Source organism: Rhizobium sp. CB3171 (assembly GCF_029714265.1).
GTDB lineage: Bacteria > Pseudomonadota > Alphaproteobacteria > Rhizobiales > Rhizobiaceae > Rhizobium.
On the sequence record NZ_CP121657.1, the window covers coordinates 1 to 57,671 of the forward strand.

Sequence of the window (57,671 nt, forward strand, 5' to 3'; positions counted from 1 at the left end):
ATGGCGAAAAACGCCGCAAAAATAGCGCCCGAACTCGAGGGACTGACCGCTTTGATGGAGCGGCATGCCGATGCTTTGTCGGGACAGCTTCAGGCGCATCATCTCAAGGTCTTTCCCCCTTCCGCAGAGAAAGGGATCCGTGGTTTTGCTCCGTCGGAGGCTGCCAAGCTTCTTGGCGTTAAAGAGTCCTATCTTCGTCAGATTGCGTCCGACATGCCGGAGTTGAATGTAAGCACCGGCGCCGGCGGGCGCCGTGTCTTTTCGATCGAGGATATCTATCAGATTCGCAAACATATGGATCAGGTGGGCCGCGGCAATCGCCGTTATCTTCCGCATCGGCGGAACGGCGAGCAACTGCAGGTCATCTCGGTGATGAATTTCAAGGGCGGGTCTGGCAAGACGACGACATCGGCGCATCTTGCGCAGTATCTGGCGATGCGCGGATATCGGGTTCTTGCGATTGATCTGGATCCTCAGGCAAGCCTCTCGGCGTTGTTCGGCAATCAGCCGGAGATTCACGTAGGTCCGAATGAGACACTCTACGGCGCCATTCGCTATGACGAAGAACAGCGTCCGATCGAAGAGGTCGTCAGAGCGACATACATTCCAGACCTGCATCTTATTCCCGGCAATCTGGAGCTCATGGAGTTTGAGCACGATACGCCGCGCGCCTTGATGAGCCGCAAGGAAGGCGACACGCTGTTTTACGGCAGGATCAGCCAAGTCATCGAAGACATTTCGGACAATTATGATGTCGTGGTCATCGATTGCCCACCCCAGCTTGGCTATCTTACCCTGTCGGCTCTGACAGCTGCAACGTCAATCCTTGTGACCGTTCATCCGCAGATGCTCGACGTGATGTCGATGAATCAGTTCCTGGCAATGACATCCAATCTTCTGAGGGAGATCGAGAATGCCGGAGCGAAGTTCAACTTTAATTGGATGCGCTATCTGATCACTCGTTTCGAACCGAGTGACGGACCGCAAAACCAGATGGTCGGTTATCTGAGGTCGATATTCGGTGAAAACGTACTTAATTTCCCTATGCTGAAGACCACAGCAGTCTCGGATGCCGGGCTTACAAACCAGACACTGTTCGAAGTCGAGCGAGGCCAATTCACACGATCGACTTATGATCGCGCCCTGGAGGCGATGAACGCGGTCAACGACGAGATCGAGTCTCTCATCAAAAAAGCATGGGGTAGACCCACATGAGCCGAAAGGACATCCTGGGCGTTTCTGCCAACGTCCCGACCGCGACTACGTCACACGACGCGCAACCACCAAGGAATCGAGCCCTCCCCCTTCTTGGGGTAGCTCGCAAGGATCGCGACCCGGCAACCAAGCTGACGGCCAATATCGGAAACGCTTTGCGTGAACAGAACGACCGCGTCGAGCGAGCCGAGGAAATCGAACGCCGTCTCGCCGAAGGACAGGCCGTGATCGACCTCGATCCAAAGACTATCGATCCTTCGTTCATGCGAGACCGGATGCCTGGAGACATTGACGGGCTGCTTGTCTCCATCAAAGAACAGGGTCAGCAGGTTCCCATCCTGGTGCGCCCTCACCCTCAGAAGCCTGGCAGATACGAAGTCGCATTTGGCCACCGCCGTTTGCGCGCGGTGACGGAACTCGGTCTGGCGGTCAAGGCGGTCGTGCGGGATTTGACCGATGAGCAGTTGGTGGTGGCACAAGGGCAGGAAAATAACGAACGCCAGGACCTATCCTTTATCGAGAAGGCACGCTTTGCCGCTCGCCTCAAAGAACGTTTCGCCCGAGACGTGATCATTTCATCGATGTCGGTAGACAAGGGCGATCTCTCCAAGATGCTTTCCATTGTCGAGGCCCTCCCCGCAGATCTAATCGATGCCATCGGCCCTGCCCCCGGTATTGGTCTCAGAAGCTGGCAGGAACTTGCCGAGTTGATCGAAAAGGCTTCATCGGCCGAGAACGTGGTGGAGCGTGTGCGGTCCAGTGAATTGCAGGCGCTTCAATCCGCCGAGCGGTTCAAGGCGCTGATTGCTCACTTGAAGCCGCGCCGGTTGCAGCGCGGTCTCCCCGATGTCATGGCGAGCCCAACCGGCGAGCGCTTGGCACAAGTCAAGCAAAGCAAGGCCAAGGTCGAGATCATGATCGATAGGAAGGCGACGCCGGACTTTGCGGCCTTCGTGCTTGAGCGATTGCCGGCGCTTTTCGAGGCACACCGTACGAAATTAAACCAAAAGAAGGAAGCGTAACGCGCAAAAAGAAAAGAGCCCCCTCAACGTCGCCGTCGTGGAAGCCCTTCTGTCTCTTTAGCACGAACAGAATCGCATTTCCTTGAATCCTCGTCAAGAGTCTTTGGTGCCGTTTTTGGTGAGCGAATTTCTTTTGCCTGCTGAAAGGTAAGAGAAGATGCAAACGGGAAATGTGACGACGCCTTTTGGGCGGCGACCGGTTTCCCTCGCCTTGATCAAACGGCAGCAAGCTGTTGCCGAAATCAAGGCGGGGAAGTCAGCAGAGAAATGGAAAGTCTTTCGCGACGTCTCCGCGGCAATGTCGCTGCTTGGCGTCCAGTCGAACAGCTTAGCGGTGCTTGACGCGCTGTTGAGCTTCTATCCGGAAAATGAATTGCGCCAGGACGTGTCGATAGTCGTGTTTCCATCGAACGCGCAGTTGTCTTTGCGTGCCCATGGCATGGCAGGCTCCACCCTCCGACGCCATCTTGCAGCCCTCGTTGAAGCCGGCCTCATAATTCGGAAAGATAGCGCAAACGGCAAGCGCTACGTTCGCAGAGACGACGCGGGAGGTATCGAGAGCGCTTTCGGTTTCGACCTTTCGCCATTGCTGCTTCGCTCCGAAGAGCTTGCCATGATGGCACAACAGATCTTAGTGGAGCGAGCCGCCTTCAAAAGGATGAAAGAGAATCTGACGATCTGCCGTCGCGACGTGCGCAAGCTTATCACTGCCGCCATGGAGGAAGGGGTAGATGGCGATTGGGAGGCTATCGAGGGCGTCTATGTAACTCTGATTGCTCGACTGCCACGCGTGCCATCAGCCGCCGATGTGAACGCAATCCTTGAAGAAATGCAGATGCTGAAGGAGGAAGTACTCAACCGGCTGGAAAATCAGCAAAAAGCGAATAATCGTAGCGCCAATGATGCCCATATCGAGCGCCATATACAGAATTCAAAATCCGAATCCTTAAATGAACTTGAACCGCGCTCTGAAAGAGAGCAGGGGGCAAAATCGAGCGAAGTGAACCATGTAGGGCGCGAGGCGCTTAAGGCATTTCCGCTGGGTTTAGTGTTGAAGGCCTGCCCCCAAGTTGTCGATTATGCAGCCGGCGGTGCGATCGCGACATGGAGGGACCTGATGTCGGCTGCCGTCGTGGTTAGGTCTATGTTGGGTATCAGCCCGTCAGCTTACCAGGAGGCATGTGAGATAATGGGGCCAGAGAACGCGGCGGTCGCAGTCGCCGGCATCTTGGAACGAGCAAACATGATCAACTCGCCCGGCGGATATTTGCGGGATCTCACGCGGCGGACTGAGCGGGGCGAGTTTTCGTTGGGGCCGATGATCATGGCATTGTTGAAGGCTAACGGTCTGGCACAAGCGAGGGCAGGGTAGAGAGCCGATGATTAACAGGCTCACTGCGCGATTTGCATTACTTGGTCCGCGAAAAGTTGGTAGCGACCAACTGCGCTAAGCCTTTGGAGATATTTGCTTTTTGAAAGTGGCTTTTTTTGAAGGGATTTCAGTGCCGAAAAGCGTCCTCCGACAAACGCAAACCTGAACACTGACCAACGTTTAGGGCAGCGAGCGAGATGCGCTGATCTAAGGATCACGGCAGGCCCCTCACGAGCGTTTTCTGTGCCAGGCTTGAGCGCAAAAGCAGAGTCTTGCGATCAACTGCTAACCGGCACAAGGACACTCGCGCCTTGCTATCGAGATGACTGGCATTGGCAAGCGTTTCTGACTTGATCGGTTCAGACGTATGAAGCGGTGAGGCGAAGCGCTCTTTCTCGCGGGTGAAGGATATAGTGGTCGTCCCCTGGCTACCATGACCGCGAGAGCGATAAATTTCTCCCTCCTCTTCAATGCAATCTAAACGGTACGACGGCTAGATCTGCATGAAACTCTGGGAGCTATTTTTGATGACTGACGTATTTGAAGATGACGCGCTCGATGACATGGCCAAGGCAATCGACACCAAGGTTGACGTACTGATTGCTCGCATGGCTGGGAAGATGATTCCAAACGAAGAGTCTTTTTCGGAAAAACTGCTTGGGGCCATCAGAGATGGTTGTGAACGGGTATAGCCTCGATCGCAAACCATCCTGGGTTCCCGGACTAGGTCCGGTTTCCTTTGATCCGGTAACCCTTGCGGCCTTCGAGCTCGATGGTCGGCCGCAGCAGTTGCACGTCGACGGGCGCACTTTAACGCGACAAGGTGGAGGCTCAGAAGAAAAGAAAACTGGAGCAGATATCTTGCTCGTATTGGAAACAGACGGGATCGACGGGCTTGCCCCGATGAAGGGGATTCTTGCACAGGCGAAAAAGAATACGGGAAACTTCAGTTTTACGGCCGCATCCGATCTTTTTGATCAATGCCAGACAATGCATGAGATTACCGACGATTCCTTCGCGTTCATCTATGCTAAAAATGGCTTCTTCCTTTTCGACAATCCAATAACGCAAGGGGTTGGTGTTCTACACAAGAGGGACCGTCGTGGTAGCATTGGCAAACTCGTCGCTGATTTTGTCGATTGCCGTGTAGGAGATACTGCTATTTCCGCGAAGCAAGAAGGCCCATTCGCAGTTGTCGCACAGGAGTTGCGACAGAAGAGATATCTGGAGGCCGCCGAGGAAATGGAAGGAAACGCTTTGATCATCACTGCGAGTACCTAGATTCGCGCAATCTGATCGATTGTCGTTCCGAAGCTTTCCACTATGGGGCGGAGTGTTCGCTCCAGTCCGTTATGGTAAGTGTGTAGCCTTGGGTTTCGCCCGTGCACTTGATAGTCTTTCCGACAAGCTTCTCAAGCTCGGGATCGAACATCGGGTTTCCATCCGCCCTACGGAGCACAAAAGAACCTTCCCCAGTGTCGAGGCGTATGGCCTCTCGCTCGCTTTTGGAGCCCTGAGCAAACGTTCTTTTGGTCACCGTTCCTACGAATTCTTGCACGTCCTGTCTCAACGGCTCCTTATCTTTGTGATTGAAGCTAACTCGCCATCGACCTCTTTGCCGACAAAGACCATGATATCCACGACGCCGGTCTCCGCGCGGGATGAAGACGTGTCGTCGGCCGGCGCTGTAAACAGTAGGTGAAATGCGGTCGGAAGTGAAGCAGCTTGGACAAGTGCTTTGGGCAGTTTTGTGCGCCCCCGATGCCGGATCGAGAAGGACAATACCGCACCCGGCTTCCTTCCTTGATCAGCGGCGCTTGCGTGTAGACGATCGAGGATAACCTTTTTCGGCCGTTTCTTCGTGGGCATCGGCACTGGCTCTTTAGCGGCTAGATCGATGCCTTCGCGGAAGAGGAGGCGACGACGGTCCTTTCGGTCGGACTGTTCAGCAAGTGTATAGTCGGCTGCGACAGCGGCCACGAATGCTTTCGGTGTTTGGATTGGCGTGAGCGAGGGATCGCCATAAAGGTTGAATTGGGCAAGTGTTTTCAGATCGGAAGGATTCATGGGGGAGGATTTTCGGACAAAGCTCTGGCGGGCTTCAAGGGCAGCGCGTCCGTTCGAGGAACCGCGCATGATGTTTTGCAGATAGAATTGGCAGATAAGGTCAGCTTGGCCATTTCCTTCCGCCGGACCGTAAGCGATCGTCGTGCTGCCAAAAAAGCCATAGGCCTTGTTCGCGAGATAAACGTTGCAAATGCCAATCTGCCTTTGCGTCGCAGACAGTGCATAGAGTTCGCCACCGTAACAGCATTCGGCCGCAACAACTGTCCCTTCTTGGAGCTTTCCGTCGATATACGCCGCGTCCAGGCTTGGAGGGTATTGGCTCGCGCCGCTTCTTGGCTGTCCAAAGAATTGGGACCGGGCAGGGGAGCCGTGACAGTTGAAGAAATGCATGCGCTGTTGAAGCTGTTCAGAGCCCCACTTGTAATCTCCGGGAGGAACGTTCTCGACTTTGGGGGGCGCACCGAACATGTTGGTCACTGACAGGTCGGTCGATTTTTCCCATATCTCCGCCGTCACCGCGAAGTAGCTTTTCGCAGCGACAGGGGAGGCGGGTTTGTACTCGGCGGCGACGCGAAGCAGGCCGGCGAGGTAATCTGGTTCGCTGCCACCCGTCACATCGGGTATTCTCCCGACGACCCGCGTTGGCCCAATGAAGTCCTTTGCGTCCCGACTATACGGCGCCTCGCATGCGTAAGGTAGATCGCCATATGCGCACTCATCCTCATCTCCCCCGCTCGGATCTTGAAGGGGATTTGCCATGTCCTGGTGAGGCACTACATCGATCGCCCCCAAAATCACCACGTAATCTGGTCCAAGCGCACGGTAGACGGCGTCGATGGCTTCCTTGTTCTGTGACGGATCCGCGGCTCGTGTCACCGCTGGCGCGGACAGGGTCTTCATGGCGGCTTTGTCATCGAGGGGAACAAGAACCGTGACGAGTCCACGTTGCCTGTCCGCGGCGATAAGCGTGTCTATGCTGCTCTTGATGACATCGTATCCGGCGGCGCCGTACTTCGTTTTGAGCGCCGACACGTTGGTGACGATGACCTTGTCCGGTTGCTGATCCATCGTATTCCTCCCTTGTTGAACCGCCTTCTCCGGTCGGCGGCGTTAAGATGGTTGGCTTGAATTCCCCAGCGCCCGTTTTGTTGACTCCGCTGATTTGGGCATCTGGATAGTTGACGGTAGCCGCTCTTTTACCGAGTAAAAAGGCTAACGCATTGTTACGTACACGAAATTTATCAGTTTTATTCAATAAAAAGCGGCAGAGACGTACGTTAAGATCTCTTGGATGACAGTAAAATCTCTGTCGAGGCAGAAGATAAAAGACGGAGTAACCTTCTCGAGAAAAACGGCCTCTTTCGATTAATCGAAAGCGAAGAGAATTAAGTCTCGCGCCATAAGCTTTTTAAGCACAACAAAGGTGCAACTACGGCAGAAGAGAGTTCGCTTAGAACGCCGTTTTCCTCTTTGCAAAGTGTTGTTGGCATGCTTTACTTCAACTTAGACGAAAGTAGACATATCGTGCTTTGAAAAACAAGAGGGGTCTTCGGATTCCGGGGGATCTTGGGGCGAAAAATGCGAAGCCGCGTCACCGAACAACTGCATCAAATTCTCGAACAGTCGCTGAAGACGCCGGATAGCCATGCCAAGGGTCTTGGGCCGGACAGCGCAAGTTCCAGTCCGCTCGTTATTCCGAGAGGCTTTTCCCCGCATGATTACGCAGTCTTTCTTCTACATGTCGCTGCGGAAATCGAGCACGGGCTGCTCATTCAATATCTCTTTGCAGCTTACTCCCTTGGCGGACCACAAGTGCCCGAGGTGGATCGGTCGAAGGTCGTGAGATGGCAGGCCATTCTGCTTGGGATTGCCCGGGAAGAGATGGGTCACCTGATTACGGTCCAAAATCTGCTTAAACTGATCGGGGGTCCGTTAAATCTTGAGCGCGACGACTTTCCTTGGGACTTGCCCTTCTATCCCTTCCCCTTCGCGCTGGAACCCCTTAGCGCCAAACTCATCGCGCGTTACGTCTGCATCGAAAGTCCAAACACCTGGCCGGATAACTGGGCGGCAAAGCAGAAGGAAATAGAACATCTTGCCTTTCCAAACGGAAGTGATGGATTCAACCGCGTCGGTCGCATTTACGGCAACCTTAAAACACTTTTTGCCGACAAGGCTTTGATGCCGGATTCCTGTTTCCACGCCGACACGCTGCCTTACCAAGCCTCTTTCGATGAATGGGGGCGAGGGTATGCGGCAGGTGCTCGAGGTGCAGCGAGCCCTGGTGCAGCGACGCCCGACGTTCTCATCTATACGGCTTATTCGCGAAAGACCGCGTTGGATGCGCTTGATGCGATCGCTGAGCAAGGTGAAGCGGCTGACGCAGTCAGCCAAGAGAAGGACCTATCCCATTTCGAGCGATTTATGGAGCTCTATCAGGAATTTTCGGCGGAACCCGATCCGTCGAAGCTCTGTCGACCGGTCGTCGGCAACCCGAGGGTCGTCGGCGAACCTGACGCCGTTCCGAATACGACCTACATCGCATATGCGCCTTCCAGGTATTGGGCGGAGCTCCTGAACCTACGTTACCGGATGCTCCTGACATTTCTCGCTCACAGTTTCCGGATTTCTGGAGGAGCCGGTGGGTACGAGGAGATGACACGTGGAGCTGTCCTGAACAGGGCATTCGGAGAAATGTACAATCTACGTGCGATCGCCAACATTCTAGTGACTTTGCCCGCCATCGATGTAGCGACACCCAGTCGGGCCGCCCCAACGTTCGAGCTGCCTTATACGCTAACGCTGCCCTATCTCGAGCGCGACGTTTGGGGCCTGCATCTCGATTTGATCAAGGCCTCAGAGGATTTGATAGCTCAGGTCAAAGGCACGGCTGGAAACGATGGCGACGCGTTTCTTACGTCCTTGCTGGCAATCGACGGAAACGCAGCCGCGACATTCCGATCAGCACTAAACGATGGCTTCAATCGCAGCGCCACGCGCACTCCCGGAGGCCTGTCATGACAATTCACGAGCTGCGCATCCTTCCTCCTCTCGCCGTCGCCCGGTTGGGTGCATCCGATACGCCTCTTGCGAGTTACCGTCTGGAAGTCGATCAAAAGGCACCACTTGGTTACAGAACAATCGTGCCTGATGAGACGCTGGAGCTCGACATCGAAACTGGCGAGATCGTTAGGGCCTTTACCCCGGCGCGTATCAAGTTCCGCGATGGCGATAAAATCAGGCCCGTGGCGCCGTTCCTCGAAGTGTTCGCGCGGACTTCCGACGACGTCCTTGAACCGTTAACACTCCGGCTCCTGGCGGAACATAATCTGACGCCGGAGGACGTGAAATGGACGATACACCTGGGGTGTCGCAAGATCGAGCGCCGGACACTGGACAAGAACGATCGGATCGAGGTGTTGCTTGCCGTCTCGGACCACACCCGTCATTCTGTGTTAGCGACGTGTGCCAACTTCCGAGACGGCAAAACCTTGCCGATTGGATGGGTGCAATATGTTCGTCCCAGTGAAGAATTTCCTGAAATACGCCTGCGATATACGCCTGCCGCCGGCCATGTTTACGGCTCCAGCCCGACTGGTGAACTTTATGACACCTCAAAACCCGAGCCGAAACATACCGATTTAAACGTGCCGGAGGATCGGATCCTCTATGACCCCACAAAGGGTGGTTGGTTGGGGTATGACCAAAGCAAGGCGCAGACTTCGCAGATAACGAATCCCGGTAGCATTTTTACCATGTATGGCCCCAAAAACCTCAGCCGCGGTTATTTCGATGACGAATGCGATGGAATTGTCTCCGTGACGCTCGAGGTCGAAGGCAAGTCGCTTGGCGCTTTTGCTCGAATTGGTGCTGGTCCACCAACCTTCGCACCGGACGTAATCCCCATACGCACCATCGCAGATGAGCTCGAACAGGTTGCGTTTGGTGTAGGCCACGAAGGAATGGCAACTCTTGCCGAAGCCGAGGAGATTTTGCGCCGGGCGGTGGAGACGGTCAGGATGTTCAACACCACAGCTCTCAACGGCAATACCGTTCAGGGCCGTATGAACCAAACCAGCACAATGGTCCGGCAGGACGCGAATGACTTCGGACGTTACTTTGAGCCCATCATGGCGCCTGCAATCGTCGACAATCATGCGATCCTTGCGCTTCATCAAAACGTTCTAACCGCCTTGCGCAGCGGCACAGGCGCCTGGTTTGCAGACGCCCTTCGAAGACCGGAGGAGGTCGGCGACCTGAGCGATATCGGTCGGCGGAAAATGCCGGCGATGATGCGCGGCGCCGATGGTCGGCATCTCGTCTTGACGCGGCGTCAGATCGATGCGGTTGTATCGGCGGCGATCGGTAATCTGTTTAGCGATGGGCCTGAGGTGAAGGCATGACCAAAATTTCCCCCAGCAACCTTTCGGCGCAACTGTCATACCGCGCTCGCGGCAATCCATGGAACACGCAGCCTGTCACCGCCATATCCAACTGCTTTCCAGGTCTGGAATTCGACTTTCGCGTGATCTGGCGACGAATGTTCGAAGGCTTGTTGCTGATGGAGTGCCATAACCTCGTTATCGACGGCGAAGGTCCATTGGCGGAACTCAAGAATCATCGGCTCCTTGGCATTGAAGACCCGGAACGCGTCGGCGTGGCACCGTTGCCGTTGGTTGTGGAAACATTTGGTACCACGATGCCTGGCAATGTCGACGAACTTGGAAATCCGCACAACAAAAACGGCGTATCGTTCATGGAGTGGTCGAATAGCCTCGCGCGGATCTTCGATGCACAGGGTCGGACCGTCACCGGCTATTTCACGGCCGATGAATCACTTGACGAAGTCTTGCTGCCAACGGACAAAACCGAGTTCGCTCGCCTCAAGAAGGTGGGGTTGACAGTCCGCAGGATATTCGAGGTCAGCCCGATCGATAACCAGCCAATGGCGACGATATCGCAGTCTCTCATCGAACCGGGCGAACTCAGTCAAGGCCTCTGTTCCCCCTGGCAGAACGATTACCGTGAATGCGCCTGTTACTATTGGGCCGCAAGTCGGCCCGACTATGTCAACGTCGTCGATGGGCCCGACGGGGTGAGTAGAGGTGACAACTGGATGGCGGTCGAGCGGCCCCCCGGCGGTGGGTACGTACTTGATGATAGATCAGATTCAAGTGTCTGGAGCTATGAGCAGCTGTTCCAGAACTGGCAAGGCCACCTGAAATTTGTCGTCGGCGGATCCGAGGCGCAGGATGCTGAGGACCGGGCCGATCAAAGCTAGCTGTCGGTGAGCCATGGACACGTTGTTTGAACTGTCAAAGCCTCGGTCACGCAATGCACATATATTGCCCAATAGCGGCGGCGCACAACTCTTTGTCCCCGAGGGAAGCCAGCTCTTCGACATCGACGAAGAGCTGGCCAAAACGCTTGCCCGCGCGTGGCAGGGCGATGAGGACGGCACGTTAGGACTACTCACGTCGCTCGGGCTGGAAGCTGATGCTGGCGCATGCCTGGAAAAACCGATCGATGTGCGAACCCGGGCTCTTTCGCTCGCAATCGCGCAAAGCTGCAATCTCGGATGCGGCTATTGCTACGCGCAAGGCGGAAGTTTTGGGGCGCAGCCAAAGGGTATGGACATCGAGACAGCCCGTGGCGCGGTCGACCTCCTTTTGACCCAAACAAAATCCGGCGAACGCGCCAACCTCGCCTTTCTCGGGGGCGAGCCGTTGGTCGGACGCGAGGTCTTGCACGCCGCAGCAAACTATGCAGCCGAGAAAGCTGCAGAACGAGGCATTAAGCTCGGGTTTTCGATCACCACCAATGGAACTCTCGTAACCGAGCCCGACATCGACCTCTTCGATCGTCTCGGTTTTGCGGTCACAATCAGTCTCGACGGCATTGGTCCTGTTCACGACCATCTGCGGTCGTTCAAGGGCGGCGCTGGGAGTTACGAGCGCATTCTGTCTCGCATTGCTCCCCTGCTTCAGCGGCAGGGCAGGTGCCAGGTGTCCGCACGCGTAACTGTGACGCCGAAGAACCTTGCGCTCGAAGAAACGCTTGATCGTTTCGTGGCGATGGGATTTCACACGGTTGGCTTTTCGCCAATGCTGAGTGCACCGGATGCCGAGCATGAGATGCAGCAAGATGATCTCGCGGCGATGCTAGAGCAAATGGTCGCTTGCGGACACGCCTTCGAGCGTAAGACGCTAGCGGGCGAACGCTACCCGTTCGCAAACCTGCTCAACGCTTTACGAGAGATTCACAAGGGAACCCATCGCCCCTATCCCTGCGGGGCGGGAGTTGGATATCTTGGCGTCTCCGCGGACGGTGAGCTCGCTGCCTGCCATCGTTTCGTCGGAGAGCAGCAAGCCGTCCTCGGCTCGGTTGCTGAAGGGGTGGACCATGTTCGTCAGGCAAACTGGCTGGAGGCGCGGCATGTCCATGCTCAAACAGGCTGTCCTGACTGCTGGGCGCGTTATCTTTGTGCAGGAGGATGTCATCACGAGACGCTCCATCGAGGGCGCCCGGCCTGCGATTTTATACGTGGTTGGCTCTATTACGCAATTACCGCCTACGGCCGCCTGTCAAAAGCCAAACCTGGCCTTCTTGCCGATTTCGTCTCATGACAGGCCCTTGTGACGTACTTGTGGTCGGTGGAGGCCCCGCCGGCGCGATCACGGCTCTGGGACTTGCCCGCCTTGGCTACGACGTCAATTTGATTGAGGCCCTTCCAACTCCACGTCCCCATATCGGCGAATCCATTACGATCGGCGTCAACCGTCAGCTTTCCCACCTCGGGATAGAAGCTGCGCTCGAAAGCGGTGGTCGGAATGTTTTCTTCACACGCGAGGAACGCTGGGCCGAACCCACCATGACACTCAAGCCGGCAGCGCCAGGGGCCGCGACGATAAATCGAAGCCTGTTTGATGCTGCGTGTCTCGATTATTGCAGAGCTGGCGGCGTCAACGTGACTGAAGGGCAGCGAACACGATCTGTTGAGCGTGTCAAATCCTGCGAGTGGCTTGTCACGGTCGAAGGCGGATCGACCCGGCGTGCACGCTTCGTGGTGGACGCGGCTGGAAAACGCAGTGTTCTCCCCAGAGCTCGCGAAACAATCGGCGCGAAAACGATCGCGCTCTATGCCTATTGGAGTGGGGACGGTCTACCGGCGCTGCCGCGCATCTGCGCGGGTGCGGAAGGGTGGGCCTGGGGAGCACCCGTCTACAGGCTGGGGTATAATATCACTCTTTTTGTCGATCGAAGCGAAGTGAACAGATGGGGCGGCGACCTGCGACGCGCCTATTTGGCAGGCATCGTTGCGACTGGCATACTCGATCCTGAGTCAGGCCCGATCCTAGTTTCCGAAATCCTGGCCTGTGACGCCACTGCCTGGTTCGACACCGCATGTGTAGGGCCAGGCTTTGTCAAGGTCGGTGAGGCGGCTCTAAGTCTCGACCCATTGGCATCAATGGGTACCCAGAATGCAATTCAGACAGCGCTTTGGGCAACTGTTGTGGTCAACACGGCTCTTCAACGCTCAGAGGCGGGGGAGGCTGCGTCGGAATTCTTCAGGCAGAAAGTCCGCTCGTCTGCCGCACGGCACGCCAAAGCGATAGGAGAAGTCTACGCCTCGCATCGCCAAGAGGCGTCTGCGCCATTTTGGGCGCGACGATCCGCGATCCCGGGCCACGGCGCGGAAGATGCATCGATGCCAGCGCCAACATCGGGACCATGGATCGCGCCGTCACCGACCACCCACCTCGTGCGCGGTAGCGTGCGCGTGGTCGACCATGCATGCCTCTGTGGGGCATTCGTTGAAATGCGCAAAGCCGTCGTCGTTCATGACGACGTTGAACCGGTCGCGTTCTTGGCCGGATTGGAGCTTGGCGATATTCTCAATCGCGTCGCGAACGCCTGTACCGTCGGTGAACTTCACGACTGGCTCAGCAAACAACAGAACGCTCGTCTGGCTGATCGAATCTTGAATTGGCTCGTTAACAATGATGTAGTCAGGGTTGTAGGGCCCTATGACGCGGGAGCCAGTCGGGCTCCGTCAGATCGGGGCGCACATTAGCGATGGATCGGTCAATACCCGACATTCCCACTTTGCGTATTGCCGCGGACGTCCCCAATCCGCTCTTCAATATGACAATGGATCATTCTACTTTTCCTTGCATAATCATCAAGCAAGAGCATTTCGGGGAGATGTGTTTGGCGCTTAAGGCCAGGGGGGAGTGGTAGATGCGATACGGTCAGAGCTGCTGGCGGATGCTCGTTGTCACTATAATTGCCGTTCTGTCAGCGGCAGGCGCATCGGCCGCCGAGATAAAACTAGGCAACTGGAACATACAGACGCTCGGCTATAGCGGGGACCCGCAGACGGTTTTTGCAGGTGACTACATCCGCAAGCCCGCGGATTTCGCCGATTTGCGCAACTGGCGCGACAAGGTCGGCGCAGACGTTTATTTCCTCCAAGAAGTTACAAGTCCAGCGGCCATCAACGAGGTTTTTCCGCTTTCGGACGGATGGTCCTTCTGCATCAGTGGCCAATATGCCGTTGATGAGAACCTGCCTGTCGTTTGGCAGTTAAACGCGAGAATGCGCTCGTTGCGGCAGCTTACGGCACTTAATTTGAGATTCTAAGCACGCCTTTCTCGCTGTCAATTCTAAGGTAATCCGCTGTAAAGATTGCGATATTGGTCACTGTCATCTGCTTGAGCTGGGATTTTTTCAATATGCTAACTATCAAATTAAGTGCCAAATCACGAGCACCAATCTCAAATTAACTGCTCAATCTCAGATAAAGTGCGGAGCTATCTCGTTGAAATTCTTGCAGTCAGAGTCTCGCGATTAACTGCCAAACGACACATCAACCGAACGGTATGCCCCAGAGCCTGAATTTCCCGAGCCCAATAATGCGCGCTGCTACAGGCTTCCATCCCTACGAGGCAAGGCTGCAACTTGCGAAAGAAGTCCAGCACCTGCGATCGACGCAGGGCTCGACGCACGATCACGTCTCCTTCTTCGGCTATGCCATGAACCTGAAAAACGGATTTGGCTAGATCAAGCCCGACTGTGGTAATCTTCTCCATGGAGCGGTCCTTCTTCTTTGTGGCGTTTCAACACGACCACGTTAGGCACTTGATGCCGTTTGAGAAGGGCCGTTCCACCTCATCAGCTTCGGGCCGACTGGGCCAAATACAGGGGCATTACAGCCCTCTGCAGCGCACTGCTCGAAGTCCCGCCGGAAACAGTGATAACCGGAGACGGGCGAACATTGGATGGGCTTGTGAAGCAAATCTACGATGATGGTCGCTCGCAGTTTAGTCATGGGGGGAAACTCGCGCTGCTGCAGGATCTCCCGGTAGACCGTGACGCTGCGCTGTCACTCGTCAAGGCAGCGCTGACCGTGTATGCAGGCAAACTCGATCTCTATACCGGGCCGGACGAATATGAGGACTTCCTCAAAGCACTACCTACCCTGAAAAGGATCTAGTCATCTTTGGTTAAAGTCATACTGTGAACTTAAGGCAAGCTTTAGAATGGGAAGCCATCCATATTCCAATGTCGATGCCGGGGACTCGATATCGTGGATTGATGGCTGTCTTAGGCTTGGATGTCTGCGCTAGCCTCAACGAGGCGAAAAGCGGATAACGTTCTAAGCGTTGTTTAGCGGGAAACTAACGCGAGGCCCTCCCCCAAAGCGCCGGGGGGTGAAAGTCCCATGGCGTTTCGAACGGCAGTCACATGTCCTCGCTAACAAAAAGCGAGATCATTGACGCGAATCGAAAGTCGATATAGGCTATATCGAGTTACGCAATAGGTGCTTCCATGTCCCCCAAAGTTAGAATGTCAGGCCCAACGATCAAGCTCCTCAGGCTGATGCTTGACAAGCCACAAGAGCCTGTTTCCGGTGCTGATATCTCAAAGGCAACCGGTATCGGATCGGGAACCATGTATCCGCTTCTCGAACGGCTTGAGAGGGCAGGGTGGATCAAGGGGTGCTGGGAGGAGGTTGATCCCACCGAGGTCGGTCGGCCCAGGCGGCGGCTATATAAATTGACGGGGCAAGGTCAGATGGAAGCACAGAGCGAGTTGGCTGACATAATGGGCGCCCCTGTTGGAGCTTTAGCATGGAAACGTTGATTAACATCGTCGGTTCGGTTCTCGCGTCTATCCTTGGAACTATCTTCGCTAAAGACATTCAAGATTCAGCGCCTCGCTATACGAGGCAGATAATCGAGCGGGCGGCCGCTCGGCTGCCGCCAGACTTGAAGGAGGAGAAGCAAGAGGAATGGCTCGCGCACCTTTCCGAGTTGGATACTGTGACGTCAAAATACCGCCATGCGCTTGGCGTTTATGTTGGAGCAGCGAGGCTTCGGCGTACAGCGCAAGCGATGACGCTTGCCCTTGGTTTTCAAGTTGCTGGCGTAGGCCCGATTTCGTTGAACGTCGAACTTGGGCCGTCTCTGGCACGGTCAATTTTGTCCGCATCCCTTCACGACAGATGCCCTCGGCCCGTTCGGCTGGGGGTAGTGATACTCTTCGCCATTTGCATGCTGTTCAAACTTCTATTTTCCGCCGAAACACTTGGTCGTGGAAAGTCGAAGCTCCTTTTGCAAGAGTTCAAAAACTTTAAAAGTTGGCGAGTAAGCGCGAAGCTGAAGACACGCCAAAGCGACGCTGATTTGAGTGGTATATTCCGGAAGATGTTGCATGAGCCCACGCAAATCAAAACCATCTTGATGCGGATCGCGGATATCCTGAAGCAAAGCCCTCCTGCCTCGACTGAAAATTTGAAGCAAGATCATAAGGTCGATGGTTAGGCTTTCGGTCGGGTGGACGGTCGCGAGACTATGATGCTCGCGCATCGATAGGCTGGTCGGCTATTTCAAACAGCTCTAATAAACTCGGCATAGGAAATACACCGATGTATTATTTCATCGATGAAAGCGGAAACACAGGGCTTCACCTTTTTGACCCCAATCAGCCTGAACTCTATTATGGGGTGCTCGGATGTCAGAGCAATCTCGATATCGTCGGGGAAGCTCTTTTAAAGGACTTGCGGAAGGAGCTGGGTGTTAAGCGTCTTCATGCGGCTGAGTTAGGTGTTGGCCGCCTCACGCCCATTGCTTCCAGGCTGGCCGCCTTCAGCAAGAAAAACGATGTCCGTTTTTCCATGCTGAAGGTTGTAAAACCCGATCACGCGATCATTTGCTTTTTCGATCAGGTGTTTGATTCCGGCCTCAATGAAGCCGTTCCATGGCATCACTATTTCACGCCGTTGCGCTATATTCTGCTTTTGAAGATTGCGTCGCTGTTCGATGAACAACTCAAAAAAGACGCTTGGGCTGCACGGCGCGAAACCAACACGGCGCGTTGCGCGGAAGCACTGACAAAGCTTTGCAACGTACTCTTGGAACGCGTCCATCGATTGCCTGACGCCAGATCGAGAGAGATTGTTACAGGCGCTTTAAGGTGGGCGGCAGCCAACCCATTTGAAATCGGCTATGGTGCGGGCAATCACGATACTGCCCTCCAGATTTCACCAAATCTTGTAGGATTCCAGCAGGTTATGCAGGTGATGGCGACGCAGTCGAGCAAGAGGCGCCGTCGGGTGAAGAAAATCACTGTCGATCGACAGACGGAATTCAACAAGGCTCAAGCGGAGCTTGCTGGCTGGTATGAAAACTTGCGCCACGCCAAGCACAAAGCTGAAATGGGCCCTGGGATGCCCAAATTTGACTACTCGATGATGCCGGAAGTTCCACCGACTTTCACCCCGGGCGACGAAAGCGCCGGGCTGGAGTTGGTCGATATCACTCTTTGGGTTGGAAAACGTCTCGAAGAGCGGAAGGATGTCTCTGCCGAACTTCGTAGCCTTTTTTGGTCGCAGGCCAGACGCGGCGTTGTCGATGAAGTCTCGCTTGATGGGCTGGATAGTCGCTGGCGTCATCTCCTGGATATTCCAGTGTCGAGCGAACCGCTTCCTCCCGACCTAGCGAAACATTTCGAGGAACTGGAAGACAAGCGGCGGGAGGCGGTGGCCGCCCTTTGAGCGGAGCGGCTCCTCGGTGTCGATGGGGTTTGAGTACCAAGCGGAGCATAAAACCTACACTCAAACAGGGGCCGGAACAAGAACTGTTCCCTCAGACACGCGGCCTTTATCAACCAAAGACAGCCACAGCCGATTTGATGGTGATGCCTCCGCTATGACTACGGCGCATTTGGCGGCCGGTAGCAGCACGGAAGACCTGCTGCAATTGCAGTGCGGGAGGTACGCGTGACCAGAGGGTTTTCGTGCTTTCCTTGCCGCTTCGGCTTTTCCGCACTGCTTGGCCGGTAACAACGCGCTGGGACCAGCGGAAGCCGATTTCATGGAAATACAGGTCGGCAAGTTCCGGGCTGATGTGGTGAAAGACGCCTGCAATGGTTCGCCGGACCCGTGCATTGAACCCCTCGGCTGATTGACGTGGACGGCATCCCGGACATATTCGCGGCTGGAGTGGTTGACCGTCTCGTGAACGGCAAAGCTTTCGCCTATGGCAACGAATGCCTTTGCCTCGTCACTCATCAAATGCGCTCGAAGTTCAACTTGTGTTGCAACTGCTCGTACAGCAGCACGCAATGAAAGGCCGGTAACGACAGCGGCACGGGCATCACCCGCACTGGAACCTGGGGTGACGCCTGTCGGTCGCTGCACAATCGCCATGACCGGAGTCTTTTCGGTCTTTACCTGCCCCTTGCGGCCTCTTCCAGGTGGCGGATCATCGGGATGCTTTCTGGGTCTGCCGCCGAGATAGAAATGGTCGACTTCCACTGTGCCGTCGAGCATGTGCTAGCGCGCCACCATGAGGCGCAGCGCATGACCGATCCGCCAGGCGGTCGGTTGGCTAACGCCAAGGGTCTCGGCGAGACGAACCGAGGATAGGCCTTTATCCGACTGCAGCAACAGCCACATCGCCTTGAGCCAGGTGCGCAACGGAAGCTTCGTGGCGTGCAAGGGCGTATGTGTTGTCACGGTGAATTGGAAGCGGCAATCACCACTGGAGCATTGGTAGAGGCCTGGCCGCGCACGGCGCTTGCCCATGTCGCGGCCAGCTATCGCGGTTGAACGCTTGTAACCACAGGCAGGGCAAATTCTGCCATCTCGCCATACCATGCCTTCCAGCAAGCGACGGCATTGTTCCTCGTCTTGGAACGCAGCGACCATGTCGTCCACTGTTCGAATATTGGAAAGTGTCGCAAACATCGTTTCGGACATCATTGCCGATTCCGATGAAGCCGCCCCTTTGTTCCGAGATGATTGCGCCCCTTGATTCCGGGATGATCTCGCCCCTTTTTAGTGGGGTCTGCAGGCGATGATTGTTGTCAGTTCATTTAGGCAGGGTGTCAAGCTTTTCGGGGCAGGTTTCGGCGTAGGCTATCGCCGCTCAATTCGATGCGATGAGCGTTGTGAACGAGGCGATCCAGTATGGCATCGGCGTAAGTCGGGTCTCCTATGACGCCATGCCATGCCGATACGGGAAGTTGGCTGGTGATGATGGTTGATCGGCGGCCGTAGCGATCTTCGAGGATTTCGAGGAGGTCGTGCCGGGCTTGTTCGTTGAGCGGTTCGAGGCCCCAGTCATCTAGGATCAGGACTTGAACATGGCCCAAAGTCCGCTGCAGCCGGGCATACCTGCCATCGCCCCGAGCGAGCGCAAGCTGGGCAAATAGCCTTGGGACACGCTGATAGAGAACGGAGCGATCGTCTCGGCAAGCCTTGTGGCCGAGAGCGCAGGCTAACCAGCTTTTTCCGACACCCGAGGGTCCGCAAATGGCCAGATTGTCATGAGCGTTGATCCAGTCGCCGCCGAGCAGCTTCATGAAGAGCGCGCGATCAAGGCCGCGCTCGCTGCGATAGTCGACATCTTCCGGGGTGGCCTGGTGGCGAAGCTTGGCAAACCTGAGGCGTGCGGCAAGCTTACGATCGTAGCGGGAACTCCACTCCCGTTCGAGCAGCAGTCCTAGCCACTCGGCGTGCGAGAGATGTTCGGCTTCGCCGTTGGTGACGAGCTCCCCGAAGGCCTTTGCCATGCCGGCCAGGCCCATGGAATTGAGTTTATCGAGTGTTGGATGCGCAAGCATTCTTCGTTCTCCTTAGTGGTAATAGCGAGGTCCGCGGATGTTTTCGTGATGGATCGGTTCATGCGAAGCCGGTCCATTGGTGGAAGCCGTTCGATCAAGATGATTGTCGAGGATGGAGCGCACCGAACCGTAGGTCCGGGCCCCGATCTCCAGTGCACGGCTGCAAGCAGCGTTCACTCTGTCGCGGCCAAAGCTTTTGTTCAGGCGGATAATTCCCATGCAGGCTCGAAAGCCCTGCTCCGGGTGCGGCCTGTCGGCGAGGATCTTCTCGCACAGCAACGCCACCTCCGGCCCGATGGAAGAGGCCTCGCGTTGAATGCGTTCGATCGTCCAGTCGGCAAAGCGGCGATGGGCTGAGGGCATGTGATCGGGAATCGTCGTGTGTTTGCCATTGCCGCTGGAGCGGCGATGGGCGGCTATTCGCTCGCCTTTGTGGAAGATCTCGATCGTATTGGCGGTGATGCGCGCCTCGACCTGCTCGCGAGCGAAGCGATAGGGAACGGAGTAATAGTGCCGCTCGATCTCGACGTGGTAATCCAGCCCGGCACGCCGGATACGCCATTCCGCAAAGACATAGCGTTCCACAGGCAATGGCCTTAAAGCGGGCCGGTCGAGCTCTTCGAACAATTGGCGGCGCGTGACGCCAACCCGGCGCAGGACACGCCTGTCGTTCAAATCATATAGCAAGTCGGCAATCGCCGCATTGACCTCGGCCAGGCTGTGGAAGGTGCGGTGGCGAAGGCGGCCCAGCAGCCAGCGCTCGACGATACGAACCGCAGCCTCTACTTTCGCCTTGTCGCGAGGACGGCGTGGCCGCGTCGGCAGGACGGCGCTGCCATAGTGGGTTGCCATCGCACAATAGGTCCGATTGACTTGGGGATCGAAGTGGCACGCCTTGATGATCGCCACCTTGGCATTGTCGGGAACCAGCAAGGCTGGCGCACCGCCGAAGAACTCCAGCGCCTGGATATGGCATTCGATCCAGTCGGGAAGCGTCTCGCTCCACCGGGCATGTGCATATGAAAGGCTCGACGCGCCCAGAACCGCCACGAACAGATGGGCTTGTCGGGTCTTGCCGGACAACCGATCGACAATCACCGTGACCGTGTCGCCGGCATAATCGACGAACAGCTTGTCGCCGGCCATATGATCCTGCCGCATCGTCACCGGCAGCTTCAGAGCCCAGCCCCGGTAGAGGTCGCAGTAGCGACTATAGCGATAACCATCCGGATGACGGCTGATGTATTCGTCCCAGAGGATCTGCAGCGTCATATGCTTGCGCTTCAGCTCGCGATGGACCTGTGCCCACTCCGGCTCAGGAGCGCGACGGTGCCCAATCTTCGTCCCGGCCGCCTTGTAAAGCGTTGCCTCCAGGACTGTATCGTTGACGTCGTCGCCGAGAGGCCACGACAGCCCGGCTACCGCCGCACGCCGTAGCGTCTCGCGCACCGTCGAGGGCGCAGTTCCAACCCGCACCGCAATCGACTTGTGCCCAAGTCCTTGCTCAAAACGATATCTCAGTATCTCGCGGACACGCCGCATCTCCAATCTCTCCGCTGGCATCCCGTTCCTTCCTCGTCAACGTCGAAGGAAGAAACTTCACACCTGCAGACCCACCCTTGCCAGACGCCTCCAAGGGGGCGGCATCATCTCGGAACAAGGGGGCGACTATTTCTCGGAATTGGGGGGCGACATCATTTCGGAATCAGGGGGCGGATTGCCTCGGAATTTGCACATCATGATCTCCATCGGGATTGATCGAAGAATCTCATGGAAGACGCTCACTTACAAGGACTTCACTGTCTTTGGTTGATAAAGACCGCGTGTCTGCGGGAACAGTTATTGTTCCGACCCCATCTAACCTGGCAGGGACCGAACATGCGTTGACCGCTACTTGCCACATGTGACACCCTATCCAGACAATTCAAGGTGCGCGGCATGAGCTGCGACGTTGGCCCGGCAGGGGAGTGGACAGCGTTCCGTCAGACATGCTGCAGAACAAGACACGCAATCAGCATTTTCTCAGCCAGGTAGAGCAGAGGCTTAACGCCATGAACCCTCTGGCGAAGGCGGACAATCTGCGGATCTACGCGTTCGGGATCGCCGACCGGGATGACTATAAGCTCGTACTTGAAAAGCCGAACGGCAACCCAATCGACCGGAACCTGTCGCTCTTCGACCTTTTCAGTTTTGACGTTCCGGGCGGGAGCGATCTGCGGCGCAATTTCGAGGCATTGTTTCACACCTACGAAGCGGACATCCAGGATCTTACAACGAGCCTTCTTGCCAAACTCAAAGCGGGCAGTCGGGACGTCGGGGTCGAGATTATTGGTGTGTTCGCGGCGAAGCTGCTCAATTTCGTGCGGAACCCGTATTCCATTGTGAAAGTCCTCAACACTTTTCCGGACCTCGGCCGTTACGATCCGACGAACCCTTTGCTTCTGGCGGAACGCCACCGGATCGTGAGCGGCAGGAAGCCTCATCAGGCGCATCTCTGCGCCGAACTCGGCATCAGCGACGCGCAGTATGTCGAATGGCTGCGCCTGCTTTTCATGTTGCTCACGCCGATGGCAGAAAACCGGCCGAATTTCTTCGAAGAGATCATCAGGGCCTTGTTCGAGGACCGGACGAAATATATCGCCGCGATCGTCTGTGATTACGACCGCGACCGATGCCTCCTGTCCGACCGGGGTTTCAGCCAAGCGGTTGCAGACGGCCCGCATCTCTCATTTTCGTTCAACCTGTGTGGAACGGCCTTCGTCGATTACTTGTTCGCGGATCCCGCGACGCTTGTGCAGGGGCAGGCCGCACCGGAAATTATTGCAAGTGCGATTGCCTCCCGAGAACGCCGGCCACAGCCGGTCAATGTCACCTTCCTGCGCAACAATCTCGATATGCTGAGACGGTACAATCGCCGCGTCGTCGATCAGTGCTACAAGCGGGTATTCTGCTCGGCGAAGGATGGCCTAGTGTTTTGACGGGCGCGCGCCGGTTAAGCGCTCACTGGATTATAGCCGCGCTTCAGCTTCGCCTTGAGGAAACCGGCGGCGGCCTGGACCGCCTGCCTCTCTTCATCGAACCATTCTTCGCAGACCTGGCCGTGTGCGCCGATGCGGCCCCACTGCCGGAGCGCGACATAGTGGCCGAATAAATTGCGCTGAACCGCGACGGTCCAGAAGCGTGCCATATTCTGCGACGGCTCCGTGCGGGTAAGAAAAATGGCCATGCGATAATCTCCCTTAAGGACTGAAATATAGTCGCATAAAGTGGCTGATTTTGAAAGCTGCTTTGATATCCAAAATGCTATTTATGCGCTTGAAAACACTTAATTTGTTTGCTTCTTTGCAAGATGCTGATAGTCCCTTCCCGACAGGCGGAGGTGGGAACGAATGCAGCGCGATTTCCATTGACACGTGTTGATAAATATATCAACATAGGCCATATGCCAGACAATGTCCGTACAGTATCGTGGATCAAGGCCGCCCGGAAAGACTTTGAGGATTTTCCGCCCGGCGCACAGGTCGAAATGGCGCGGGCTTTGACCGTGGTTGCCGCGGGCGGCCATCCCGATATCGCAAAGCCGCTGACGGGCCTCGGGTCGGGCGTACTTGAGCTGGCGCTGAAGCATCGGGGCGACGCGTTCCGCGTCGTCTACGTGCTGCAGATCGATACGGACGTATGGGTTGTCCATGCGTTTCAGAAAAAATCGAAGTCGGGCATTGCGACGCCCCGGGCCGAAATCGATCTGATCCGCGAACGACTGAAACGACTGAAGGAGGCTTTACGATGAGCGACGATTTCGAACTGGTTCGCGGCAGTGGCAATATCTTCCGCGACTTCGATATGCCAAACCCGGAACTGGAGCATCTGCGGGCTACGCTGGCGGCACAGATTATCAAGACGCTCGACAAGCGGAAGATGTCGGTGCGGGAGGCCGGGACGCTGACCGGAATCAACTACACTGAATTCTCCCGCATCCGCCGCGTCAAACTGGACGGCTTCACCGTCGATCGCCTGTGGAAGATGCTCGACCTTCTCGGCCAGACGGTGGACGTGAAGGTGAAAGTCCATCCGGCAGCAAAGCCGCCGCGGGCTGCACACGCCCATGCGTAAGATCTGCAGCCGCTGAAAACGGCTGTCCAGGAAACGAAAATATGACCAGTCCTGTTCTGAATTGCTGGATTTGCGGCGCGCCCGCAACCACGGGCGAGCACAAAACCAAGCGTTCAGACCTGCGGGATGTCTTCGGCCAGCCATCGCAGGCAGCGCCGCTCTTCGTTCATGACCGCAAAATGAAGAATCGGCGGGTCGGCAGTCTCAAGTCGGATTACCTGAAATCACCCGCGCGGCTGTGTGAGCACTGCAACAACGCCCGCACGCAGCCCTACGATATGGCCTGGGAGAAAATGTCGGCGGCCCTGCGGTCAAGGGCGCCGCCGCTTGTACCCGGCGCGATCGTTCGGGCGAACCGGATTTTCACGCAGGACACGAAGCGGCAGATGCTCAATGTTCATCTGTATTTCGTGAAACTGTGCGGCTGCAATTTCGTTGAGGGCAACGTCCAAGTCGACACCGGGACGCTGGGTCAGGCGATTGAGCAGGGCAGGGCGCATCCGCAAATTTACCTGAAATTCGGGATCGCGCCGCCTTTTGGCCCTTCGCCGCGAACCGGCATGTCGAATCTGCACACCTGGACCCGGCCCGGGGCCGGGACGTGCGATCTCGCTTATTGGGACTATTATATCGGTGGTATCGGCGTGCGCGTCATGTACGCGATCGAAGGCGCGTCGTGGGATGAGCTTGCCGGCGCCTGGCATCCCCGCCTCGGAACGGGCAGGCTCGAGATAGCGGATCTGGCTATTGATGCGCCGCGGCCATGGTGATGGCGGTGACTTACGTGTTTCTGAACACTGTACGCGGGGTAACTCGGCGTCCCTTGATGTTGGCGTGCGCGTTCTTTTTGGGCGATTAAAAGGAATTCCGACAGGTGACATTTCCGCATGACTTTAACATGATGGCCCAGGAGGGCCACCTTGTGGGGGTATCGTTCCTCACAGGATTTTACCTTTTTAACCGCACGACCTTTGACAGGCCAGGGACGTTTTATTCATCGTTCTTTGAATTCTCGACCGGCTTCGAGCGGTTAATGAAGATCGTGGTTATTCTTGACCACAAAACCAAGAACGACCTGAGGAGTCCGACCGACAAACAACTTCGTAGTCTCGGGCATTCTATAATCGAGTGCTACAATGCATGCCGGACGATCGCTGATGCGCGCGGTCTTGCCGTTCCGGAGGAATGGTTTTCGGAGGGGAGCCTTGAGTACGGCGTCCTGTCGTTTTTCTCGGAATTTGCGCAGGGAAGCCGATATTATAATCTCGACCAGCTAGTGCAAGGCAGGACTACCAACGGTCCGCTGATCCAGTGGTATAAGGTTCACACGTCTGTCGTGGAAAGGTATCTACCGCTGCATAAGCGCGAAGCCATCATGCAGCGGGCGCGTGACCACTGCGAGCGCTACAAGCTATTTGGCTGGGAGCGGGGTCCAAGCGGTGAATTTGAGTTGTCGATCGACGTGACATATCAGCTTGAAGTTTTCAGGAAAACGCGCGGGCATTGCGTCTGGACAATCATCAAGATCCTGCGTCCGTTCTATGAACTTCTCGACCGGCTGTGCGACGAAGTGCACGCGATCGCAATATCCAAAGCAATCGAGACGCCTACCGTCCCGTATATGAAGGAATTCGTTCCATTCTTTCTGTGCGACCGGCAATCAGCTATCCGGCGGAAAGACTGGCTGTCGTTGGGCTTTGGCATTTAAGCCATGTATTCCCCTTCGTCGCCTCACGGGGTGGCAGGTGCAGCGGCTCGCGCATTCTCCGCCTGCCGCGCCTGCCAGGTCGAGATAAGAAACGTCGCCATGGAACCGGACAGATTCACCGACAGCTCGGCGTGGCGCGGGGCAGGACGCGCGCGCTTGGGGCCGATGCTGTGGGCGTCGCCCAGCTTGTTGCGCAACGCGCCAAGGCTTTCGACGATCGACTGGCAACTGCCGAGAATCTGCTTGAATACAGGCTCCGTCACATCGTCGGGCGCAAGCTTGAGGACCTTCGCCAGCTTTCTGTAAAGGACGGGCAGGTCGTCCGATTCCGCCCATTCCTGCCCGGCTTCGGCTAAGATCCATTTGCAGACGTCCTCGAGCAAAGTTCGTGCAAGCGTGATGGCGCCCGGCGGATCGTTTTCGCGCCGTTCGAGGGCGGCGGTCCAACGGGCATGGACGTCGTTCGGATCGAATGCCTTCAATGCATTCGATATAGCCGCATCGGCAGGAGAGCCTTTGGGCATCGGCTTCACTTCGTAAAACGGGCAGCCCGACAGCTCGCGGACTTTGACCAGCTTGTAGCCGTCGTGACGGAGATGCGCGTTGATTTCGTCCACGATCGTCTGTTGGGCCGCGGCGGTTTGCACCATGGGATCGGTGACGGCCGCCAGGAATTTGAAAACTTGCGCCTGGGAGCAATCGAAAAATCCGAGGCGGTCGAGTAGGAACCTGTTGTCCCAATCGTCATTATTGACAGTATGCTACCAGATATCCCGCTCCAGCATCCGGTCGCTGCTGGGATAATCGTGGGATGGCATCTTATCGACGGGCCACAAACGCCTGATTAAGGCCAATTCTTCGATTTCCGTGCAGAGTGGCCGGTTGTCGAACACACCCGCAAGCCTGCGGCGCGTGATTTCGGTGATAGGTTGGACATCGATCTCCTCCAGCTTATGCACCGCCTCCGCGAGCCAGAACGACTCTTCTTCCAGCAAATAAGTCCGGGCGGCTTCGAGAACTTTCTCTACCGGTTCGCTCGCTATACGCGCCATTGCGTATTTGTATTTGCTAGAGAAGGCCTCCTCCTTGGTCCCGTCTGCAAGGCCGATGCGGACGCAGACTTGCGGCACGTCATAGGACTTGTGATCGGATATTGCATCGGCGAGGAGCCGCCGCAGATCCTTGATAAGCGCCCTTTTTGGCTCGGCAGGCGTCGGTTTTTTGGCTGTCACGGTCATCGCTCGAGTCTGGAAATCATAGCTATGAATGACGTTATAGATTTTTGCGATGTGCGTCAGCCGCCGCGTCGACTCCGCCATGTTCCCCCGGCAGGGGAGCAAGCATCCCTCCGTATGGCGCGGCGAATGCCCCGGTGATGTAAAGCTGCAGGAGGCTTCCCCTGTTTTGCGGCAGATCACCTTAAGCGGGCCGTCCCGGCGGCGCTAACAGACGCCCGATCCATTCGGCCCTGAAAGGCCTCCCGTGTTATCTGTTGCTGGCCGCGCCTGGACCCGCTTCTGTCGTTTGCCACTTAATCGTAAGAATGCGCCCGTTCCGGCAGATGATGGCACTTAATATGAGATTTTTGGTGGGCGTTTCGGCGCTTGACGCCTTTCAAATTGGCAATAACCTTTTGTGATATTGGCATTTTCTAATGAAGACTGGCCGGAAGTAGCCATGATTTCCTCGGCGGCGAATCTCACATTAAGCGCTTAAATCGATGCCAGAATCTTAAATTAACTGCCCAATCTCAAATTAAGTGCAGCGCTACCTTGTTGAAATTATTGCATGCGGAGTCTTGCGATTAGATGCAAAACGACAACAGGGCTTTATTCCGATTTCTCGGCAGCGAATAACCGCAGCTTTAGACGACCGCTAACAAGTTCGCGGCGTTTTCGGTCGGGCAGATGAGAAAGGCTTTCAATCAGCGTCATAGAGCCCCCTGAACTCCGGATCAGCATAATAGCGCAACTTGCTAGCGATGATCGGCCGTTGGCCCGCCATGAACAGCAGCTCGACGCCTTCCGGCAAGTTGCGGACCTCATCGGGGGTCATGAGGGCGCGGGCGACATGTTGCTCGCTGTAGGAGATCCCGGATTTATCGGAATCGAGAGCGCGGGCCATGGTCTGGAAGACGACTGTTCCTTGCCCGAGCAGATCGGAGATCAAGCGGGCGCTGTCATGGTCGTTGACGCCAAAGACTTGCAGAATTGCGGCGTTGGAGAGGAAGGTGCCAGCCCGCTGGCCGTAGGTTGCGCGTAGCTGATGAACGTCTTGCAGGATTGGCCAGAGCTGGACGCCATAGCCGGCCATGAGACCCATAGCGCGCTCGACGGGAGCCAGGTTACCGAGTGCGGCGAACTCATCGAGCAGGTAGAGGACCGGCACGGCCGGCTTTTGAGGGGTGCGGGCCATGTCGAGCAAGCTTTGCGAAACGATGAGACGCAGCCACCGCGAATAGGTTGAGAGGCGATCTGGTGGCAGGACGAGGAACACCGTTGCGGTGTGTTTTTTGAGGTCCGCGAAGGAAAAATAGCTTTCTTCAAGCACACGATGCATGCGTGGGCTGTCGAGAAAATGGGTGTGGCGCTGGGCGGAGGAGAGGACGCCGGCGGCCTCGCGATCGGACTTGCCGAGGTGCCGGTTAGCAGCTCTGGGGATCAATCCGCCGACAGTATCGGTGTCCTGCATGTGCCTGAGCAGGGCGGTGAAGCGATCCGGGGGGAGAGTCAAATATTCGCGCAGTGTTCCGAGGTGCCGTCGGGCATAGGGCTCGGTCGCAACGATCATGAGGATGAGGCCAGCAATGAGGGCCTTGGCTTCCTCGTTCCAATGCGCCTCGCCAGCCATGCCCGGTTCGTCGAATACGAGCGCATCAGCGAGCGTGTTCGCATCCTCAGCGACATCGAGGCCGTTCGCATCGAGCTGGTCGAGGGGATTGAATGCGGCCGAGGATAGTCCGGTCACGCCGAAAGGATCGAGGACGTGAACCGGGCCGAACTGTTGCCGCGCCCTGCTGGTGATCCTAGCATTCTCGCCCTTCGGATCGACGCAGATGACAGAGCGGTTGGCGGTGAGCAGGTTGGGGATAATGGTGCCTACACCTTTGCCGGTACGTGTGGGGGCCATGGTGAGCAGATGGGCCGGCCCGTCATAGCGCAGCAGCTTCCCGGTCTTGCCGTCGCGGCCGATCAACAGGCCGGACTCGGAACGGGTGAGGGTTACGGTTTCCTTGTTCGTGGCGAAGCGAGCCGAACCGTGTGTGTCTCCGTCCAGATCTCCAAACCGTTCGATCATGGGATTGGTGAGCATCCGGAAAGCGAGCACAATCATGACGGCGATGGCAGGGAGTGCTGCTGCTGCTTTCAGAATTGGCCAATCATTCGGGATGAGGACCTGGATAATCGATACGACCAGACCGACGACGAGCACCACAAGAATGGTGCCGATGAGGTACCTTATGGCGAGGAAGGGGAAGACGAGAACGGCAAGGAAAGCCCGCAGTGGATCACGCGCGGCAATCCGGAGCATGTTCTTGAACGCGGCCCATGCAAGCGAAGCCTGGCTCATGAACTGACCTCCCCGTTATTTGCTGCCGTTTGCGCGTTTTCCGTCTTGCCGAGCAAGTCAGCAAATAGTTCCTTGTCGCTCTCGCGGGTGAGGAAGCCCGGCAGTTCGCGGCGCAGCCAGTCGCTGAGCCGCTTGGTGAATTCCGGATCGTTAGCATTCTCGAGGCGATGCAGAACGAGCGCGCCGAGCAGCACCTTGCGGCGGGTGTCGTTGGCCCGGTCCTGTTTCGACAATCTGGCTTTGAGTGCGGTGCGCTGGGCATCCAGTTCGGCCAGACGTTGTTCAATGGATTTGCGTGCCATGGTTTCTCCCTTAGCGCTTACTGATCGTCATTCTGGTCGGTGAGTTTCACGGAGTCTTTCAATTTCCGCCTGGCGCTTTTCCCGAAGGGCCGCCGATCATATCCGGAGGGTTCGAGTGGACGGTTCGTGACGCTGTCGAGGGCGGCGGCCGCGCGTCTTAGATGGTCGCGTTCTTCAGGCAATGTGTTCTCCTGCGTCATGTGGCCGTGAGACGCTGTAACGCGTCTCACGTTTCCGCAACTTCAACCGGCACCTTTTTGCCATTGGATGGCGAAAGTCGCAACCGCGATCAGTAGCACGCCGGCTGTCAGAACCATGATGCCGAAGTTGGACCGGTTTTTGGTCTCGACGCTATCCTCGTGTGCGTTGGCCAGCCACTCGAAGCCGTGCATAACAATCGCGCCAACGAAGAGCGCGACGATGGAGGCAACCCCGATCGCGACCCAAAGCGGCTCCGAACTATCACGGATGATCGGCAAGTGGCGCAAGTGATCGGGGCTCAGTACGAGGGTAAGCAGTGCTGTGAGCCGAGCAATATATGTCGGCCATTGCGGTGTATTTCTTTGTTGCATTCGATGTACTCCATACAAGATGTCTCGGCTCAATCGGTAAGCCTTATACAAATTTGACTTCGAAAACTCGAATGCCGTCAAGCGCCGATTTCGTGTTTGATGTTCCTTTGCGGAATTTGTTGTCGGCTGTTGACAGTTGGTATCTCTGCGCATCACACTTTCAATTGTTGGGCACTTCTTTGCCGCGAGTGGATACCTGAATATAAAGGAGCGAAGCGAATGAATTACGAAGGGCGCACTTACGACTTGCTGTGCAAGTCAGTGCTTGATAACCTGCAACGGATTCGGAGAGTACTGTTTGGCGATCTATCATCTCAGCGCAAAGCCGATCTCGCGGGCATCTGGCCGCAGTGCCGTGGCATCTGCCGCTTATCGTTGCGCGGTTCGCCTGACAAATGAACGCGATGGTCTTGTGCATGATTTCACCCGAAAAGAGGGGGTGGAGCATACGGAGATCGTGTTGCCGGAAGGCGCTTCCGCTGATTGGGCTGTGGATCGTTCGGTTTTGTGGAATGCGGCCGAGTTTGCGGAAAATAGGAAAGACGCTCGTGTCGCCCGCGAGTTCGAGATTGCGCTTCCGCATGAATTGTCTGCGGAAGGGCGGCTGGAGGCGGCGCGGATATTCGCTCAGGATTTGGCGAACCGTTATGGCGCAGCGGTGGATTTTGCGATCCATGCACCGCATGAGCAGGGCGATGTCCGGAACTACCATGCGCATGTGATGATGACGACGCGGCAGGTTGGCGAAGATGGTCTAGGCGAGAAGACTTATCTTGAGCACAAGAATGCGCGGCTGTTGTCGAATGGTATGGCGACAACCGACATGCAGCTTCGCGATATCAGGCAGTCGTGGGAGAATATCGCCAACAGCCAGCTTCAGCGCGAGGGGCTGGATATCCGGATTGATCATCGCTCGCATCAGGAGCGCGGGCTTGAGCTTTCGCCGACCGAGCACATGGGCGTGCATGCCACGCAGATGCAGCGCAAGGGTATGGGTGTCGAGCGGGCGCGGCTGGACGAGGAGGCGGCGCAGCGAAATGCCGAGCTGATCCGGGAAAAGCCGGAGCAGGTTCTTTCAATCATCACACAAGAAAAGAGTGTGTTCGATCGGCGCGACGTTGCCCGCGCCTTGCATCGTTACATCAATGATGATGCGCAGACGTTCCAGAACGCCTTTACGGCCGTCATGGCATCGCCGGCGTTGGCCGAGCTTCAGCCGGAGCGGATCGATCAGCAGACCGGCGAGATCGAGCTTGCGAAATATTCGACGCGGGAAATGGTCGAGATCGAGAGCGCCATGGCCGAGCGAGCTATTAGGATGGGAGATGCCCGCAGCCATGGCGTCGATCGTCATCATGTCGATCGTGCGATAGCAAAGCAGGACGCAGCGATCAGGACAAGTGTCGGAGACGGTTCTGCACGGCTATCTGACGAACAGCGCCATGCGATCGAGCATATCACCGGGCCGGAGCGGATCGCCGCAGTCGTCGGGTTTGCCGGCGCTGGCAAGTCCACAATGCTTGCGGCGGCGCGTGAGGCGTGGGAGGCGCAGGGCTATCAGGTTCACGGTGCGGCCTTGTCGGGCAAGGCGGCGGAGGGGTTGGAGGAAAGTTCCGGTATCCAGAGCCGCACCTTGGCGTCATGGTCCCGCGGGTGGGAGCGTGATCGAAATACGATCGGCCGCGGCGATGTGTTTGTGATCGACGAGGCGGGCATGGTCGGGAGCCGTCAGCTCGCTGGCTTCATCGGCGAGGCCGAGGCGCGGGGTGCGAAGATCGTGCTTGTCGGGGATCATGAGCAGCTACAGGCGATCGGTGCGGGTGCGCCGTTCCGTGCGATTGCTGAGCAGATCGGCCATGCCGAGCTTTCCGACATTCGCCGCCAGCGCGAGAATTGGCAGCGGGAGGCGTCGGTTTCCTTCGCCACCCATAAGACGGTCGAGGGTCTGGCTGCATATCGGGACCATGGCGATATTCACCTTGCGGCCACTGGCGACGAGGCGCGGGCCGAGATCGTACGGGATTATCTTGCTGATCGCGAGCAGCACCCGGATGGCACCCGAGTCGCTATGGCGCACCGTCGCGCTGATGTTCGGGCGCTGAATGCCGCTATTCGTTCCGAGCTACAGGAGCGGGGCGAGTTGGCGAAGGGCAACGTGCCGGCCATGGGCTCAGACGCCGGCGCGCTGACATTCCAGACCAACGACGGCAAGCGGGAATTCGCCCCCGGCGACCGGATCGTGTTCCTTGAGAACAGCCGCGATCTCGGTGTGAAAAACGGGATGCTTGGCACGGTCGAGCGTGTCGAAGCCGGGAAGCCGGGTGCCGGCCCCATGATCGTCGCGCAGCTCGACGGTCGCGACGGCGATAGTGTCAGCATTCCGATGGACACCTATCAAGCGATCGACCACGGCTATGCGACGACGATCCATAAAAATCAGGGGGCAACGGTCGATCGCGCCTATGTGCTGGCGTCGGGGACGATGGACCGGCATCTGACCTATGTCGCCATGACCCGCCATCGCGACAGAGCGCAGCTCTATGCGGCACAAGACGAGTTTACCAACGCGGGCCGCCTGGTTGCGCACGGAGCTGCGCCATACGAGCATAATCCGGAAGCGCGTGAGAGCTATTTCGTGACGTTGGAAAATGACAAGGGTGAAGAGCGCACGGTGTGGGGCGTCGATCTCAAGCGCGCCCTGCAGGAAGCCGCGCCGCAAATCGGGGACAGAATCGGCCTGCAGCACGAAGGGTCCACTCCCGTCAGACTTCCGGACGGGACTCAGACGGAGCGCAATTCGTGGCGTGTGGTGCAAGGTGGCGAGCTGGCTTATCAGCAACTCGAAAGTCGCCTGTCGCGTTCCGGCGGGAAAGAAACGACGCTGGATTATACACGAGACTTTGCCGAGCGGCGTGGGATCGCAGAACAGTTCGGGGTCAAGAGCGATATCGAACTTGCTTCCGCCCCAAAGTTGGCGCAGGACGTTTCGCCCCGTGCGGCCCATCCAGAACGGGAGCGGCAGGACCGGTCATTCGATCGCCAGCAGGCTTACGAGGAACGTGCCGACGATCTGGCCGGCCCTGTTCGCCAAGAGGATCTAGCGCCCGGTCGGCAGCAGAACGACCGTGTAGCGACTGGAGAGCGCAACGCCTTGCAGTCCGAGACCGCCAAGCCCGCTCCGCTGGTGCCGGCAATTACGCGCTACGATCGCAGCATTGAAGATGTCGCCCGCGAAAAGGCCATGCCGGTGTTCGAGCAGCGATTTGAAGCCGTGGAATCAATGGCGCGTCATGTCTTCCGCGATTCGGCCGAGATGGCGGGCCGGCTGAAGGCTGCCATCATCGAGAAAGAAGGCAACGGCAAGATGATGGCAAAAGCCGTGACCGAGCAGCCGGAGCGGTTCGGGGATTTGCGCGGCAACTCCGGTTTGTTCGGCGACAACAAGGAGCGGAAAGAGGCGCTTCATTATGCGAAGGCGCTTGCCTCCCACATCGGCAGTTCCGCCGAAGGGTGGGAGTGGCGCCTTGGTGAGGAACGCAAGAGCGAACAATGGCAACGTGAAAAGCGCGATGTGGTAGAGGTTCCCGGTCTCACGTCGCGTAGCGCCGAAATCATCGCCCAGGTGGAAAAGACGCCGATCGAGAAACGGGGCCAGTTCATTGAGGAACTGCGATCGTCCACGGATGGTCAGACCGCGCTCGAGGAGGCCAAACTGGTCGCCGATGCACTTGCGCGCCGGTTTGGTCATTCCGATCCTCGAGAGTTTGCCAAGGAACTCGAGCAGCGTCCGGAGCTTGAGCAGCAGGCCGAGGAGATCAAGACCGTCGCGCGTATGGTGGAGCGCACGCGCATGGCCGAGCAGTCTCACGATCACACCGTAAAGCAGCAGCTTGCTCGGTCGCAGGACCTTGGATTGAGCCGAGATCATGACCGCTGACAGGATGAGTCCGCCAAGGGTACGGGGAAAGCCGAATTGCCATCGGCGCGACCAGACTGGGAGAGCATGAGAATTTGTGGGGCGGTCAGGCGGCACGGGCCAATTCGGGCTTCTCATGATTGTCGATAGCCATGCCGGGATACCATCGCCGGAATGGTTGAATGCAGGCAGGCTCGTCAAGGGTCTGCCGGTCCTGCTCCACTGCATCTGCTGCCTTCGGTTTTCCCCACTTCACACCCGCCCGCTCCGCCAAGATTCGATGACGGCGACATACTCCGTTCCATCCTGCTCCACAAATCCTCATGCTCCCAGGGGCTGAACCGATATGAGCAACTTGAATTTCGGTTCAACTGCGCGTTCTTTCATCGTCGAAAGCATATCCACGGTTCATTGCGTGAGTTAGCCATTTTCGCAGTTTCGAGCTGGTGCTGGTATAGCCAACTTCGCTAAAGTCGTAGCGAAATCCACGAACTTCCCAGAGCTCAGCCAAGGTCGGGGTCTCTTTCAAAAATCGCAGCACCTTCCTTGCCGCAATTATGTTGTAAGGGAAAATGCCAACAGACGAATGTCCGCAATTGAGTCGTAGAACCTCTGGCGGACAATTCATTCTCGTTAATAATTCTATCAGGCGATCCGAAGCTTTTGGACGTGCAATTATATCGTCCTTACCAAGCACGAGCATCATATCCAGGCCAGGACGTGTGAGACCCCACGTATGCATCTCCAGGTTAATGAGGCCCCAAGCGGTTCTCAAATCTTCGAGTGACATGACAGCTTCAATGCGACCACGTAACGCCTTCATGGTCTCCGCAGTCCAAACAAGATCCGCAGGGCTCATTGGCGATACCATGAGAACCGCTTTATCTACTTTATGCTCTTGTGCAGCGACCAGACCAGCCACTGTACCGCCTAAGCACATGCCTACAACAGAGATTTTATAATACCCCTGACTATGTAGCCAACGAACAATCTTACGGCCATCCAGTACCGCCTGTCTTATCGATCGGACGGTACGTCCTAAACTTGCGTTGAAAAACCTTTCCTCGGAATAGTCGTCGGAACCACGACCAAAATGGTACGGAAGGGTGGCCTCAATGACGGTTATGCCCCTTGCAGCAAAGAATTTAGCGAATGCTGAGTAGCGGTGCCGCGCGTACCAATGATGAAACACAACAAGCGCATGACCTTTCGATCCGCTATCGGTGATTACGCACTCAAATGTGTTGTTTTCTTCATCTGCTGTTATGATATCAGACTGAAAAGTAACAGTATTTTTTTCTTCCCTCAACGGCTCCGAAGGCAAAATCGGGGAGAAAAACTGTTCTGTTTCGGAAAGCGTTCCCAAGGCTAGCTCAGCACCGCTTGCATTTTGGTCGCCGGCCTCGTCAACCGCGAACGCCAAAGAGGCATCGTAGCCAAACCCTATGGAGCTATGCTCGATGCGCTTCTGGCGTTGCAGAGACCTCAATACCTGCTTGCGATCATGACGACGCGCGAGATAACGAAACATACCTCTCTCCGAATTGGCCCAGTGGCGGGGCGGGGTGGACGTTTGTTAGACGGCCCTTAAGCATCTGTGGACGCCTGCGTAAATGCAAGTGGAAAAATGCAATTGGAATTTGCAAGAAACGATACTTTGCCCGTGCTCGGGTGCCGACACCTGTCCGGCCGACCAAAACGCGACTGCCAAACCACTTCGACATAAGGGCATGCAGAAATCGGGCGAAGTTGAGAGTGCCGGTGCCCGGCTCCGGCTTCTCGACGAACCGGGCATCGATAGGACGTTCGATTTTGCAGACGTGATCGCCTGCTCTCGTGGTTGAGTGGCTCGTGTGCAGCCTCTGAGGATTCTATGTAATACCGGCTGTTGATTTCCGCGATGATTTAACCCGGTTTTGCGTTTGGCCAAGATCCAGCAAGAACATAGAATAATCAATCGTTTCAAATGGTTGAATTTTCCAAGCTGGGTCAGCGCAAAATGAAAATGCGGATCAAAATCTCGCGCAACTCAACACCCCGTGCTATCTCCGGAGGAGGCCCGCCAGCTTCTGGACAGCATCCCGGCCGACACCCTGATCGGCAGACGTGGATCGGGCGCTGATCGGCCTGATGATCTACACCTTTGCGCGGATCGGCGCCGCCTCGAGCATGGAGGTGAGGGACGTCTTTCCGCAGAACCGGCGATTATGGGTGCGGCTGCATGAAAAAGGCGGCAAGCAGGTGGAGCTGCCATGCCACCACACGCTGGAAAGCTACCTCGACGATTATATTCAGGCGGCGGGCCAGAAGGATACGCTGCGGGCGCCATTGTTCCAGACCTTCCGGCGCGGAACCTCGGAGCTTTCCGGCAATGCGCTCACCCAGCCGGACGCGTTTGCGCTGGTGCGGCGCCGTGCGGTTGCGGCCAGGATCGGCACGGCAGTCTGCAATCATACCTTCCGGGCCACCGGCTTTACCGCTTATCTGAAAAACGGCGGCACACTGGAAAAGGCCGCCAATATTGCCAATCACTCTTCCACGCGCACGACGCAGCTCTACGAACGCCGTAGCGACGATGTGAACCTGGACGAAATTGAACGGATATTGATTTAATCTTGCTTCAAGCTCTGACCGACACCGTAGTGGAGCTGGCGAGTGGCGGTCCTTCCCCACTCGCCCTCCGGATCCAGAAAGATACCTGATTGTAAAGTCGGACGTTCACCAATCGTTCGTCAACTTGGCCAAAATCGCATATGTGGGTCCGACAGGGCCTTATAGCCTATCAATTAACCGTCTCTGCTCCTCAATTGGATTGTTCATTGTCCGCCTCCTGCTTCATTAATGAATTGAAGCTTCCGATTCGGTGGAACTGATTATCGGAAATTTGCGATCACCACTGCGGGTTGGAATGAGCCGCCTGCTAAACCCCGCTTCTAGCTGCAAGCCTCAAAGGCCTTCATCAAGGCGCTCCCAAGTTCTGGGCTATTCAAATCGCATTCGACGGTCTTATCAGGCAGCGACGTCCCGCCTTGCTTCTCGTAGTTCGCCGAGGGCTCCATCTTGACCAATGTTTCCTCAAACTCCAATCCCACGGATTTCGCGCCCTTGGCAAGCGTGTTCCAGCTCTTTACACCAACAGCCTCCAGCATCGGGGCTTGAACGGTCTTCCACTCGGTTTGGCTTGGGTGAGGAACGCCATGAACTGAGTTGTTGAGAGAAACCCTTATCTTGCCGCTAAGTTCGTCGATGAATTGGCTTGAGTTCACGTCACGAGCGTCCACAACGTAAACGGGCCCCCAAGCAATCCACACACCAGTTGTGGCCTGAGAATAACTCTGGAGAAAAATCTTCTCTTTTCTAAGTAGAGCCACGGATAACTTCTTCAATTCCACACCTTTTATGAATTAGGGATAGATTACTATGTTGACCTGTACGCCCTTCGAGATACCGTACTGCACCGCTTGAGAAATTACCTGCTGCTGCGCGGCTGAACCAGAGTTCGGTACCACAAGGTCTAGGCCTCGGCCAGTGATTTGCGAGGGAAGAATGGTCGTACCTGCCCATCCTTTCGCGGTCGTTCCATTATAGCCGGCCACGCTATCGATATAACCGTTTAGCGTTCGGCTTAAGGTAGCTGTGCTTTGATAAGAGCTTGCATCGACGTTCAAGCTCTTAATACTCGTTGCCATGCCGTTTACGAATTTATCGATGACCGGAAAATTCGGAGGAAGGTTCTGTCCGTTCGCCTGCTCGATCAAGACACCCCGTACAAAAGGATTCAGATCCCACACACTGTTGCCAGAGCTGCCGCCAGCCACCTCCTTAATAGCCCGAGGCGACAAAGCCTCAGCGGCGGCACCCAGTATGCCGCTCATGAGATCCCATGGCGCAAGGTTACTCTCCACCTGGGCGATGGCTTGGTTTCCGCCGGTAATCCCGTCTGAAGCGTTAGCAAGCGTAGTCGCTATGTTCTTATCGGAGTGCTCGGTGACGTAGACCTGGGTAGCCAGATTATAGAGATTGAGAACCTGAGCGAAATATTGGGCATTGATCGACGTGTCATAGTATGCGCTGCCGTTCGCCCGGAAATATTGTTGCCCACAGCTCGTACCCGTGGCGCAGGCCTCCGGCCCCTTAGGCGCAATGCTATCGAGAAATTCAGCAGCTGCATCGTCTTGCTCTAAATCGGCGCCAGTAACGTCTACTTGCTTAAGCGCTTGTAGCGTCAGCATCCCGATCGCGGCATTGACCGCGGCGGGGCTGCAGCCCGACGCGCTGGCGGCATTGCCGCAAAGACCCTCCTGATATGCAAACTGGGCTGCATTGCTCTGAATGAGTGTTGCTTCAGCGATATGGAGTTGACGGTTGTACTTCTCCGCGTCCAATGTGGTCGCAGCACCCTGCGTACCGCCGGCAGCCATGCCAACGAGCGCCGCTGCCCACTGACCCAGTGCATTGCGCTCGTCCTGCGTAAGGTTAGGATTGTCCGCCAGCGCCTTGTCAACGATGGCACCAATTAGCTCCTGTGCAGCACCGGACAAAGCTCCTGTGCCGACGTTGCCACCCGAGACGAGTGCCGTGAGTGCGCCTGCGGCAGCATGCAAAGCCACTTTCTCGGTGCCGCCTTCGGCAAGCTGGTATTTCTGTGCAAGATAGCCAATTGCCATGTTCATGAGCTGCGACAGTGCCGCGGCGCTCTGTTCCTGGGCTTTCAGCTTATCAATATCGAAGGGATCGACCTGGGTACTAGCCTTCGAAGCGTCGGTATTGAGGCTGGACAGATCCTGACTCTGGCTCGCCAGAGTCCAGTTGCCCGGCGTAATTGTCGCCAGCGTTTGGCCGTGATCATCCTGTTTGGCCGGCTGCCCGACGACCGGCACGGGGATCCCGGGGCCGATCAGGCTGACGCCATAGCTGGTCGAGGACGCCGACATCGAGTTTTCGATGTTGGAATAGAGGATCTGGTTGGCGGTCAGATCATTGTTCTTGGGATCGGCGCTTGAGCCGATGAAACCGCCGACAAGCTCGATCGTACCGTCGGTTGAAACGTGATAGCCGCCGGAACCGGCAAAGATGCCGCTCTGTTGCGTAACATTGGCGTACTCACCGGTGATACTGCCCTGATTGTAGCCACCTCCGATGATTGAACCCTTCGGGCTCGGTCCGATGCTGAGCGAAGCACTCTTATTGTTCTCGTTGTAGTTGGCCGTGTCCTGGCGGCTCTCAATGACGATGCCGTTCTTGGCCGCGGCGTTGACCGTGCCACCGGAAAGCGCCGCGCCGGCAAGTTTCAGCGTGTCGCCGGAAACGACCGTGACCGTGTTCGTGCCGGAGACATTCGAATTCACCTGGGTGACTGAACTGCCGTTCGCTCCGTCGCTGGCATAGCTACCGCTTGCGGCAAAACCGGCGCTCGGTTGCGTCCCGAGGTTCCAGCTATAGCCGAGACTGGCGCTACCCGATTTGCTGCTGTTCTTGTTGTCGGAGGTCGCTGGTACACTTTCCAGGTCGGCATTGCCGGCCGCCGTGATCAGCACGTTCCCGTTGTTGGGGTCATCGGAGGTCGTCGGTGTTTGACCATCTTTGCCCATGCCGGCACTGATCTGCACACCGCGGCCGACCACATCGCCCGATTGGGCTATAATGGTCACCGAGCTGCCCCGAATGGCGGGCGGAACCGGGATCGAGGTCGTCGACTGCGAGGAACTTTCACTGAAGCTGTAGCCGGCGGTGATCGAGATCGAGGCGAAATTGCCGGTGGTCTTGCCAGTATCGGGATTCGGAATGATGCTTTGAAGGGCCTGATAGCCATTGACGCCAGCTAGAACCGCAGGTGCGATCCCATAAATGCCGTTATCACTGGATAGGAGGCTGCCCGCCTGCATCGCCTGTTGCCCGGCAGCAATCAGGGACGACGACACTGTCAGGCTAACACCGGCAAAGCTCTTCTTCTGCATTTCGGAGGCGTTGGTGACGTCGTTGCTTGAGAGTATATTGACGTCGTCACCGGCAATTAGACTGATCGCGCCAGCAGCGAGAATCTTTCCAGATTGGTCGTTAACGTTGCGGTTGGCAACGATGGAGATGTTGCCATCGGAGTCCAACGTACTGACTGCATTGATATTTGCGTCCTTCGATCGCTTCTCTTCGGAAGTGCCTACGCCGATGCCGACCGAGACGCTGCCGCTGCCAGAGGAGAAGTTGATGCCGAAGCCAGCGTGTTTCGTCTGGCTGGAAGAGGATTGCTCCTCCGCCCCCGGTGCGATGTTGACGTCGCGCGCCGATGCGATCTCCGTTCCAGTGCCGGAATGCGATGAGGAGCCGAAGATGTTGACGTCGCCTTGCGTCGAGGTGATCGTCGTCGTGCCACCCGACGACAACGTCGAACCGACATTGTCGGTCTCGGTCTGACTGCTCTTCGAATCCTTCGATCCATAGATCGAGATAAACCCGCCGCCGGAGCCGACGCCGATGCCGGACTTTTTGGTCTGCTTGTCGCTCTCGTGCTCCTCCTCTGCCGCCATGATGGTGACAGTCGAGCCGGAGAGGCTGAGATTGTCGCCGGCGGCGATGCTGGAGCCGGAAACAACAGCCTCACCGCCTGCGGTGACGTTAACGTCGCCAGATGCCGAGATCGAGGAGCCGACAGTGTCCTCGTCATAGGTGTGGGTGTGGGTCTTCGACGACGACAGGAAGCCGCTGGACTTGCTGTCGGAGGTGGTCTCGTCGGTATCCTTACCGGAGGCGATGACGATGTTGCCGGCGGCACTGATCTTGGCATCCGCCGTATGGCTTGCATCGCCGGCGGTGACGTCGGAGGCCGAGATGGTGACGTTGCCGCCGGTGGAAGCGATGGTGACGCCGGTCTGACCGGAGATCGACGAGCCCTCAGCCGTGGTCGTCGCTTCGCTGCCCTTGGTGTTTCCGGACTTGCTGGAAGACGAAGCGCTGTCGATGGCCTCACCGATAGTGATGTCACCCTTGGCGACCAGGGTGGCGGTGCCTCCCTTGGCGGCAACATCGGACCCGATGACGCTGATCGCTCCGTTGTCGGCTTGAACCGTCACACTGCCGTTGCCTGAAGTGATCGACGAGCCGTTGCTGGTCACCGAAGTCGAGGACGAGCTGCCGCCCTTGTAGCCGGTGGCTATACCGGCGATGGTCTTGGACTGGCTCGTGGTCTGATCTTCAGTCGCCGTGATCGCGATGTTGCCTTTGGTCGAGACGATGTCGAGATTGCCCTTGGCATCGAGCGCCGAGCCGGCAATCAGCACGCCCTGATTGCCCGACACGGTCATGGTGCCGCCGGCGATCAGCGACGAGCCCTGCTGGATCTGGCTGGTGGTGGTGGTGATGGTGCCGCCCTGGGCAAGGCTCAGCCGGTCCTTGCTGAGGACGGTGTTCTCCGCGCCGGCGGAGATGATGTTGACCGAGCCATTCGAGGAAAGCACGGAGAGATCGCCGTCGACCTTGGCGGAACTTGCGATGATGTTGACGCCATTCGTGCCGGCGACGGTGAGATTGCCGCCCGTCGTCACCGTGGTGCCGATGAGGGCCTCAGTGCCGCCATTGTCCTGCTTGACGGCGCCAAGCGTCACTGTCTTGCCGGAAAGCTCGGCCGAGCCGCCAGCGGCGACCTTCGTCCCAGAAAGCGTCAGGCTGCCGGCGCCGGCATCGACCTTCAGATTGCCGCCGGCGGTGATGCCGCCACTGGATGCGACAACGGTCTGGCCGCCGATGTTCATCGTCTGGGCGGCGAGCGTAATGCCATTGCTGGCATTGAGGTTCATGTTGCCGCCGGCAAGGAAGACGCCGCCATTGGCCTTGATGTCGGTGGCATTGATGGTCATGCCGTCGGCGGCGGCAATCGCGCCGGAATTGTTGAGGGAGCCGGCATCGATGCTGACCGTGTTGCCGGCAATAACCGCGGCGCTGTTGTTGACCTTGGCACGATCGGCGGCCGAGAGGTAGACGACCGGCACCAGCACCTGCGCGCCATCGACGACCTCGGTCTGGTAGATGACGATCGACTGGGTGAGCGAGGCCGCCTGCTGTGGCGTCAGCCCCTGGCCGAGGCCAAGGCCATTGGCCTCGGCATAGGCGACACCATTGTCGAGCAGCGTCTTCATCTGGTCGGTGGCATTGTTGCCGGGGATGAAGGAGCCGGCGCCAAGACCATCGCCACCCAGTTGCCGCATCTGTTCGTCGACGAGCTGGTTGTCGAAATAGGCGTCGCCGAGGAAGGGGACCTGGGTCTCCGGCGTATAGCCGATGCGGTCGATAAAATAACCCGAGCCGTAGAACTTCGAGACGTCGAGGAAGGCTGCCCGCGTTTCGAACAGGAAGACCTGGCCGGGAACGGTGCCGCCGACGCCGCCGGATTGCGGCTTGGCGACCGAGGCAAGCTGAGCGCCGTTTACCTGCAGCATCTGGGCAAGGTTGCCGCTGCTGCCGATGGCGGCGGTCAGCTTGCCCATCAGGCTGTTCGCACTGATCGCAGCGCCGCCGGTCGTCAGGCTGCTGCCATTGATCGAGGCACCGCCGGCGGCCGTCAGGCTGTTGCCATTGACCGCTGGGCCGTTGCCGATCGTTGTGCTGCCACCCGTCAAGGACGGGCCGCTGGTGAGGCTGGCGCTGCCATTGGCGGCGACGCTGGTGAGGGCAGCGTTGACGTTGAACAGCGCACCGCCGGCCGTCATGCTGTTTAAGGCGCCAAGCGGATTGCTCGTCGTCGCCGCAGCATCGATGGCAACCCCGCCGGCGATCGAGCCATTGGCGGCGACGTTGTTGACAGTGCCGCCGCCATTGATGGTCAGCGCGCCGCGCGCCTCGATGACGCCAGAGATGGCGCCGATCGCCTGCAGGCTCACCGTCGAGCCGGCGGCAAGGTCCTTGGAAGCGTCACGATTGCCGTTGGGGTTGTCGGAATAGGTAAGCGACGGATCGTTGCTGCCGATGCAAGGGTTGTTGGGGCCACTGCAATCCGGACCGCCCTGCGTCGTGTCGGAGGTGATGACGTCAGGATAATATTGGCAGGGGGTGGCGCTGTCGCAGGTGGTCGTGGTGGTGCGGTTCAGCGTCGCGCCGTCATTGGTCAGCGTGCCTGCAACGGTCAGCAGCATGTTGCTGTCGGACTCGATCGAGCTATAGGCGTTGGTCAGATTGATCGCGTTGATGGTCAGGGGACCACCGGCACGGATCTTGGCCGAGGCGCCGGCGCCCGAGATCAGTTGATCCTGCGAGACGATCTGGCTCACCAGATGATCGACGGTCTCCGTCCAGGCATAGGTCGGCTCATGTTGTCCCGAGCCTGTGCCGCACCGCGTCTCGCACTTGTAGGTCTCGGTGATGAGGTCATAGGCGCTGAGGATGGTGTTGGAGATCTGCACATTGCGCTGGATCACCGGTCCGGAGGTCGTGGTGTTGGTCAACCCATTGGTCAGGATCGACATCTCGCCGCCGGACTGAATGAGGCCGGCGGCGTTGACGACGGCGCCGTTGCGGCCGCCGCCGCCCGGGCCGGCGATGGTCAGACCGTTGCCGGAAAGGATGGCCCCCTGGTCGTTGGTGAGCACACCGCCGACGAAGAGGTTGGCGTTGTTGCCGGTAAAGACCAGGCCGGAAGGGCTGTTGTAGAAATCCCCCGATACGTTGAAGGTGAGATCGTTGCCGGCGGCAAGCTGACCGGTGTTGGCGAGCGACGGCAGGCTGAGCGTCAGGTCGTGCGCGGCCAGCAGCGAGGTGCCTGCCGTCGTGGTAAGACCCGCGGCGGAGATCGCGATATCGCCGGAGCCGCCGCCATTGGTGACGGCGCTGACGTCGGCATTGGAGAGGTCGGCATTGCCGGAAAGATTGAGCGTCAGGCCGCCGAAGACGAGATTGCTGCCGGAAAGATTGGCGGAAGAGGCGTTGACGATCAAGGTGCCGGCGCCGGCAATGGCACTGCCTCGGCTGCCGGAGAGATCGAGGGCACCGGTGGTGAGGGTGAGATTGCCGCCGACACGGGTGGTGCTGGTATAGCTGATCGAACCGGGTGCGGTGAGCGTGGCATTGCCGAGGCTCTGCAGGCTGGCATAGCCGATGTTCTGCGTTGCGGTTGCGGCAAGACTGCCGCCGGAGAGCAATACGTTGGCATTGATGCTGCCGCTGGAGGCGGCAAGCGTCATCGCGCCGGTATGCTGCAGCATCAGGCTGCCGCCTGAGGCCGCATTGGTGGCGGCAAAGTCGACGCCGGACACCAGCGTATCAATCGTCATCGATCGGGCGGACAGAGTGGCGTTGCGGGTGGCAAGCGACTGGCCGGTGAGGGTGATCGCATTGCCGGCATTCACCGTCAGGTCGCCGTGGGCGACGGCATTGGCGCTGACATTGCCCGCCGCATTGGCGGTGATGCTGCCGGCGGCCATCAGGCTGTTGACGGCTATGTTGCCGGAGGTTGCCGAGAGAGAGAGCGCCCGTCTGGCCGAGGACAATGTTGCCGCTTGCCGATTGGCTGGTGGCGGCAAAATCGACACCGGCGACGATGACATTGCCGCTGATGCCGGAGCCGGTGATCGACACGTCGCTTCCGCCAAGAAGCTGGCCGTTGATCGCAACCGCGCCAGGACTGGTGGACGAACCGATCGCAACGGTGCCGTGGCTGGTGATGTTGCCGCCGGTAAAGGCGCTCGCCGCCACATCGAGGATGCCGGCGACGATCAACGTGCCGGCGGTGGCACTTCCTGCGGTGATATCGAGATCGCCGCTAGACCCGAGAGCGATGGCGCCGTTGGACGATTGCGCCGTGGCGGCAAAGTCGACGCCGGTGACGGCCTGACTGACCTGGACGGTCTGGCCGGACAGTGAGACATCGTCGGCGCTCAGAAGCTGGCCGGTGACAGCAACGCTATTGCTGCCGGTAAGGGTGACATCGCCATGGGCGGTGACGGCGCCGGCGGAGATGGTGGCGGCACTGGCGTCGATATCGCCGGCCGACAGCATGGTCGACGTTGCAAGACCGGCGGAGGCGTCAAGATCCATGGCGCCGGACGATGCCAGCACGATACTTCCGCCGGCGGCATTGGTGGCGGCAAAATCGATGCCGGAGATCAGGGTGGGGGCGCTGATGCTGCCGCCATTGATCGCGAGGTTGCCGGCGGCAAGCACCTGGTTGCTGACGTCGACATTGCCGCCGGCGGTGATCGCCACTTTGCCGTGGCTGGTAATGCTGTCGGCGGTAAGATCGGTGGCATGCGCCGTAAAGTCACCGGCAGACAACATGGTTTGCGAGACGACATCGCCGGTCGCGGTGAGGTTCATGGCGCCGGATGATCCGAGCACGATAGTGCCGCCGGCCGCCGTGGTGGCGGTAAAATCGATGCCGGAGATCAGGGTGGGGGCGCTGATGCTGCCGCCATTCAGTGTCAGGTCGCCGGCGGCGAGAATCTGGCTGCTGACATCGACATTGCCGACAACATCAACCTTGCCGTGGCTGGTGACGCTACTTGCCTGGAGATTGGCCGCTGTCGCCGTCAAATCACCGGCCGACAGGATGGTGCCGGCCACGGCATTGCCGGAGAGGGTGAGGTCCGTCGCGCCAGCCCCTCCAAGCACGATGTTGCCGCCGGCGGCATTGGTAGCATCGAAATCGATGCCGGAAACGAGGGTCTGCGCGGATAGGCTTTGGCCGCGGATCGACACATTACCCGCGCCCAGAATTTGGCCGCTGACGTCGATGGCGCCGCCGAGCGTGACGTCACCATGGGCTGTGATCGCATCGGCGGTGACGGCGCCCCCGCTGGCACTGAGATGACTGGCCGACAACAGAGTGCCGGCATTGATATTGCCGGTCGAGGCCAGCGTCAGATCGCCACTGCTGGCGAGCGTGATGTTGCCCCCACCAGCCGCCGTCGCGGCGAAGTCGACGCCGGAAACGATGGTGCCTGCCTTGATACTAGAGCCGGAGATGGTGACGTCGCCGCCACCAAGGATCTGGCCGCTAATATCGCTCGCACCAGAAAGGGAGATGTCCTTGTGACCGGTGATCGCGTCGGCGGTAACGGTTGCGCCACTGACGTCGATCGCACCGGCGGCCTGGATGGTTGATGCCGCCGCCGCACCGCTGACCGACACCGAGAGGTCGCCGCTCTGGCCAAGCACGACATCGCCGCCGGACGCATTGCTGGCGTCGAAGTCGATGCCGGCAACGACGGTCTGGGCTGACAGGCTCTGGCCGGTGATCGAGACGTTGCCGGAGCTGAGGATCTGACCGCTGACGCTAATGGCGCCGCCAAGCGTCATGTCTCCATGGGCCGTGACCGTATCGGCAGTGACCGTCACACCACTGGCACTGAGATCGCCTGCCGATAGCAACGTGCCTGCATCAAGCACGCCGGTCGCGGCAAGTGTCAGGTCACCGCTGCTGGCGAGCACAATGCCGCCGTTGGCGGCTGCCGTCGCCGCGAAATCGACTCCGGAAACGATGGCGCCGGCCTTGATGCTGGAACCGGAGATGCTGACGTCGCTGCCGCCAAGGATCTGGCCGGTTACGTCTACGCGACCGCTTGCGGTCGTCGTGCTGGTGGCACCGGACAGTGTGATGTCCTTGTGGCCGGTGATCGCGTCGGCGGTAATGGAAGCCGCATTAATGTCGATCGCACCAGCGGCCTCGATGGTCGACGCCGCCATGCCACCGTTGACCGAGACTGAGAGGTCGCCAGTCTGGCCAAGCACGACGGTGCCGCCGGCGGCATTGGTAGCATCGAAGTCGATACCGGCGACGAGGGTCTGCACAGACAAGCTCTGGCCAGTGATCGATATGTTGCCGGCGCCAAGGATCTGGTCGGTAACGTCCACGCGACCGCTTGCGGTCGTCGTGCCGATTGCGCCGCCGAGCATCATGTCGCCATGGGCGGAGATATCATCGGCCGCAATGGTCGCGGCGCTGGCAGTAAGATCGCCTGACGACAGCAGCGTTCCGGCATTGAGCGCGCCGGAGGCCGTCAATGTCAGATTGCCGGTTCCGGCTGCCGTGGCACCAAGGACAATCGTGCCGCCGGCCGCATTGGTGGCGGCGATATCGACGCCGGAGACGAGGGCATCGGCCGCGATGCTGGAACCGGAGACGCTGACATTGCCGGCGCCGAGGACCTGGCCGCTGATGTCAATACGACCGCTGCCGGCCGTCGTGTTGGTGGTGCCGGCAAGGGTGATGTCCTTATGGCCGGTGATGGTGTCGGCAGTGATCGTCTGACCGACCGCATCGATCGCGCCGGCCGACAGGATGGTGCCCGCCTTTATGGCGCCGGCGCTGTCGTTGATGATCAGGTCGCCGCTATTCGCCAATACGATATTGCCGCCGGCCGCCTGGGTCGCGGCAAAGTCGACGCCGGAGGCGAGAAGAGCGGCGCTGACGCCATTGGTGTTGCCGTTGATGGTAACGGTGCCGGCAGCAAGCAGTTGGCTGCTGACATTAACGCCGCCATCGATGTCGACATTGCCATGGCTCGTCAGATTGGTCGACTGCAGCAGTGCCGCCTGGGCCGTCAGATCACCGGCCGACAGCAGTGTATCGACGTCGATCGTGCCGGCACCGGCGGTCAGATCGAGCGTGCCCGAAGACCCGAGAGCGATAGTGCCGCCCGCTGCATCGGTGGCGGTAAAATCGACGCCCGAAGCAATTGTTGTCGCCTGAATGCCTTGGCCGTTGATGGAGACATCGCCCGAGGCGAGAAGCTGGCCGGAAATGTTGGTGGCGGCGTTGATGCCGACAGCACCATGCGAAGTGACATTTTGGGCCGTCAGCGACGTCGCATCGACCGTGATGTTGCCGGAGGACAGCAGGCTTGCGGCGCTGACTGCACCACCGGTCGCCGTCAGTTGCAGGTCGGCAGCACTCGCCAGCACGGTTTTGCCGGCCGCATCCGCCTGGGTTGCGGCGATGTCGAGGCCGGAGACGGTGGCGCCGGTTGAGATCGACCGGCCGGTGGCGGCAATTGTACCCTGAGCAAAGACTGTGCCGGCAATGGAAATATCGAGGCCGGCATTGAGGCCGATATTGTTGTAGCTCAGCAGTGAAGCGGCCGAGATCGAACCGGAGGTCGCGGTGATCGACAGCGCACCCGTGCTGTTGGCAGATCCCGTCAAACCGATATTGCCGGCAGAGGCCAAAAGCGTCGCCGTTCCCCCGGCCGTGACATTGGCGGCGGCAATACCGCCGGCCGAGCTCATCACCAGATTGGCGGCACTGTTGCTGTCACCCGAAACACTCAACAGGCCGCTGCCGCTCGACAGGGTAATATCGTCGTCGGCCGCGACCGACTGCAGGGTAATACCCTGATCGGCCTGAATGGCGAGTTTTGCCTTCGAGCTCACCTTGGCCGCCGTCACCTTCTGCTTCGAGGTGATGCTGACGCCCTGGCTGCCCGAGGCATTGCCGATCGAGATCTTGCCATCGGCCGACAGCGACAGTTCGCCGGCATTGGCGGCCATGTCGCCACTCATGTTGACGCCGGCACCCTTCTCGGTGACGACGATCTTGATGCGGTCGGCCTGCATGGCGCCAAGCGCCGTACCGTCGATGGCATATTCCGGTGTGCCGGACGTCGCCGTCAGCGCTGTGGCCTCACCGGTCGCATAGTTGTACTGACTGGCGCCGCCCGTCAGACGGACGGTCTTGCCATAGATCGGCGCATTGACGTGGATGTTGCGCGCAACGACATCGAACAGGTCGACGGCACCGGGGCTGGCGGCAAAATTGCCCCCTGCCCCTTCGAAGGTGACATCGCCGCCATTGACGGTGAAACCGGTCAGGCTGCCGTCGGCACCGATATTCGGCACACCGGTGGTCAGAGTGGCATGCGGCGTGTTGATGAAGCCGCAGCCATTGCAGGTGATTCCGTTAGGGTTAGCCACTATGACATCGGCGCGACCACCGAACACTTCTATTGGACCATTCAGCGCCGAGCGATTGGAACTGGTCACCTCGTTCAAAATGACCGAAGCCGGGTTCGAGGCATTGAGGTTGGGATTGCCAGGTGTTACGCCGCCAAGGTTCGAGGTGCCCTGCTCGCCCTTGAAATTGTTGAGGATCGCGCCCTGGGTGCCGACCGAGAAACTGTCATATTTGTTGTGTGACAGGCCGGCAGCATTCGGGGTAACGATATCGATCAGCGGCACGCCGTTGGGTGCTGCGCCGACACTCGGCTGGTTGGCGGCGGGCGCCGTGGTACTTGCCGATATCGATTGAGCGTTGGCAATCGCCGGCTGCAAAAACAGAAGCGCGCTGAGAGTGACGGCCAGCGATTGCTGTCCGAGGCGCAGGAGCCGCTGAATGGCATTGCTTGCCGAGGACCGAAAGACAATCCGCTCATTGAACGATTTGCCGGAATCCTGCCTTGAATGTTTATGCACGATACGCTCTCGCCCTTTTGAGGCTAGGCCACCTCCGCGGATCTCGCAGGACAATGTCGCCTATATCTTGCCTCGCCCGGACCGCGTCATGCGGCACCCTGTTGATGGTTTGTCTTGATGGACTCGGCGGCAAACGTCAATTCACTACACGGATATGGAGAGCAAATTTTGAGGAGTTCGCGTGAATTTGGTAAAGCCAGTGTGAATTTTGCACCAATGACTTTGCCTAACGCGGCAGAAACATGCATAGCGGATATTTCTTCGAAGGTGCGTCAGCTCTTGCGGCGCGATGACGGTGGGCGGGCTATGACGCGATGTTCGAGCACGAAACCAGGCTCTTGCTCACGCAGCACGTTTGACAGGCGGGCAAACTGCCCGCAGGCATTACAACGGAACAGGCGGCCGCCATCGTCGGAAGCAAATCCGCGATAGTGCATGTGATCTGTTTCGCCACAGTTCGGGCATGGGATATCAGGTCGGATCTCCATGCCAAGCCGCACCTTTGCGTCCCAATGGCCGGTCGGATCGAGCTGCAAGATCCACTCACGCGTTCGTTCGATCCAGCGCTTTACCGTGACGGCCTTCACGCCGATAGCCTCGGCTGCTTCGGTGACTGGCCGCTGTTGCGACAGCAGGCAGATAAACAGGCTAAGCTTCCGAAACTTCAGGCCCGACAGCGGTGTCCCGGTGGTGCGGCGGAAATGTATTTCGCACGTTTGACAGGTGAACACGGGTATAACGGGCCTGGGAGGTGAAGCACGCGCCTTGAGGACCGTCTCTCCGCCTTGACAATGTGGACAACGTGGCGGCGCTTCGGACAGAGACAGGATCTCGTCGAACCGGCCCTGCAGCCAGACACTGAAGGCCTTGTCTTCCGTCTCGGGAATGGGCCGATAGTGTCCCGTCCGCGGCAGCATGGGATCGAAGGTGCGTTTCGGAAGGGCGGCTTTCGTCATTTCGGCACCGTATCGACCAGTCATTACGCCGTCCATATCGGCGGGGAGGATATCCCAAGCAGATCGGGATTAGCTTGAGCAATCGTATTCATGGGGTTCGAGTAGCAACGCAACAGAAAACATAAGAGCGGTCAGCACCAGCGGCCGAGCTCCTTGAGCCTTTTCCTATGGCATTTGAGGTGATGCTTCATCAGCTTGATGTCATGGAGATAATCATGCTCTGGCTGAAATTCGTAATCCGGATCGATGTGGAAGTGGTTGCGAGTAAAACACTCGAACAGATTGATGCCATCCCAGGTGTCGATAACCTGTTCGAGGCTTTTCGCCAAATGATGCAACGCCGAGCCAGACTCGTCCTCATCCCTCATCTTGTGAAGCCGCAAATGGACGTGCTGGAGCATGTCGGTCCGCATGTACCTGTTCAAGAGCATGAGCGAGTGGCTCGGGGTTTTCGGAACTGCAAAACCCATCTTGTCTTCCGGTGGTAGAGCCGTGTCATCCGGGCGGTCGTCCTTGTCATTCATCATGTTTCTTTCGCAGATCTGCTCCGTGAGTGGTAGTCACGAGTTTTGCCCAAACGTCGCAACAAACCCCCGTTTGATCTGACGCTGTGCAGTGAAAATATCACGGGGCTCGCTTAGCGATGGCGACCACAGGAGCGCGTCTCCTGAACGCGCCCGTTCATCGAAACTTCTCGAACCTCCTCCCCCTAAAAGCAGTTTTTTCGGGCCGAGTGCGTCACTTGGCCGGATTATAATGTTCAAACGACCGACAGATGTGTTCTGAGAAGGGTGAATTCATATCCCCTCATCTTCCAGCCGGTAGACATCGGCATTGTCCTGAATCTCACGCAACCCTTTATATGAGGCGTGTCGCAGCTTGTTATCTGGCGTCCGCTGCCCAAATTCGATTTCCGCAATCAAGGTTGGCTGCACCCATACGACCCGTCGGTTTCCTTTATAGGGAACTGGCGGCACTTTTTGTCGCCATGGTAGCTTGTCCATGGTGGTCCTCAGAGCGACCGCAGTTCGCTCTTTGAAACCAGTTCCCACGCTACCCACGTAGCGTAGCTCGTCGCCGTGATATGCCGCGAGGAGTAGCGATGCAAAACCGCCGAATCCCCGACCTGGCTCATAACCGACGATGAAGAACGCTTCCGTCTGGACGCATTTGAGCTTGACCCAATCGCCGGTTCTCCCTGATCGATACCGGCTATCGCGTTTCTTGCCCACAATGCCCCCAAGGCCAAGGCGGCAGGCATGATCGAGCAGGACGGCCGGGTCAGTCTCGACCTCTTCAGACAGCCGGATCGCGCCGTTAGAGCCGAGCAGAGTTTCTTCCAGCAAGTGCCGCCGGTCTCGATACTCCATGCTCCGGAGATCGTGCCCGTCGAGATAGAGGAGATCGAACGCATAGAAGATCGCGTTTCTGGCCGCCTGATTGCCGGATCGTCGGCCGACCGCCCCCAGGCTGTTTTGAAGGGCGTTGAAATCCGAGCGGCCTTGTTCGTCCAAAACGACGCCTTCACCATCGAGGATCATGGTTGCGGGACCGAGCGCCCGAGCAGCCGCCTCGATAGCTGGAAATCGGTCCGCCCAGTTATAGCCACCGCGCGTCACGATACGCACGCCAGAATGCTCGATATGAACTGCGAGCCGGTATCCGTCCCATTTGATTTCCCACTGCCATTGGTCGCCAGCGGGCGGGCGTTGCTTGAGCAAGGCAAGCGCCGGTTCCACCCGTCGCGGCATGGGATCGAGAGGCAGGGCCGGTTGCGCCTTATCCCGTTTCCTGATCGGCCGAGATTGAAGAGGCCTGCTATTATCGAGCAGCAGCGGCTTGGATCGGGGAGAGCGAGGCCGTTTTGTCATGGTGACATGGCAGCACGAAATCCTTTAAGAGTCTCGCAGAACCTGACGGGACTATGCAAAAACCGTCATTGTAAACGAGAGGGGATCACATGAACGCCGATGACTTAGAAGAACTCCGGAAATCACTGCGCATCATCCCTCCGGAACCCAAACTCCCGCGTGAAAAGCGAGAGCCGGGGGCAATTCCATACACGAACGCCGAAAACCAAAAGCGGCGACGAGAACGCCTAAAGGCCATGAAAAAGGGCGACTAGCATAACGAAATCCCAGTTCCGCTGCATGCCTGGCGTATCGCTCGCGACGCTCCATGGCGTCGGTTCTTGCTAAGCCCCGGAACCGCCTCCTAAAATGGCTTTTCAGGCGTGCCACTTTGGTTGTTGGACAAGCTGTAAAGCGTATACAATTGTTGGCACTCTCTAGAATGTGAAAGAAGCCATTCCGGAGAGACAAACCACCAGTTCAGATTCTATAACCGCTGATGCGGTGGTGGTAGCCATCGACATTGCCAAGGTTCGCAACGAGGTGCTGACCGAGGCACTCGGCCAAAGACGCCTACGTCGGCTTTCGGTTCTCAACACGCGTGCGGAACACGATCGTCTGATGGAGGCGTTGCTGGGCTATGACGCCCCGTATGAGATTGCAACGAGCAAGAACCAAGGCATTGAATAAAGCCCGATCATCTTATCGGACATTCGATTATCGCTTAGGTTTGAGGGCGTTCCTCTGGATCAGGTCCTGGACATTCAACAGGTCAATCAAATATTCGGCCTCATCCTTTGTGAGATCCACTGCATGTCCGTCGACTACGACCGGCTGACCTGTAAAGACATCATTGATCGACCAGTAACCATTCCAGTTGTTCTTCTTAAGTTCGTAGCGCAGCGTGATCATGCGCTATTTTAGTCCACCATAAAAATTTCGATAAGGGGTCTGTGATCATCCATCTTGAGTAATCACGGCTTGAAAAACATACACTTCTCTTTCCATTAGTGTTATGAATGCATTGCGAGAATTGTCGACTTAGGTTTTACTTAGGCAAGATAAATAATATCTTGCCGACCAATTACTTTTCCGCCACCATTCCTCGTAGTTACTAAACCATGTAGTGGGCTGTTCTTTTCGTATCGTGAGTTACGTTCTGATCCAATTATTTTCAATAACCGGTCATTCGCTCAGCGGACGGTTGGTTAGCGGCTCAAATTGGTTATTCCAAGTAGGCCGATGTCCGCTATTTGGGGAAGTTGCAGCAATGTCGAAGCGGCGGTTTAAAGTTTGATCACCAAGAGGATCAACGGTTCTCATTCAGCGCTCTTTCGATCTTGACCAGTCCATAGCTCACCTTGTCAAAGGCCAGCGCCGATCGAACTCCCTCCCTGACCACAGCGCCTTAGGCTGTGCCAAGCGGCGGTCCTGTGAAGCGGAGGCTGTGCCTCTCGGCAGATTTCGCGATCCGGTCCATATTCCGCGGGATTTCAAACTGACCTGCAGCCATATCGGCGAAAAAGCCTTCGAAGCCGCCCGGCGTCAAGATGACCAGGTGCCGTGAAGGTATGTCGCCGATGACGCGGAAGGTATGCTCCGTTCCTCGTGGCACGAAGACGGTCTCACCCGACTTCTTGATAAAGGTCCCACCCTCGATCCAAAATTCGCAGGAGCCGGAAAGAAGGACGATGGTCTCCTCCTCCCGTTCATGGATGTGTCGCGGCGGTCCGCTGCCGACGGGCGAGAGGCTGTCGACAATAGACATGCTAACCACACAAAGTGAGGAAGACGCCGATTAAATGCAAAACGACACCATGATCGAGAGCGCAATGAAGTTCGAGACGCCCATTCCGGCGAACGTGTCCAGATTGATCCGCCGATTGGCGTCGGGAGCCTGTTCCGGCGCATGAGCACATTGATTTAGTTTCCACCAATGCTAGCTTTGGGGGCACGTAAATTTGCGCAATCTACGTGTGAATCCGTCTTTAAATGACCATCAATTTGTGGGATGGTAATAGGAACGATTTTTATTCTATAACACTTGCGGAGAATTCGTCAATACATGGTTCTCGACGCTTCTTTAGTTGATTCTATTTACGAAGCTGCATTAATTCGGGAGCAATGGTCGTTCGTTCTCGGTCTTCTTTGCAAACTTTCCGGCGCCTGGGCTGGAGCCTTGGTGACATATGAAGGGATGGGGCGCGCGAATTCCGTAACCACGGATACCTATGCCCCGATTTTCGACGAGTTCACGCGTGCTCCGTCATCCTATGACAACGTCCGGGTGCCTCGGGCTATCGCGCTCCGCCATGCGGGCTTCATCAGCGACCTCGAGCTCCTTACTGCGGAGGAGCACGCGACGAACGACATCTATCAGAAGCTTCTACGGCCGCACGGTATCGAATGGGCGGCGGGCACGGTCATCACGACGCCTACGTTTGACTGTCTCGCATTTGAATTCGGCACCAAAATGGAAAGCGGTCCGTTCACGCGAGAGCGGCTCGATAGGCTTGATCTGTATCGTCCGCATCTCGCGCGAGCCGGATTGATCTCGGCGAGGCTAGGGCTCGAAAGAGCGAGAGGCATGGCCGATACGATCGGGAGCGTTGGTCTAGCGGCTGCGATTCTCGACCGAGGAGGGCGCGTGCTTGCCACAAATTCGCGGTTCGAATCCCTCGCTCCGCGGGTCGAAATCGTCGCCCGCGACCAGGTGTTCGTAGCGAACAAGTCAGCCGCCGGACTGTTACGCCAGTCTATCGAACAGAATGCCACGCAGAAGACGCCTAACGTGGCGTCGATCCCGGTTCCGGCGGTGGAGGATCATCACGCGTTGATAATCCACATAATTCCTGTCAGGCGCGCCGCCCATGACGTCTTCTTTGGCGCCGCAAGCATGCTGGTCGTCACTTCGGTCACTGCGCCGTCCGCCCCGCTGGCGGAGCTTCTTAACGGTCTTTTTGATCTATCGCCAGCGGAGGCCCGTGTCGCAAGACTCTTGAGCGAGGGCGACTCGGTCACCACCGCCGCGGGTCGCTTGTCGCTGTCGCGCGAAACGATCCGCAGCCATCTCAAGGCGGTGATGTCGAAGACAGGGGTCTCTCGGCAGGCCGATCTCGCACGCCTCCTCGCGGCGACGACGTCGCAGATCAGGGTCGAGCAGACCTAGCTCGGTCCCGCCGTCTAGCTGTCTCTCGCCGCTCTCTCGAACGCCTCGTCCCAGACAGGAAGCGGATAGACGGCGTGAAAATAGTCGAAACATCGCAACATCGCCTCTCCGCTTGCGGGATACCGGGTGACGACGTCGAGGATCAAGTGTTTCAAGAACACGGCGTGTTTGGCGTCCTCTGTTGCGTGCTCTATGACAAAGCGCAACCCCTCCCGCGGAAGATCGCGCCGCTCGATGACCGGGAGCGCCGCCTGGGTCACGAGTGCAGTCAATTGCTCGAAAAGATACTCAGCGCCCAGGTATCCTAATGGGTTTTCGATCATGGCCATCCGCCACCAGACCGCAGCGACTGCGAAGGTCGCGGGCGACGGAGGTAGCAGAGCATCCCTGTCGCTCCCTCCCACCTTGCCATGGTCCTCGCGCGCCCAGACGCCATGCTCGGCTTCTTCGGCCTTGTGGCAGCATAAGGCCTGGATCAGTTTCACATCGTGCTTCGGAAGCCTGCCGAACATATGAAACCCGGCTTCGGTCGTGTGCGACTGATACCAGACCACAGACCGGAATATCTCCCGGACCAGCGCCAGGATTTGCGGCTTCGGCGTATCTGAACTCGATATGAGCGTCCAGCCTCGCCATTTCTGAACCTCCTCAAAGATCGCCGCCACGCGGCGATCCAGTGCCTGAAATAATTCACGAGCTTCTTCGCTGTACTCAGATTGCTGTTTCAACACTTTCATGTTCATGGCGGAAACGTTCCTGGCTAATGAATTGATCGAGGGTTTTAAGGAGCGGCGACGAACAACGTAGGAGTGCTGTTCGATCAAAAGCATTGAGCACCATGATTTGAAGCAGGCCTGCCACGGGGTCGTGGTACTGGCCGCCCAACGGCGCAAACCCGAAACGTGCGAAGAGGGGAACTAGCTCCGCTCGCGCCGCCAGCAGACAGCGAAGCGCGCCGCTCTCCATCCCAACGCGATAGATCTCCCGAAGTACGACCGGGATTCGAAGCTTCATCCGATTATCGTCCACGACCGCAAAACGCGAGTTCAACACGGTGCCCTCAAGTTCCGCGTCGGTGAGACGAGAGTGTTCGACGATGAGGGAGAGGTGTCTGTCGGAAAGGCAGTCCGCTGCCGACGTCAGCCGCACGGATAGTCCGCACGTACCAGCAATCATGGCGTAGAAGTTGGCACTGACGAGATCGACGGGTTCGAGGAAGATCTTGTTTCGATGATCCGCGTGCTCGTAATTCTTGCCATCACGTTTAATGAAAAGCCGATATCTGAGTTCGCCGATCAATCGAAGGGTCCGAAGATCTGCGCACGCGTGAGGCGAAGACCCAGTGTCCCGTAGGAAAACCCCCTCCCGCCGGTTGTCGTTCCCGGCGACATTGTTGTCGATCTCAGTCGCGGTCTGGCTCACCCGAAAATCCCCATCGTTTGCGACGGTGATTGTCTGGAGTTTTTTGTCGGACAGCCTCCCCCAATAGGGTGAAATCGCTTGAGCCGTCCCGAAAAATTCGGTCGTACGAAGGCAAGATCGTTTGCCGCATCTACGGTGCAATCGCTTGATGTCCCCGGTATCTGTCAATTGCTTTGACCTGATGAAGCTACGAGGTAGTCTGAAGGCATCGGTAGCGGAAACGGATAAAATCCCAACCGACCGACGCGGTCTCCCCCAATTGGGTGAGTGCAAAGATCTCGCGTTATTGCAATGTTGAGCTGTAAGCGGACGGGGTCCCATGCGAACGAACGAAATTGACATTGCCGCGCTTGATCATGCGCTGGATATGATGTTCGAAGCCGCCATCGCTCCCGACCGATGGATCGGGGTGCTCGACGGCGTCTGTCGCGCCACGGGGTCGATTGGCGCCCACATCGTGCCTCTTACCGAAAGATTCGATCCAGGGGTGCCGGCCACGCCAAGCGTGATGGAGGCGATGGACGCCTACTTCCGCGAGGGATGGGATCAGCGCGACATCAGATTTTCCTTCGCCCGCTATGTCCAGAGCAAGGGTGTCGCCGTCGAACACGACCACGTTTCGGAAAGCGAGATGAACCGACTTCCTTATTACAACGATTTCCTCGGCCGACACGGGTTCAGGTACTCCTGCATGGTCGGGTTCTACTACGGCACCAACCTCCTGTCCTTTGGCCTTCAGCGCGGCGTCGGCGACCAGCCTTTCGATCGCAACGACGAGCGGATCCTCGTGCGCATGCAGTCTCGCCTCACCACGGCCATGCAAGTGTTCCACGGCCTGCAGTCGGCCAAGCAGGTCGGGATGAGCGAGGCGTTCGACATGGCGTCGCTGGCATGCGC

41 protein-coding genes and 5 pseudogenes (1 of these 46 running past the window's edge) are annotated in these 57,671 nt (G+C 57.7%); 24 read left to right on the forward strand and 22 right to left on the reverse strand.

All coding sequences use genetic code 11. From position 1 onward, the window contains the following. The 5 genes from repA (at position 1) to QA648_RS36355 (ending at position 4,890) form a co-directional block, all read left to right on the forward strand. Positions 1-1,215, forward strand: a complete 1,215-nt coding sequence (gene repA, locus QA648_RS36335) for a plasmid partitioning protein RepA (RefSeq protein WP_283055128.1) — start codon at positions 1-3, stop codon at positions 1,213-1,215. After that, the gene (gene repB, locus QA648_RS36340; protein WP_283055129.1) at positions 1,212-2,237 is read left to right on the forward strand and encodes a plasmid partitioning protein RepB; all 1,026 of its coding nucleotides are present in this window, start codon (positions 1,212-1,214) and stop codon (positions 2,235-2,237) included. Before repA ends, repB begins: the two co-directional genes overlap by 4 nt. A gap of 157 nt (positions 2,238-2,394) precedes the next feature. Continuing rightward, positions 2,395-3,609, forward strand: coding sequence for a plasmid replication protein RepC (gene repC / locus QA648_RS36345; RefSeq protein WP_283055130.1), 1,215 nt, complete (start codon positions 2,395-2,397; stop codon positions 3,607-3,609). Between the two features lie 527 nt (positions 3,610-4,136). Next, on the forward strand, positions 4,137-4,301 hold the full coding sequence (locus QA648_RS36350) for a hypothetical protein (RefSeq protein ID WP_283055131.1): 165 nt from the start codon (positions 4,137-4,139) through the stop codon (positions 4,299-4,301). Then, on the forward strand, positions 4,282-4,890 hold the full coding sequence (locus QA648_RS36355; RefSeq protein ID WP_283055132.1) for a hypothetical protein: 609 nt from the start codon (positions 4,282-4,284) through the stop codon (positions 4,888-4,890). Before QA648_RS36350 ends, QA648_RS36355 begins: the two co-directional genes overlap by 20 nt. 285 nt (positions 4,891-5,175) lie before the next feature. On the opposite strand, the gene QA648_RS36360 is transcribed toward QA648_RS36355, so the two are convergent. Next, positions 5,176-6,744 (reverse strand): hypothetical protein, encoded by a 1,569-nt coding sequence (locus tag QA648_RS36360; protein WP_283055133.1) that lies wholly within the window; start codon positions 6,742-6,744, stop codon positions 5,176-5,178. A gap of 510 nt (positions 6,745-7,254) precedes the next feature. On the opposite strand from QA648_RS36360, the gene QA648_RS36365 reads away from it, so the two are divergent. From QA648_RS36365 to QA648_RS36390, 6 genes are all read left to right on the forward strand, one after another. Beyond that, complete coding sequence (locus QA648_RS36365) at positions 7,255-8,697, forward strand: ferritin-like protein (RefSeq protein ID WP_283055134.1); 1,443 nt, start codon at positions 7,255-7,257, stop codon at positions 8,695-8,697. Continuing rightward, positions 8,694-10,079 (forward strand): hypothetical protein, encoded by a 1,386-nt coding sequence (locus QA648_RS36370; protein WP_283055135.1) that lies wholly within the window; start codon positions 8,694-8,696, stop codon positions 10,077-10,079. The genes QA648_RS36365 and QA648_RS36370 overlap by 4 nt, the downstream gene beginning before the upstream one ends. After that, positions 10,076-10,957, forward strand: coding sequence for a hypothetical protein (locus QA648_RS36375; protein WP_283055136.1), 882 nt, complete (start codon positions 10,076-10,078; stop codon positions 10,955-10,957). Before QA648_RS36370 ends, QA648_RS36375 begins: the two co-directional genes overlap by 4 nt. A gap of 64 nt (positions 10,958-11,021) precedes the next feature. Continuing rightward, positions 11,022-12,302 carry a radical SAM protein gene (locus QA648_RS36380; RefSeq protein WP_283055137.1) on the forward strand — a complete coding sequence of 427 codons (1,281 nt, stop codon included), beginning with the start codon at positions 11,022-11,024 and terminating at the stop codon, positions 12,300-12,302. Beyond that, a complete protein-coding gene (locus QA648_RS36385) occupies positions 12,299-13,750 on the forward strand; it encodes a tryptophan 7-halogenase (RefSeq protein WP_283055138.1) in 1,452 nt (483 codons plus the stop codon). Before QA648_RS36380 ends, QA648_RS36385 begins: the two co-directional genes overlap by 4 nt. Positions 13,751-13,917: 167 nt before the next feature. Further along, a complete protein-coding gene (locus tag QA648_RS36390; protein ID WP_283055139.1) occupies positions 13,918-14,319 on the forward strand; it encodes a hypothetical protein in 402 nt (133 codons plus the stop codon). Between the two features lie 224 nt (positions 14,320-14,543). On the opposite strand, the pseudogene QA648_RS36395 reads toward QA648_RS36390, so the two are convergent. After that, positions 14,544-14,768: pseudogene (locus QA648_RS36395) on the reverse strand (IS110 family transposase); the annotation flags it as partial. A 197-nt stretch (positions 14,769-14,965) separates the two neighbouring features. Between QA648_RS36395 and QA648_RS36400 the strand changes: the two are divergent. The 3 genes from QA648_RS36400 (at position 14,966) to QA648_RS36410 (ending at position 17,734) form a co-directional block, all read left to right on the forward strand. After that, positions 14,966-15,172, forward strand: coding sequence for a hypothetical protein (locus tag QA648_RS36400; protein ID WP_283055140.1), 207 nt, complete (start codon positions 14,966-14,968; stop codon positions 15,170-15,172). A gap of 637 nt (positions 15,173-15,809) precedes the next feature. Then, positions 15,810-16,502, forward strand: a complete 693-nt coding sequence (locus QA648_RS36405; protein ID WP_283055141.1) for a hypothetical protein — start codon at positions 15,810-15,812, stop codon at positions 16,500-16,502. Between the two features lie 104 nt (positions 16,503-16,606). Then, the gene (locus QA648_RS36410) at positions 16,607-17,734 is read left to right on the forward strand and encodes a DUF3800 domain-containing protein (protein ID WP_283055142.1); all 1,128 of its coding nucleotides are present in this window, start codon (positions 16,607-16,609) and stop codon (positions 17,732-17,734) included. A gap of 109 nt (positions 17,735-17,843) precedes the next feature. Here the strand turns inward: QA648_RS36410 and QA648_RS36415 are convergent. From QA648_RS36415 to istA, 3 genes and pseudogenes are all read right to left on the reverse strand, one after another. After that, positions 17,844-18,940, reverse strand: a pseudogene (locus QA648_RS36415) (IS1595 family transposase). A gap of 128 nt (positions 18,941-19,068) precedes the next feature. Then, positions 19,069-19,806 carry an IS21-like element helper ATPase IstB gene (istB, locus tag QA648_RS36420; RefSeq protein ID WP_104825865.1) on the reverse strand — a complete coding sequence of 246 codons (738 nt, stop codon included), beginning with the start codon at positions 19,804-19,806 and terminating at the stop codon, positions 19,069-19,071. 12 nt (positions 19,807-19,818) lie between these two features. Continuing rightward, the gene (istA, locus tag QA648_RS36425) at positions 19,819-21,348 is read right to left on the reverse strand and encodes an IS21 family transposase (protein ID WP_283047244.1); all 1,530 of its coding nucleotides are present in this window, start codon (positions 21,346-21,348) and stop codon (positions 19,819-19,821) included. Between the two features lie 446 nt (positions 21,349-21,794). Here istA and QA648_RS36430 point away from each other — a divergent pair, with 446 nt between their 5' ends. Then, a complete protein-coding gene (locus tag QA648_RS36430; RefSeq protein WP_283055143.1) occupies positions 21,795-22,784 on the forward strand; it encodes a hypothetical protein in 990 nt (329 codons plus the stop codon). A 14-nt stretch (positions 22,785-22,798) separates the two neighbouring features. Here the strand turns inward: QA648_RS36430 and QA648_RS36435 are convergent, their stop codons facing one another. Next, the gene (locus QA648_RS36435; protein ID WP_283055144.1) at positions 22,799-23,032 is read right to left on the reverse strand and encodes a WGR domain-containing protein; all 234 of its coding nucleotides are present in this window, start codon (positions 23,030-23,032) and stop codon (positions 22,799-22,801) included. Between the two features lie 216 nt (positions 23,033-23,248). On the opposite strand from QA648_RS36435, the gene QA648_RS36440 reads away from it, so the two are divergent. The 4 genes from QA648_RS36440 to QA648_RS36455 all read left to right on the forward strand — a co-directional run bounded on the left by QA648_RS36440 (position 23,249) and on the right by QA648_RS36455 (position 25,627). Continuing rightward, positions 23,249-23,596 (forward strand): type II toxin-antitoxin system RelE/ParE family toxin, encoded by a 348-nt coding sequence (locus QA648_RS36440; RefSeq protein WP_283055145.1) that lies wholly within the window; start codon positions 23,249-23,251, stop codon positions 23,594-23,596. Further along, positions 23,593-23,919, forward strand: coding sequence for a helix-turn-helix transcriptional regulator (locus tag QA648_RS36445; protein WP_283055146.1), 327 nt, complete (start codon positions 23,593-23,595; stop codon positions 23,917-23,919). The genes QA648_RS36440 and QA648_RS36445 overlap by 4 nt, the downstream gene beginning before the upstream one ends. Positions 23,920-23,960: 41 nt before the next feature. Then, positions 23,961-24,689, forward strand: a complete 729-nt coding sequence (locus QA648_RS36450; RefSeq protein WP_283055147.1) for a hypothetical protein — start codon at positions 23,961-23,963, stop codon at positions 24,687-24,689. Positions 24,690-24,793: 104 nt separating this feature from the next. Beyond that, positions 24,794-25,627: a hypothetical protein gene (locus QA648_RS36455; RefSeq protein ID WP_283055148.1), complete on the forward strand. Its 834-nt coding sequence runs from the start codon at positions 24,794-24,796 to the stop codon at positions 25,625-25,627. 23 nt (positions 25,628-25,650) lie between these two features. Here the strand turns inward: QA648_RS36455 and QA648_RS36460 are convergent, their stop codons facing one another. From QA648_RS36460 to QA648_RS36480, 5 genes and pseudogenes are all read right to left on the reverse strand, one after another. Further along, positions 25,651-26,151, reverse strand: a complete 501-nt coding sequence (locus tag QA648_RS36460) for an abortive infection family protein (RefSeq protein ID WP_283055158.1) — start codon at positions 26,149-26,151, stop codon at positions 25,651-25,653. Beyond that, positions 26,128-26,946 (reverse strand): annotated as a pseudogene (locus QA648_RS36465) (hypothetical protein); the annotation flags it as partial. The pseudogene QA648_RS36465 and the gene QA648_RS36460, both read right to left, overlap by 24 nt. 601 nt (positions 26,947-27,547) lie before the next feature. Further along, positions 27,548-29,197, reverse strand: coding sequence for a type IV secretory system conjugative DNA transfer family protein (locus QA648_RS36470; RefSeq protein ID WP_283055149.1), 1,650 nt, complete (start codon positions 29,195-29,197; stop codon positions 27,548-27,550). After that, positions 29,194-29,499 carry a mobilization protein gene (locus tag QA648_RS36475; RefSeq protein WP_283055150.1) on the reverse strand — a complete coding sequence of 102 codons (306 nt, stop codon included), beginning with the start codon at positions 29,497-29,499 and terminating at the stop codon, positions 29,194-29,196. The genes QA648_RS36470 and QA648_RS36475 overlap by 4 nt, the downstream gene beginning before the upstream one ends. Before the next feature lie 242 nt (positions 29,500-29,741). Then, positions 29,742-30,071, reverse strand: a complete 330-nt coding sequence (locus tag QA648_RS36480) for a hypothetical protein (RefSeq protein ID WP_283055151.1) — start codon at positions 30,069-30,071, stop codon at positions 29,742-29,744. Positions 30,072-30,369: 298 nt separating this feature from the next. Here QA648_RS36480 and traA point away from each other — a divergent pair, with 298 nt between their 5' ends. Then, positions 30,370-34,008, forward strand: coding sequence for a Ti-type conjugative transfer relaxase TraA (gene traA / locus QA648_RS36485; RefSeq protein ID WP_283055152.1), 3,639 nt, complete (start codon positions 30,370-30,372; stop codon positions 34,006-34,008). A gap of 346 nt (positions 34,009-34,354) precedes the next feature. Here the strand turns inward: traA and QA648_RS36490 are convergent, their stop codons facing one another. Beyond that, positions 34,355-35,518 (reverse strand): dienelactone hydrolase family protein, encoded by a 1,164-nt coding sequence (locus QA648_RS36490; RefSeq protein ID WP_283055153.1) that lies wholly within the window; start codon positions 35,516-35,518, stop codon positions 34,355-34,357. 499 nt (positions 35,519-36,017) lie between these two features. Here QA648_RS36490 and QA648_RS36495 point away from each other — a divergent pair. Next, a pseudogene (locus tag QA648_RS36495) lies at positions 36,018-36,600 on the forward strand (tyrosine-type recombinase/integrase); the annotation flags it as partial. A 320-nt stretch (positions 36,601-36,920) separates the two neighbouring features. Here QA648_RS36495 and QA648_RS36500 read toward each other — a convergent pair. From QA648_RS36500 to ligD, 6 genes are all read right to left on the reverse strand, one after another. Then, positions 36,921-37,373 carry a hypothetical protein gene (locus QA648_RS36500; RefSeq protein ID WP_283055154.1) on the reverse strand — a complete coding sequence of 151 codons (453 nt, stop codon included), beginning with the start codon at positions 37,371-37,373 and terminating at the stop codon, positions 36,921-36,923. 18 nt (positions 37,374-37,391) lie between these two features. Continuing rightward, on the reverse strand, positions 37,392-44,243 hold the full coding sequence (locus QA648_RS37140; RefSeq protein WP_349254348.1) for a hemagglutinin repeat-containing protein: 6,852 nt from the start codon (positions 44,241-44,243) through the stop codon (positions 37,392-37,394). Continuing rightward, the gene (locus QA648_RS36510) at positions 44,233-49,377 is read right to left on the reverse strand and encodes a filamentous hemagglutinin N-terminal domain-containing protein (protein ID WP_283055155.1); all 5,145 of its coding nucleotides are present in this window, start codon (positions 49,375-49,377) and stop codon (positions 44,233-44,235) included. Before QA648_RS36510 ends, QA648_RS37140 begins: the two co-directional genes overlap by 11 nt. Positions 49,378-49,649: 272 nt before the next feature. After that, positions 49,650-50,357, reverse strand: a complete 708-nt coding sequence (locus tag QA648_RS36515) for a DUF746 domain-containing protein (RefSeq protein ID WP_283055156.1) — start codon at positions 50,355-50,357, stop codon at positions 49,650-49,652. A gap of 107 nt (positions 50,358-50,464) precedes the next feature. Next, positions 50,465-50,857, reverse strand: a complete 393-nt coding sequence (locus QA648_RS36520; protein ID WP_283055157.1) for a hypothetical protein — start codon at positions 50,855-50,857, stop codon at positions 50,465-50,467. A 273-nt stretch (positions 50,858-51,130) separates the two neighbouring features. Then, on the reverse strand, positions 51,131-52,204 hold the full coding sequence (gene ligD / locus QA648_RS36525; protein WP_283055082.1) for a non-homologous end-joining DNA ligase: 1,074 nt from the start codon (positions 52,202-52,204) through the stop codon (positions 51,131-51,133). Between the two features lie 468 nt (positions 52,205-52,672). Between ligD and QA648_RS36530 the strand changes: the two are divergent. Next, positions 52,673-52,807, forward strand: a pseudogene (locus QA648_RS36530) (IS110 family transposase); the annotation flags it as partial. Positions 52,808-52,900: 93 nt separating this feature from the next. On the opposite strand, the gene QA648_RS36535 reads toward QA648_RS36530, so the two are convergent. Then, positions 52,901-53,095 carry a hypothetical protein gene (locus tag QA648_RS36535; RefSeq protein WP_283055083.1) on the reverse strand — a complete coding sequence of 65 codons (195 nt, stop codon included), beginning with the start codon at positions 53,093-53,095 and terminating at the stop codon, positions 52,901-52,903. Positions 53,096-53,591: 496 nt separating this feature from the next. Continuing rightward, on the reverse strand, positions 53,592-53,951 hold the full coding sequence (locus tag QA648_RS36540) for a cupin domain-containing protein (protein WP_283055085.1): 360 nt from the start codon (positions 53,949-53,951) through the stop codon (positions 53,592-53,594). Between the two features lie 414 nt (positions 53,952-54,365). Here QA648_RS36540 and QA648_RS36545 point away from each other — a divergent pair, with 414 nt between their 5' ends. Beyond that, positions 54,366-55,352, forward strand: coding sequence for a helix-turn-helix transcriptional regulator (locus tag QA648_RS36545; protein ID WP_283055086.1), 987 nt, complete (start codon positions 54,366-54,368; stop codon positions 55,350-55,352). Positions 55,353-55,366: 14 nt separating this feature from the next. Here QA648_RS36545 and QA648_RS36550 read toward each other — a convergent pair whose 3' ends face one another. Beyond that, positions 55,367-56,095 (reverse strand): iron-containing redox enzyme family protein, encoded by a 729-nt coding sequence (locus QA648_RS36550; protein WP_283055087.1) that lies wholly within the window; start codon positions 56,093-56,095, stop codon positions 55,367-55,369. After that, entirely contained in the window at positions 56,064-56,651 is a 588-nt protein-coding gene (locus QA648_RS36555; RefSeq protein ID WP_283055088.1) for a hypothetical protein, read from the reverse strand. Before QA648_RS36555 ends, QA648_RS36550 begins: the two co-directional genes overlap by 32 nt. Positions 56,652-57,093: 442 nt before the next feature. Here QA648_RS36555 and QA648_RS36560 point away from each other — a divergent pair, with 442 nt between their 5' ends. Next, a protein-coding gene (locus tag QA648_RS36560) for a helix-turn-helix transcriptional regulator (RefSeq protein WP_283055089.1) crosses the window boundary here: on the forward strand, positions 57,094-57,671 show its 5' portion. 535 nt of this gene lie beyond the right edge of the window; the window shows 578 of its 1,113 coding nt (coding positions 1-578); it begins with the start codon at positions 57,094-57,096; its stop codon lies beyond the right edge, outside the window.

Bases quoted from the DNA above. Each gene is read 5' to 3' on its own strand.
- repA (WP_283055128.1), top strand. From the start codon at position 1: ATGGCGAAAAACGCCGCAAAAATAGCGCCCGAACTCGAGGGACTGACC.
- repB (WP_283055129.1), top strand. From the start codon at position 1,212: ATGAGCCGAAAGGACATCCTGGGCGTTTCTGCCAACGTCCCGACCGCG.
- repC (WP_283055130.1), top strand. From the start codon at position 2,395: ATGCAAACGGGAAATGTGACGACGCCTTTTGGGCGGCGACCGGTTTCC.
- QA648_RS36350 (WP_283055131.1), top strand. From the start codon at position 4,137: ATGACTGACGTATTTGAAGATGACGCGCTCGATGACATGGCCAAGGCA.
- QA648_RS36355 (WP_283055132.1), top strand. From the start codon at position 4,282: ATGGTTGTGAACGGGTATAGCCTCGATCGCAAACCATCCTGGGTTCCC.
- QA648_RS36360 (WP_283055133.1), bottom strand. From the start codon at position 6,744: ATGGATCAGCAACCGGACAAGGTCATCGTCACCAACGTGTCGGCGCTC.
- QA648_RS36365 (WP_283055134.1), top strand. From the start codon at position 7,255: ATGCGAAGCCGCGTCACCGAACAACTGCATCAAATTCTCGAACAGTCG.
- QA648_RS36370 (WP_283055135.1), top strand. From the start codon at position 8,694: ATGACAATTCACGAGCTGCGCATCCTTCCTCCTCTCGCCGTCGCCCGG.
- QA648_RS36375 (WP_283055136.1), top strand. From the start codon at position 10,076: ATGACCAAAATTTCCCCCAGCAACCTTTCGGCGCAACTGTCATACCGC.
- QA648_RS36385 (WP_283055138.1), top strand. From the start codon at position 12,299: ATGACAGGCCCTTGTGACGTACTTGTGGTCGGTGGAGGCCCCGCCGGC.
- QA648_RS36390 (WP_283055139.1), top strand. From the start codon at position 13,918: ATGCGATACGGTCAGAGCTGCTGGCGGATGCTCGTTGTCACTATAATT.
- QA648_RS36405 (WP_283055141.1), top strand. From the start codon at position 15,810: ATGGAAACGTTGATTAACATCGTCGGTTCGGTTCTCGCGTCTATCCTT.
- QA648_RS36410 (WP_283055142.1), top strand. From the start codon at position 16,607: ATGTATTATTTCATCGATGAAAGCGGAAACACAGGGCTTCACCTTTTT.
- istB (WP_104825865.1), bottom strand. From the start codon at position 19,806: ATGCTTGCGCATCCAACACTCGATAAACTCAATTCCATGGGCCTGGCC.
- istA (WP_283047244.1), bottom strand. From the start codon at position 21,348: ATGCGGCGTGTCCGCGAGATACTGAGATATCGTTTTGAGCAAGGACTT.
- QA648_RS36430 (WP_283055143.1), top strand. From the start codon at position 21,795: ATGCTGCAGAACAAGACACGCAATCAGCATTTTCTCAGCCAGGTAGAG.
- QA648_RS36435 (WP_283055144.1), bottom strand. From the start codon at position 23,032: ATGGCCATTTTTCTTACCCGCACGGAGCCGTCGCAGAATATGGCACGC.
- QA648_RS36440 (WP_283055145.1), top strand. From the start codon at position 23,249: ATGCCAGACAATGTCCGTACAGTATCGTGGATCAAGGCCGCCCGGAAA.
- QA648_RS36445 (WP_283055146.1), top strand. From the start codon at position 23,593: ATGAGCGACGATTTCGAACTGGTTCGCGGCAGTGGCAATATCTTCCGC.
- QA648_RS36450 (WP_283055147.1), top strand. From the start codon at position 23,961: ATGACCAGTCCTGTTCTGAATTGCTGGATTTGCGGCGCGCCCGCAACC.
- QA648_RS36460 (WP_283055158.1), bottom strand. From the start codon at position 26,151: ATGCCCAAAGGCTCTCCTGCCGATGCGGCTATATCGAATGCATTGAAG.
- QA648_RS36470 (WP_283055149.1), bottom strand. From the start codon at position 29,197: ATGAGCCAGGCTTCGCTTGCATGGGCCGCGTTCAAGAACATGCTCCGG.
- QA648_RS36475 (WP_283055150.1), bottom strand. From the start codon at position 29,499: ATGGCACGCAAATCCATTGAACAACGTCTGGCCGAACTGGATGCCCAG.
- QA648_RS36480 (WP_283055151.1), bottom strand. From the start codon at position 30,071: ATGCAACAAAGAAATACACCGCAATGGCCGACATATATTGCTCGGCTC.
- QA648_RS36490 (WP_283055153.1), bottom strand. From the start codon at position 35,518: ATGTTTCGTTATCTCGCGCGTCGTCATGATCGCAAGCAGGTATTGAGG.
- QA648_RS37140 (WP_349254348.1), bottom strand. From the start codon at position 44,243: ATGACGATTGATACGCTGGTGTCCGGCGTCGACTTTGCCGCCACCAAT.
- QA648_RS36515 (WP_283055156.1), bottom strand. From the start codon at position 50,357: ATGACTGGTCGATACGGTGCCGAAATGACGAAAGCCGCCCTTCCGAAA.
- QA648_RS36520 (WP_283055157.1), bottom strand. From the start codon at position 50,857: ATGAATGACAAGGACGACCGCCCGGATGACACGGCTCTACCACCGGAA.
- ligD (WP_283055082.1), bottom strand. From the start codon at position 52,204: ATGACAAAACGGCCTCGCTCTCCCCGATCCAAGCCGCTGCTGCTCGAT.
- QA648_RS36535 (WP_283055083.1), bottom strand. From the start codon at position 53,095: ATGATCACGCTGCGCTACGAACTTAAGAAGAACAACTGGAATGGTTAC.
- QA648_RS36540 (WP_283055085.1), bottom strand. From the start codon at position 53,951: ATGTCTATTGTCGACAGCCTCTCGCCCGTCGGCAGCGGACCGCCGCGA.
- QA648_RS36550 (WP_283055087.1), bottom strand. From the start codon at position 56,095: ATGAACATGAAAGTGTTGAAACAGCAATCTGAGTACAGCGAAGAAGCT.